Annotated in this window: 52 protein-coding genes (2 of these 52 cut by a window edge); 20 read left to right on the forward strand and 32 right to left on the reverse strand. The window is 71.2% G+C overall.

Annotated elements, in window-relative coordinates; all coding sequences use genetic code 11:
• Positions 1-143: the 3' portion of an acyl-CoA dehydrogenase family protein gene (locus AB0D59_RS21195; protein ID WP_362567347.1), read on the forward strand. Its footprint begins 820 nt before the window's first position; the window shows 143 of its 963 coding nt (coding positions 821-963); its start codon lies off the left edge, out of view; it ends in the stop codon at positions 141-143.
• A gap of 96 nt (positions 144-239) precedes the next feature.
• Here AB0D59_RS21195 and AB0D59_RS21200 read toward each other — a convergent pair whose 3' ends face one another.
• The 5 genes from AB0D59_RS21200 to AB0D59_RS21220 form a co-directional block, all read right to left on the reverse strand.
• Positions 240-1,901, reverse strand: a complete 1,662-nt coding sequence (locus AB0D59_RS21200) for a cytochrome bc complex cytochrome b subunit (protein WP_362567350.1) — start codon at positions 1,899-1,901, stop codon at positions 240-242.
• Positions 1,902-1,987: 86 nt separating this feature from the next.
• Positions 1,988-2,713, reverse strand: a complete 726-nt coding sequence (locus tag AB0D59_RS21205) for a VWA domain-containing protein (RefSeq protein WP_362567353.1) — start codon at positions 2,711-2,713, stop codon at positions 1,988-1,990.
• Positions 2,714-2,895: 182 nt separating this feature from the next.
• Positions 2,896-4,356 carry a glutamate synthase subunit beta gene (locus AB0D59_RS21210; protein ID WP_362567355.1) on the reverse strand — a complete coding sequence of 487 codons (1,461 nt, stop codon included), beginning with the start codon at positions 4,354-4,356 and terminating at the stop codon, positions 2,896-2,898.
• Entirely contained in the window at positions 4,349-8,944 is a 4,596-nt protein-coding gene (gene gltB, locus AB0D59_RS21215; RefSeq protein ID WP_362567358.1) for a glutamate synthase large subunit, read from the reverse strand. The genes AB0D59_RS21210 and gltB overlap by 8 nt, the downstream gene beginning before the upstream one ends.
• 375 nt (positions 8,945-9,319) lie before the next feature.
• Positions 9,320-10,051 carry a VIT1/CCC1 transporter family protein gene (locus AB0D59_RS21220; protein ID WP_362567872.1) on the reverse strand — a complete coding sequence of 244 codons (732 nt, stop codon included), beginning with the start codon at positions 10,049-10,051 and terminating at the stop codon, positions 9,320-9,322.
• A 296-nt stretch (positions 10,052-10,347) separates the two neighbouring features.
• On the opposite strand from AB0D59_RS21220, the gene AB0D59_RS21225 reads away from it, so the two are divergent.
• The 7 genes from AB0D59_RS21225 to AB0D59_RS21255 are packed head-to-tail and all read left to right on the forward strand — an operon-like array spanning position 10,348 to position 18,651.
• Positions 10,348-11,868 carry an ADP-ribosylglycohydrolase family protein gene (locus tag AB0D59_RS21225; protein ID WP_362567361.1) on the forward strand — a complete coding sequence of 507 codons (1,521 nt, stop codon included), beginning with the start codon at positions 10,348-10,350 and terminating at the stop codon, positions 11,866-11,868.
• Complete coding sequence (locus tag AB0D59_RS21230) at positions 11,865-12,983, forward strand: ADP-ribosylglycohydrolase family protein (protein ID WP_362567363.1); 1,119 nt, start codon at positions 11,865-11,867, stop codon at positions 12,981-12,983. The genes AB0D59_RS21225 and AB0D59_RS21230 overlap by 4 nt, the downstream gene beginning before the upstream one ends.
• 8 nt (positions 12,984-12,991) lie before the next feature.
• On the forward strand, positions 12,992-14,167 hold the full coding sequence (locus tag AB0D59_RS21235; RefSeq protein WP_362567366.1) for an ADP-ribosylglycohydrolase family protein: 1,176 nt from the start codon (positions 12,992-12,994) through the stop codon (positions 14,165-14,167).
• A complete protein-coding gene (locus AB0D59_RS21240) occupies positions 14,155-15,726 on the forward strand; it encodes an ADP-ribosylglycohydrolase family protein (protein WP_362567368.1) in 1,572 nt (523 codons plus the stop codon). Before AB0D59_RS21235 ends, AB0D59_RS21240 begins: the two co-directional genes overlap by 13 nt.
• On the forward strand, positions 15,723-16,616 hold the full coding sequence (gene rbsK, locus AB0D59_RS21245; RefSeq protein WP_362567371.1) for a ribokinase: 894 nt from the start codon (positions 15,723-15,725) through the stop codon (positions 16,614-16,616). Before AB0D59_RS21240 ends, rbsK begins: the two co-directional genes overlap by 4 nt.
• Positions 16,613-17,833 (forward strand): CoA transferase, encoded by a 1,221-nt coding sequence (locus AB0D59_RS21250; protein ID WP_362567373.1) that lies wholly within the window; start codon positions 16,613-16,615, stop codon positions 17,831-17,833. The genes rbsK and AB0D59_RS21250 overlap by 4 nt, the downstream gene beginning before the upstream one ends.
• Positions 17,830-18,651: a CoA ester lyase gene (locus AB0D59_RS21255; protein WP_362567376.1), complete on the forward strand. Its 822-nt coding sequence runs from the start codon at positions 17,830-17,832 to the stop codon at positions 18,649-18,651. The genes AB0D59_RS21250 and AB0D59_RS21255 overlap by 4 nt, the downstream gene beginning before the upstream one ends.
• Before the next feature lie 525 nt (positions 18,652-19,176).
• Here the strand turns inward: AB0D59_RS21255 and lgt are convergent.
• The 10 genes from lgt to hisI form a co-directional block, all read right to left on the reverse strand.
• On the reverse strand, positions 19,177-20,229 hold the full coding sequence (gene lgt, locus AB0D59_RS21260; RefSeq protein ID WP_362567378.1) for a prolipoprotein diacylglyceryl transferase: 1,053 nt from the start codon (positions 20,227-20,229) through the stop codon (positions 19,177-19,179).
• Positions 20,230-20,320: 91 nt separating this feature from the next.
• Entirely contained in the window at positions 20,321-21,097 is a 777-nt protein-coding gene (locus AB0D59_RS21265; RefSeq protein ID WP_362567381.1) for a thioredoxin domain-containing protein, read from the reverse strand.
• A gap of 87 nt (positions 21,098-21,184) precedes the next feature.
• Positions 21,185-22,003 (reverse strand): tryptophan synthase subunit alpha, encoded by an 819-nt coding sequence (gene trpA, locus AB0D59_RS21270; RefSeq protein WP_362567384.1) that lies wholly within the window; start codon positions 22,001-22,003, stop codon positions 21,185-21,187.
• A complete protein-coding gene (gene trpB / locus AB0D59_RS21275) occupies positions 22,000-23,283 on the reverse strand; it encodes a tryptophan synthase subunit beta (protein ID WP_362567386.1) in 1,284 nt (427 codons plus the stop codon). Before trpB ends, trpA begins: the two co-directional genes overlap by 4 nt.
• Before the next feature lie 325 nt (positions 23,284-23,608).
• A complete protein-coding gene (trpC, locus tag AB0D59_RS21280) occupies positions 23,609-24,418 on the reverse strand; it encodes an indole-3-glycerol phosphate synthase TrpC (protein ID WP_362567389.1) in 810 nt (269 codons plus the stop codon).
• Positions 24,419-24,573: 155 nt separating this feature from the next.
• Entirely contained in the window at positions 24,574-25,020 is a 447-nt protein-coding gene (locus AB0D59_RS21285; RefSeq protein WP_362567391.1) for a DUF2752 domain-containing protein, read from the reverse strand.
• 76 nt (positions 25,021-25,096) lie between these two features.
• Positions 25,097-25,357, reverse strand: a complete 261-nt coding sequence (locus AB0D59_RS21290; RefSeq protein ID WP_362567394.1) for an HGxxPAAW family protein — start codon at positions 25,355-25,357, stop codon at positions 25,097-25,099.
• Positions 25,358-25,630: 273 nt separating this feature from the next.
• A complete protein-coding gene (locus AB0D59_RS21295; protein WP_362567396.1) occupies positions 25,631-26,275 on the reverse strand; it encodes a TIGR02234 family membrane protein in 645 nt (214 codons plus the stop codon).
• Positions 26,276-26,326: 51 nt separating this feature from the next.
• Entirely contained in the window at positions 26,327-27,814 is a 1,488-nt protein-coding gene (locus AB0D59_RS21300) for an anthranilate synthase component I (protein ID WP_362567399.1), read from the reverse strand.
• Positions 27,815-27,825: 11 nt separating this feature from the next.
• On the reverse strand, positions 27,826-28,230 hold the full coding sequence (hisI, locus tag AB0D59_RS21305; RefSeq protein WP_362567402.1) for a phosphoribosyl-AMP cyclohydrolase: 405 nt from the start codon (positions 28,228-28,230) through the stop codon (positions 27,826-27,828).
• A gap of 82 nt (positions 28,231-28,312) precedes the next feature.
• Between hisI and AB0D59_RS21310 the strand changes: the two genes are divergently transcribed.
• Positions 28,313-28,948, forward strand: coding sequence for a TIGR03085 family metal-binding protein (locus tag AB0D59_RS21310; RefSeq protein ID WP_351695189.1), 636 nt, complete (start codon positions 28,313-28,315; stop codon positions 28,946-28,948).
• Between the two features lie 10 nt (positions 28,949-28,958).
• Positions 28,959-29,357, forward strand: coding sequence for a VOC family protein (locus AB0D59_RS21315; protein WP_362567405.1), 399 nt, complete (start codon positions 28,959-28,961; stop codon positions 29,355-29,357).
• Between the two features lie 31 nt (positions 29,358-29,388).
• Here AB0D59_RS21315 and hisF read toward each other — a convergent pair whose 3' ends face one another.
• Genes hisF through hisD form a run of 8 tightly spaced genes read right to left on the reverse strand, consistent with a single transcriptional unit; the run spans position 29,389 to position 35,107 of the window.
• Positions 29,389-30,144, reverse strand: a complete 756-nt coding sequence (gene hisF, locus AB0D59_RS21320) for an imidazole glycerol phosphate synthase subunit HisF (RefSeq protein ID WP_362567408.1) — start codon at positions 30,142-30,144, stop codon at positions 29,389-29,391.
• Positions 30,141-30,539: a RidA family protein gene (locus AB0D59_RS21325; RefSeq protein ID WP_362567411.1), complete on the reverse strand. Its 399-nt coding sequence runs from the start codon at positions 30,537-30,539 to the stop codon at positions 30,141-30,143. The genes hisF and AB0D59_RS21325 overlap by 4 nt, the downstream gene beginning before the upstream one ends.
• A complete protein-coding gene (gene priA, locus AB0D59_RS21330) occupies positions 30,536-31,261 on the reverse strand; it encodes a bifunctional 1-(5-phosphoribosyl)-5-((5-phosphoribosylamino)methylideneamino)imidazole-4-carboxamide isomerase/phosphoribosylanthranilate isomerase PriA (RefSeq protein ID WP_351732568.1) in 726 nt (241 codons plus the stop codon). Before priA ends, AB0D59_RS21325 begins: the two co-directional genes overlap by 4 nt.
• Positions 31,258-31,908, reverse strand: coding sequence for an imidazole glycerol phosphate synthase subunit HisH (hisH, locus tag AB0D59_RS21335; protein ID WP_362567414.1), 651 nt, complete (start codon positions 31,906-31,908; stop codon positions 31,258-31,260). The genes priA and hisH overlap by 4 nt, the downstream gene beginning before the upstream one ends.
• Positions 31,899-32,063: a hypothetical protein gene (locus tag AB0D59_RS21340; RefSeq protein WP_351732562.1), complete on the reverse strand. Its 165-nt coding sequence runs from the start codon at positions 32,061-32,063 to the stop codon at positions 31,899-31,901. The genes hisH and AB0D59_RS21340 overlap by 10 nt, the downstream gene beginning before the upstream one ends.
• A gap of 4 nt (positions 32,064-32,067) precedes the next feature.
• Entirely contained in the window at positions 32,068-32,661 is a 594-nt protein-coding gene (gene hisB, locus AB0D59_RS21345; protein WP_028422551.1) for an imidazoleglycerol-phosphate dehydratase HisB, read from the reverse strand.
• Entirely contained in the window at positions 32,658-33,767 is a 1,110-nt protein-coding gene (locus AB0D59_RS21350; protein ID WP_362567417.1) for a histidinol-phosphate transaminase, read from the reverse strand. Before AB0D59_RS21350 ends, hisB begins: the two co-directional genes overlap by 4 nt.
• Positions 33,764-35,107 carry a histidinol dehydrogenase gene (hisD, locus tag AB0D59_RS21355; RefSeq protein WP_362567420.1) on the reverse strand — a complete coding sequence of 448 codons (1,344 nt, stop codon included), beginning with the start codon at positions 35,105-35,107 and terminating at the stop codon, positions 33,764-33,766. The genes AB0D59_RS21350 and hisD overlap by 4 nt, the downstream gene beginning before the upstream one ends.
• 200 nt (positions 35,108-35,307) lie before the next feature.
• Here hisD and AB0D59_RS21360 point away from each other — a divergent pair, with 200 nt between their 5' ends.
• The 4 genes from AB0D59_RS21360 (at position 35,308) to ybaK (ending at position 39,384) form a co-directional block, all read left to right on the forward strand.
• On the forward strand, positions 35,308-36,879 hold the full coding sequence (locus tag AB0D59_RS21360) for an oxidoreductase (protein WP_362567423.1): 1,572 nt from the start codon (positions 35,308-35,310) through the stop codon (positions 36,877-36,879).
• Positions 36,880-37,060: 181 nt separating this feature from the next.
• On the forward strand, positions 37,061-38,113 hold the full coding sequence (locus AB0D59_RS21365) for a hypothetical protein (protein ID WP_362567426.1): 1,053 nt from the start codon (positions 37,061-37,063) through the stop codon (positions 38,111-38,113).
• Between the two features lie 11 nt (positions 38,114-38,124).
• On the forward strand, positions 38,125-38,865 hold the full coding sequence (locus AB0D59_RS21370; RefSeq protein ID WP_362567429.1) for an LON peptidase substrate-binding domain-containing protein: 741 nt from the start codon (positions 38,125-38,127) through the stop codon (positions 38,863-38,865).
• 15 nt (positions 38,866-38,880) lie between these two features.
• The gene (ybaK, locus tag AB0D59_RS21375; RefSeq protein WP_362567432.1) at positions 38,881-39,384 is read left to right on the forward strand and encodes a Cys-tRNA(Pro) deacylase; all 504 of its coding nucleotides are present in this window, start codon (positions 38,881-38,883) and stop codon (positions 39,382-39,384) included.
• Positions 39,385-39,633: 249 nt separating this feature from the next.
• Here the strand turns inward: ybaK and AB0D59_RS21380 are convergent, their stop codons facing one another.
• The 4 genes from AB0D59_RS21380 to AB0D59_RS21395 all read right to left on the reverse strand — a co-directional run bounded on the left by AB0D59_RS21380 (position 39,634) and on the right by AB0D59_RS21395 (position 43,568).
• Entirely contained in the window at positions 39,634-40,305 is a 672-nt protein-coding gene (locus AB0D59_RS21380) for an AAA family ATPase (RefSeq protein WP_362567435.1), read from the reverse strand.
• A 34-nt stretch (positions 40,306-40,339) separates the two neighbouring features.
• Entirely contained in the window at positions 40,340-41,164 is an 825-nt protein-coding gene (locus AB0D59_RS21385; protein ID WP_362567438.1) for an ABC transporter permease, read from the reverse strand.
• An 88-nt stretch (positions 41,165-41,252) separates the two neighbouring features.
• Positions 41,253-42,272: an ABC transporter ATP-binding protein gene (locus AB0D59_RS21390; protein ID WP_362567441.1), complete on the reverse strand. Its 1,020-nt coding sequence runs from the start codon at positions 42,270-42,272 to the stop codon at positions 41,253-41,255.
• A 72-nt stretch (positions 42,273-42,344) separates the two neighbouring features.
• The gene (locus AB0D59_RS21395) at positions 42,345-43,568 is read right to left on the reverse strand and encodes an NYN domain-containing protein (RefSeq protein WP_362567444.1); all 1,224 of its coding nucleotides are present in this window, start codon (positions 43,566-43,568) and stop codon (positions 42,345-42,347) included.
• Between the two features lie 220 nt (positions 43,569-43,788).
• Between AB0D59_RS21395 and AB0D59_RS21400 the strand changes: the two genes are divergently transcribed.
• Entirely contained in the window at positions 43,789-43,965 is a 177-nt protein-coding gene (locus AB0D59_RS21400) for a hypothetical protein (protein WP_362567447.1), read from the forward strand.
• Positions 43,966-44,065: 100 nt separating this feature from the next.
• Here AB0D59_RS21400 and dnaE read toward each other — a convergent pair whose 3' ends face one another.
• Positions 44,066-47,605 carry a DNA polymerase III subunit alpha gene (gene dnaE / locus AB0D59_RS21405; protein ID WP_362567450.1) on the reverse strand — a complete coding sequence of 1,180 codons (3,540 nt, stop codon included), beginning with the start codon at positions 47,603-47,605 and terminating at the stop codon, positions 44,066-44,068.
• Positions 47,606-47,827: 222 nt separating this feature from the next.
• Between dnaE and AB0D59_RS21410 the strand changes: the two genes are divergently transcribed.
• From AB0D59_RS21410 to AB0D59_RS21425, 4 genes are all read left to right on the forward strand, one after another.
• Positions 47,828-49,186, forward strand: coding sequence for a DUF2252 domain-containing protein (locus AB0D59_RS21410; RefSeq protein WP_362567452.1), 1,359 nt, complete (start codon positions 47,828-47,830; stop codon positions 49,184-49,186).
• Positions 49,187-49,253: 67 nt separating this feature from the next.
• Positions 49,254-49,946: a hypothetical protein gene (locus AB0D59_RS21415; protein WP_362567455.1), complete on the forward strand. Its 693-nt coding sequence runs from the start codon at positions 49,254-49,256 to the stop codon at positions 49,944-49,946.
• 100 nt (positions 49,947-50,046) lie between these two features.
• Positions 50,047-50,889, forward strand: a complete 843-nt coding sequence (locus AB0D59_RS21420; protein ID WP_362567458.1) for a thioredoxin domain-containing protein — start codon at positions 50,047-50,049, stop codon at positions 50,887-50,889.
• A 93-nt stretch (positions 50,890-50,982) separates the two neighbouring features.
• Entirely contained in the window at positions 50,983-52,662 is a 1,680-nt protein-coding gene (locus tag AB0D59_RS21425; protein WP_362567461.1) for an alkaline phosphatase D family protein, read from the forward strand.
• A 7-nt stretch (positions 52,663-52,669) separates the two neighbouring features.
• Here the strand turns inward: AB0D59_RS21425 and AB0D59_RS21430 are convergent, their stop codons facing one another.
• Positions 52,670-53,239, reverse strand: coding sequence for a dienelactone hydrolase family protein (locus AB0D59_RS21430; RefSeq protein ID WP_362567464.1), 570 nt, complete (start codon positions 53,237-53,239; stop codon positions 52,670-52,672).
• A gap of 102 nt (positions 53,240-53,341) precedes the next feature.
• Here AB0D59_RS21430 and AB0D59_RS21435 point away from each other — a divergent pair, with 102 nt between their 5' ends.
• Positions 53,342-54,457: a mechanosensitive ion channel domain-containing protein gene (locus AB0D59_RS21435; protein WP_362567873.1), complete on the forward strand. Its 1,116-nt coding sequence runs from the start codon at positions 53,342-53,344 to the stop codon at positions 54,455-54,457.
• Positions 54,458-54,471: 14 nt separating this feature from the next.
• On the opposite strand, the gene AB0D59_RS21440 is transcribed toward AB0D59_RS21435, so the two are convergent.
• The 3 genes from AB0D59_RS21440 to AB0D59_RS21450 form a co-directional block, all read right to left on the reverse strand.
• Positions 54,472-55,212, reverse strand: coding sequence for an SDR family oxidoreductase (locus AB0D59_RS21440; protein ID WP_362567467.1), 741 nt, complete (start codon positions 55,210-55,212; stop codon positions 54,472-54,474).
• Positions 55,213-55,359: 147 nt separating this feature from the next.
• Positions 55,360-56,946, reverse strand: a complete 1,587-nt coding sequence (locus tag AB0D59_RS21445; protein WP_362567470.1) for a Na+/H+ antiporter — start codon at positions 56,944-56,946, stop codon at positions 55,360-55,362.
• A 74-nt stretch (positions 56,947-57,020) separates the two neighbouring features.
• A protein-coding gene (locus AB0D59_RS21450) for a GNAT family N-acetyltransferase (RefSeq protein WP_362567473.1) crosses the window boundary here: on the reverse strand, positions 57,021-57,228 show its 3' end. It continues 263 nt past the right edge of the window; 208 of the gene's 471 nt are visible here — the last part of the coding sequence; its start codon lies beyond the right edge, outside the window; it ends in the stop codon at positions 57,021-57,023.

Genomic DNA, 57,228 nt, shown 5'->3' on the forward strand with positions numbered 1-57,228 from the left:
GGGCGGCACTGCAGTTGCACGGGGCGATCGGCTACACGGCGGAGTACGACCTGTCGTTGTGGCTGACCAAGGCGCGCGCGTTGCAGGCGGCTTGGGGGACGCCGGAGGAGTGCAGAGACACGGTTGTCAATGGCCGTACGTGAACCGCGGGCCGGTGGGGGCTGGTCGCGCCCACGCGGCGGTAGCCGCATATCCAATACAGCCCCGCGCCCCCAAAGGGGCGCTTCTCCTCGGGGCGCCTAATGGTGATCGCCGCTCGTGAGCTCCTTGTACTCCTCCCGCGTCGGCTTCGGGATGTGGGTTTCCGGGCCGAACATGCCCTTCGCCAGGCTCGCGCGTACCCGCTGGACGACCGTGGCCTTTCGGCGTACGCCGTTCGCGTCCTCCAGCGGGCCGATCTCGTACGGCGGGTTCTGTTCGTGCTGGGTCAGGACGAACAGGCCGTCCTGGCTGAGGGGTTCGTGGACCTCGATGTACTCGCCGTGCGGAAGCATCTTGATGAGGCCGGTCTCCCGGCCGTGCAGCACCTTGTCGCGGTCCCGGCGTTGCAGGCCGAGGCAGATCCGCTTGGTGGTGATGAAGGCGAGGACGGGGACGACGAAGACGGCGATCCGCACGAACCAGGTGATCGAGTTGATGGAGAGGTGGAGATGGGTGGCCACGACGTCGTTGCCGCCGCCGATCAGCAGCACGAAGTACACGCTGAGCCAGGCCACGCCGAGAGCGGTGCGGACGGGCACGTTGCGCGGCCGGTCGAGGATGTGGTGCTCACGCTTGTCGCCGGTGATCCACGCCTCGATGAACGGATAGACGCCGATGGCCAGGAGGAAGAGCGGAAAGAGCGAGAAGGGGATGAAGACACCCAGCTCCAGGGTGTGGCCCCAGCCGTTGATCTCCCAGCCGGGCATCACCCGGATCAGCCCCTCGGAGAAGCCGAGATACCAGTCGGGCTGCGCGCCGGTGGTCACCAGGTCCGGGCGGTAGGGGCCGAAGGCCCACACCGGGTTGATGGTGGCGATGGCGCCGATGATCGCGAGGATGCCGAAGGTGAGGAAGAAGAAGCCGCCGGCCTTGGCCATGTAGACCGGCAGGAAGGGCATGCCGACGACGCTCTTCTGGTCGCGTCCGGGCCCGGGGTACTGGGTGTGCTTGTGGTAGAAGACCAGGATCAGGTGGGCCACCACCAGCCCCAGCATGATCCCGGGGAGCAGCAGGACGTGGATCGGGAAGAACCGGGAGATGATGTCGTGGCCCGGGAACTCCCCGCCGAACAGGAACATCGAGAGGTACGAGCCGACGATCGGGATCGACAGGATCGCGCCGTCGGCGAACCGGACGCCGGTGCCGGAGAGCAGGTCGTCGGGGAGCGAGTAGCCGGTCAGGCCGGTGAGGATGGCGAGGAACAACAGGGTCCAGCCGAACAGCCAGTTGACCTCCCGCGGCTTGCGGAAGGCGCCGGTGAAGAACACCCGCATCATGTGGACGAACATCCCGGCGACGAAGACCAGCGCCGCCCAGTGGTGGATCTGCCGGATCAGCAGTCCGCCGCGTACGTCGAAGCTGATGTGCAGCGTCGACTCGTACGCCTTGGTCATGATGATGCCGTTCATCGGCTCGTAGGAGCCGTGGTAGACGACCTCGGCGCCGCTGGGCTCGAAGAAGAGGGTGAGGTAGATGCCCGTGAGGATCAGGATGAGGAAGCTGTAGAGGCAGACCTCGCCCAGCATGAAGGACCAGTGGTCCGGGAACACCTTGCGCATGTTGGCCTTGGCCAGGCCATATATCCCCAGCCGCCCGTCGGCCCAGTCCGCGAGCTTCTCACCCTTGCCCGGCGGGTTCTCCCTGCTCGCCGAAGTCCCCACCCGTACCGAGCCGTTCACCGTTCGTGCCGCGTCGTCCATACGTCGCGTCGCCTCCCCGCCGGATCACCCCTCAGGGTGGCATGACAGGCCCCGACAGCCAACGGTGCGACGTAAAGTCGACCGGCTCAGTCGGCTCGCACGATGCCCGCCGCCCGGGCCGCCGCCAGCCACTGCGGGAACTCCCCGACGAGACGGTCGTACAGCCGGCCGTCCGGCACCTTCATCGGGTCCGAACCGGCGTGGAAGAAGCCCGCGTTGTCCACCGCGCGCTTGCCCGGCACCGCCAGTTCGTCGAGCTTGCGCAGGAAGTCGAACTGTTTGCTGTCCGGGTCGCCGAAGCCGACGAACTGCCAGAACAGCGGCAGCCTGGCCGCCTTGCACAGGTAGCGTTCGGCGGCGAGCTTGTTGATCGGGCCGCCGTCGGTCTGGAAGACGACCAGGGCGGGCACGGTGGCGCCGCTGTCGAGGTAGTGGTCGATGACGGCGTCCATGGCCAGGTGGTAGCTGGTCTTGCCCATGTGCCCGAGCCCGGCCGCGATCTTCTCGATACGGCCCTCGTGCTCGGCGAGTTCGATGTCGGTGACCGCGTCGATGTCGGTGGAGAAGAAGACGACGGGGACCCGGCCGTCGTCGTCCAGGTGCGCGGAGAGGCCCAGCACCCGGTCGGCGAGGGCCTGCACACTTCCGTCGGCGTAGTACGGCTTCATGGAACCGGAGTAGTCGACGACCAGGTAGACGGCGGCCCGGAGTCCGTGGAGTCCGTGCTTGGTGAGGGAGATCCCCGCCGACCGGTACGACCCGACCAACGCGGGCGCGCTCTCCGCCACCTTGCTGAGACTGATCGCGGCCATCCCCACTCCCCCCGGTTCACGGTCAGGAGGCCGAGATTACTTGATCGGGAAAATGCTGCGGCACCTGCCCAGTCGTCCGGTCGGGGACTGGCGGGCAGGCACCGCATGGTGGGGGGTCTGGGGGGTCTCCCCCCCAGATAACCCGCCCGTACGCCTTTGTACGGGACGTTCTTCGGGGTCGGTCAGACCATCAGCGAGCGGTCCGTCGGGCGGATCGGGGCCGGGAGGTCGCTCACGCCCGTGAGGAAGCGGTCGACGCCCTTGGCGGCCGAGCGGCCCTCCGCGATCGCCCAGACGATCAGGGACTGGCCGCGGCCCGCGTCACCGGCGACGAAGACGCCGGGGACGTTGGTCTGGAAGTCGGCGTCGCGGGCGACGTTGCCGCGCTCGTCGAGGTCGAGACCGAACTGCTCGACCAGGCCGTTGACCCGGTCGATGCCGGTGAAGCCCATGGCGAGGGTGACCAGCTGGGCCGGGATCCGGCGCTCGGTGCCCGGCTTCGGGGTCAGCTTGCCGTCGATGAACTCCACCTCGGTGAGGTGCAGCCACTGGACGTTGCCGTCCTCGTCGCCCTCGAAGTGGGTGGTGGAGACGGAGTAGACCCGCTCACCGCCCTCCTCGTGGGCGCTGGTGACCTTGTAGAGCATCGGGAAGGTCGGCCACGGCTGGTGCGGTGCCCGGTCCTCGCCCGGCCTGGGCATGATCTCCAGCTGGGTGACGGAGGCCGCGCCCTGGCGGTGGGCGGTGCCCACGCAGTCGGCGCCGGTGTCGCCGCCGCCGATGACGACGACGTGCTTGCCCTCGGCCGAGATCGGGGAGGTGACGTAGTCGCCCTCCTGGACCTTGTTCGACAGCGGCAGGTACTCCATCGCCTGGTGGACACCCTTGAGCTCGCGGCCGGGAACCGGGAGGTCACGGGCGGTCGTGGCGCCGGCGGCGATGACGACCGCGTCGTACCGCTTCTTCAGGTCGGTCGCCTTGAGGTCGCGGCCGATCTCGATGCCGGTACGGAAGCGGGTGCCCTCCGCGCGCATCTGCTCGATACGGCGGTTGATGTGCCGCTTCTCCATCTTGAACTCGGGGATGCCGTAGCGGAGCAGGCCGCCGACGCGGTCGGCGCGCTCGTAGACGGCGACCGTGTGGCCGGCCCGGGTGAGCTGCTGGGCGGCGGCCAGGCCCGCCGGGCCCGAGCCGATCACGGCGACGGTCTTGCCGGACAGGCGCTCCGGGGCCTGCGGGGCGACGGTGCCCGCGTCCCACGCCTTGTCGATGATCGAGACCTCGACGTTCTTGATGGTGACGGCCGGCTGGTTGATGCCGAGCACGCACGCCGACTCACAGGGAGCCGGGCACAGCCGCCCCGTGAACTCCGGGAAGTTGTTGGTCGCGTGCAGGCGCTCCGAGGCGGCCGTCCAGTCCTCGCGGTAGGCGAAGTCGTTCCACTCGGGGATCAGGTTCCCCAGTGGACAGCCGTTGTGGCAGAACGGGATGCCGCAGTCCATGCACCGGCTGGCCTGCTTGCTGATGATCGGCAGCAGCGAGCCGGGGACGTAGACCTCGTTCCAGTCCCTGACACGGTCGGCGACGGGGCGGGTCTTGGCGACCTCACGGCCGTGGTTCAGGAAGCCCTTCGGGTCAGCCATTGATCGCCGCCTCCATCATCTTCTCGGTGATCTCGGTCTCGGAGAGACCCGCTCGCTCGGCGGCGTCCTTGGCGGCGAGCACTGCCTTGTACGTGCCAGGAATGATCTTGCTGAACCGCTGCACGGCCGCGTCCCAGTCGGCGAGCAGCTTCTCGGCGACCGTGGAGCCGGTCTCCTCGGCGTGGCGGCGCACCACGTCGTGCAGCCACTTCTTGTCCGCGTCGTCCAGGGCCTCGACGGCGTCCACATTGCCGACGTTGACGTTGTCGCGGTTCAGGTCGATGACGTACGCGATGCCGCCGGACATACCGGCCGCGAAGTTACGGCCCGTCTCGCCCAGGACCACCGCATGACCGCCGGTCATGTACTCGCAGCCGTGGTCGCCCACGCCCTCCGAGACCACCAGCGCACCGGAGTTGCGGACACAGAACCGCTCGCCCGTACGACCGCGCAGGAACAGCTCGCCGCCGGTCGCGCCGTACGCGATGGTGTTGCCCGCGATCGTGGAGAACTCGGCGAGGTGGTCGGCGTTCCGGTCGGGGCGCACGATGACCCGGCCGCCGGACAGGCCCTTGCCGACGTAGTCGTTGGCGTCGCCCTCCAGGCGGAGCGTGACACCGCGCGGCAGGAAGGCGCCGAAGGACTGGCCGGCCGAGCCGGTGAAGGTGATGTCGATGGTGTCGTCGGGCAGGCCCGCGCCGCCGAACTTCTTCGTCACTTCGTGGCCGAGCATGGTGCCGACCGTGCGGTTGATGTTGCGCACCTTGATCTGGGCGCGCACCGGCTGGGCGTCGGTGGCGCTGGAGGCGGCCAGGGCGTCCGAGGCGAGCTTGATCAGCTCGTTGTCCAGGGCCTTCTCCAGGCCGTGGTCCTGCGCGATGGTCTGGTGCAGCGCCGCGCCCGCGGGCAGCTCGGGCACGTGGAAGAGCGGGGCCAGGTCCAGGCCCTGTGCCTTCCAGTGGTTCACGGCGCGGGTGACGTCGAGCGTCTCCGCGTGGCCGACGGCCTCCTCGATGGAGCGGAAGCCCAGCTCGGCGAGGATCTCGCGGACCTCCTCGGCGATGAACCGGAAGAAGTTGACGATGTACTCGGCCTTGCCGGAGAAGCGGTCGCGCAGCACCGGGTTCTGGGTGGCGACGCCCACCGGGCAGGTGTCCAGGTGGCAGACGCGCATCATGATGCAGCCGGAGACGACGAGGGGCGCGGTCGCGAAACCGAACTCCTCGGCGCCGAGCAGCGCGGCGATGACCACGTCCCGGCCGGTCTTCAGCTGGCCGTCGGTCTGGACGACGATCCGGTCCCGCAGGCCGTTGAGCAGCAGGGTCTGCTGAGTCTCGGCGAGGCCCAGCTCCCAGGGGCCGCCCGCGTGCTTCAGCGAGGTCAGCGGGGAGGCACCCGTACCGCCGTCGTGGCCGGAGATGAGCACCACGTCCGCGTGTGCCTTCGACACACCGGCCGCGACCGTGCCGACGCCGACCTCCGAGACCAGCTTGACGTGAATCCGCGCCTGCGGGTTCGCGTTCTTGAGGTCGTGGATCAGCTGGGCCAGGTCCTCGATGGAGTAGATGTCGTGGTGCGGCGGCGGGGAGATCAGGCCGACGCCCGGGGTGGAGTGCCGGGTCTTGGCGACCCACGGGTAGACCTTGTGGCCGGGCAGCTGGCCGCCCTCACCGGGCTTGGCGCCCTGGGCCATCTTGATCTGGATGTCGTCGGCGTTGACCAGGTACTCGGAGGTCACGCCGAAGCGGCCGGACGCGACCTGCTTGATGGCGCTGCGCCGCGCCGGGTCGTACAGCCGGTCCGGGTCCTCGCCGCCCTCACCGGTGTTGGACTTGCCGCCGAGCTGGTTCATGGCGATGGCGAGGGTCTCGTGGGCCTCGCGCGAGATGGAGCCGTAGGACATGGCGCCGGTGGAGAAGCGCTTGACGATCTCGGAGACCGGCTCGACCTCGTCGACGGGGATGGCCTCCCGGTCGCTCTTGAAGCCGAAGAGCCCGCGGAGCGTCATGAGCCGCTCGGACTGCTCGTTCACCCGGTCCGTGTACTTCTTGAAGATGTCGTAGCGGTTGGCACGCGTCGAGTGCTGGAGGCGGAAGACCGTCTCCGGGTCGAACAGGTGCGGCTCGCCCTCGCGGCGCCACTGGTACTCGCCCCCTATGTCCAGGGCGCGGTGGGCCGGCGCGATGCCGGAGGCCGGGTACGCCTTGGCGTGGCGGGCGGCGACCTCCTTGGCGATGACGTCGAGGCCGACGCCGCCGATCTTGGTGGCGGTGCCGTTGAAGTACTTCTCGACGAACGCGGTGTCGAGACCGACGGCCTCGAAGACCTGGGCGCCCCGGTAGGAGGCGACCGTGGAGATGCCCATCTTGGACATGACCTTCAGGACGCCCTTGCCGAGGGCGTAGATCAGGTTGCGGATGGCCTGCTCGGACTCCATGCCCGGCAGGAAGGTGCCCGCGCGGGTCAGGTCCTCGACGGACTCCATCGCCAGGTACGGGTTGACGGCGGCGGCGCCGAAGCCGATCAGCAGGGCGACATGGTGGACCTCGCGGACGTCTCCGGCCTCGACCAGCAGGCCCACCTGGGTGCGCTGCTTGGTGCGGATGAGGTGGTGGTGGACGGCAGCGGTGAGCAGCAGCGACGGGATCGGCGCGTGCTCGGCGTCCGAGTGCCGGTCCGACAGGACGATGAGCCGGGCGCCGTTCTCGATGGCCGCGTCGGCCTCGGCGCAGATCTCGTCGATCCGCGCGGCCAGCGAGTCGCCGCCGCCGGAGACCCGGTACAGACCGGACAGGGTCGCGGCCTTGAAGCCGGGCATGTCGCCGTCGGCGTTGATGTGGATGAGCTTGGCCAGCTCGTCGTTGTCGATCACCGGGAAGGGCAGCACGACCGAGCGACAGGAGGCGGCGTTCGGGTCGAGCAGGTTGCCCGCGGGGCCGAGGGACGAGCGCAGGCTCGTCACGAGCTCTTCCCGGATCGCGTCCAGCGGCGGGTTGGTGACCTGCGCGAAGAGCTGGGTGAAGTAGTCGAAGAGCAGCCGCGGGCGCTCGCTCAGCGCCGCGATCGGCGAGTCGGTGCCCATGGAGCCGATCGGCTCGGCTCCGGCCTTGGCCATCGGCGCGATGATGACGCGCAGCTCTTCCTCGGTGTAGCCGAAGGTCTGCTGGCGGCGGGTGACCGAGGCGTGGGTGTGCACGATGTGCTCACGCTCGGGCAGGTCGCTCAGCTCGATCTCCCCGGCCTCCAGCCACTCGGCGTAGGGCTGTGCGGCGGCGAGGCTCGCCTTGATCTCGTCGTCCTCGATGATGCGGTGCTCGACGGTGTCGACGAGGAACATCTTGCCGGGCTGGAGGCGGCCCTTGCGGACGACCTTGGCGGGGTCGATGTCGAGGACGCCGACCTCGGAGCCGAGGACGACCAGACCCTCGTCGGTGACCCAGTAACGACCGGGGCGCAGGCCGTTGCGGTCGAGAACGGCGCCGACCTGGGAGCCGTCGGTGAAGGTGACACAGGCCGGGCCGTCCCAGGGCTCCATCATCGTGGCGTGGAAGCCGTAGAAGGCGCGCCGGGCCGGGTCCATGGAGTCGTGGTTCTCCCATGCCTCCGGGATCATCATCAGCACCGAGTGCGGCAGCGAGCGCCCGCCCAGGTGCAGGAGTTCCAGCACCTCGTCGAAGGACGCCGAGTCGGAGGCGTCGGGGGTGCAGATCGGGAAGACGCGGTCCAGCTTCTCCTGCGGGCCGAACAGGTCGGAGACCAGCTGGGACTCGCGGGCCACCATCCAGTTGCGGTTGCCCTTGACGGTGTTGATCTCACCGTTGTGCGCGACGAACCGGTAGGGGTGCGCGAGCGGCCACGACGGGAAGGTGTTCGTGGAGAACCGGGAGTGCACGAGCGCGATCGCGGACGCGAAGCGGCGGTCGGACAGGTCCGGGAAGAAGGGCTCCAGCTGGCCGGTGGTCAGCATGCCCTTGTAGACGATGGTCCGGGCGGACAGCGAGGGGAAGTAGACGCCCACCTCGCGCTCGGCGCGCTTGCGCAGCACGAACGCCCGACGGTCCAGCGCGATGCCCTCGCTGGCGTGGTCGGTGACGAAGACCTGCCGGAAGACCGGCATGGTGGAGCGGGCGGTGGCGCCGAGCAGTTCCGGGGCGACCGGAACCTCGCGCCAGCCGAGGACGGTGAGGCCCTCCTCGTCGGCGATCGTCTCGATCCGCGAGACGGCGTCCTGGATGCCGTCCTCCGGAAGGAAGGCGATACCGACGGCGTACGAACCGGCCGCCGGCAGTTCGAATCCGGCCACCTCACGGAAGAAGGCGTCGGGCACCTGGGAGAGCAGGCCGGCGCCGTCACCGGAGTCGGGCTCGGAGCCGGTCGCGCCGCGGTGCTCCAGGTTGCGCAGAACCGTGAGCGCCTGCTCGACCAGCGCGTGGCTCGCCTCGCCGGTGAGGGTGGCCACAAAGCCGACGCCACAGGCGTCGTGCTCGTTGCGGGGGTCGTACATACCCTGCGCAGCAGGGCGAGCATCCATGAAAGACCAGTTCAGGCCATTCGTGGAGTGCTGGGACGGCTGGCGCGGCGTACGCATCGGCTCTCCCGTCGTCGTCAGTGGCATATAGCAGGTGCCGAGGGACGACGCTGGCCCTCTGCGTTTTTGTTGCGAAATTTCACGCAGGTTACATGATGGAGCGGTTCTCGGGAACTGGATACACCGTTCCAACATGCGGACGCCGCAGGGGTTTACGGCGCGGTGCCGCTCATGCGGCGAAGGTGGTGGGGGACCGATCCGGACAGATCCGTGTCCATCGGTCCGCGGGGGGCGAGGGTGAGCGTCGTCGTCACCCCACAGGTGCACGTCAGGCGTCCTTGCCTGCGGTGCTTACGGCTCATGCCCAGTGGTTAAGCGTTCGAAACCAGCGGGTAACGGCTACTTATGCGGCCCAACGCATAAGTAGCGGTCGAGCTATCCTACGGCGGTTCCGAACAGGCTGCCCAGGGCGTACGTCACACCGGCCGCGGCGCCACCCAGGGCGAGCTGCCGCAGACCGCTGAACCACCAGGTCCGCGCGGTCACCCTGGCCACCACGGCACCACAGCCGAACAGCCCGACGAGCGCGAGCAGCAGGGCGGGCCAGAGCACGGTGGCGCCGAGCAGAAACGGCAGCACGGGCAGCAGTGCGCCCAGCGCGAACGAGCCGAAGGACGACACGGCGGCGACCAGCGGCGAGGGCAGGTCCCCGGGGTCGATGCCCAGCTCCTCGCGGGCATGTATCTCCAGCGCCTGCTCGGGATCGGCGGACAGCTGCCGGGCGACCTCCCGTGCGAGCGACGCCTCGACCCCTCTCGCCTCGTACAGCGCGGCCAGCTCGGCCTCCTCGTCCTGCGGATGCCTGCGCAGCTCCCCGCGCTCCACGTCCAGCTCGGCCTCGACGAGCTCACGCTGCGAGGCGACGGAGGTGTACTCGCCGGCGGCCATGGAGAAGGCGCCGGCGGCGAGTCCCGCGAGCCCGGTGATGACGATGGTCTGGTGACTGACGGCCCCGCCGGCGACACCGGTGATCAGGGCCAGGTTGGAGACGAGGCCGTCCATGGCACCGAAGACCGCGGGCCGCAGCCACCCGCCGTTCACGTCCCGGTGGGTGTGGTTGTCGCGGTGCGCCTCGTGCAGTGTCGCCTGGGTCTCGATGACGGCCATGCGGATCCCCCAACAGGTCTCGAACATGCCCCAAGTAAGCTGAGGCAAAGCTAATTCTGGACTGATTCCATCTTTCGACAACATCGACACTATGCCCCGGCATTCCTCTCCGCCAGCAAGGAAAGGCTCGGCTAACCTGCAGCTTTACCGTTCTACGCTCACTTGTGCGAGGGAGCGCACACATGTCGACCGGGTGATGTGAAGGCCCTTCAGGCTGCGGTCAACCGCCGTTGGTGGGACACATCCGCAAACGGTTCCGCGCCCCGGCGCGCGACCCCTCCCGGAGAGGCCCGCCCATGTCATCGATCGTCTGCACCCCGTCGGCCCCCGCCCCGGACGAGCGCGCCTCCCCCCTGCACGACCGGGCGCGGGGCGCGCTGCTGGGCCTGGCCGTGGGCGACGCGCTCGGGGCGCCGGCGGAGAACATGAAGCCCTCCGAGATCCGCGCCCGCTGGGGCCGCATCACGGGGTACGTCACCGACACCCCGGCCGGCACGGACGACACCGAGTACGCGATCTTCTCCGGCCTGCTGCTCGCCCGCCATGGCTCGGCTCTCACCCCCGCCCATGTCGAGGCGGCCTGGCACGAGTGGATCGCCGACCGCGCCGAGGGCCCCTTCAAGGGCGCCGGCTTCAGCGAACGCGGCACCCTGGAGAACCTCCGCCGGGGCCTCGCCGCCCCCATCTCCGCCCAGCACCGGCACGCCTGGAGCGACGGGCTGGCCATGCGGGCGGCCCCCTTCGGCGTCTTCGCGGCGGGCCGGCCGGCCGAGGCGGCCCGGCTGGTCGCCATCGACGGTTCGGTGAGCCACGAGGGCGAGGGCATCTACGGCGGCCAGGCGGTGGCCGCAGGCGTGGCGGCGGCGATGGCGGGAGCCCCGCCGACGGCGGTGGTCGCGGCCGCGCTGGCGGTGATCCCGGACGACTCCTGGACGGCCCGCTCGCTGCGCCGAGCCGTGTCGGTGGCCCACCGGGGCGAACGGGCGGTCCGCTCCGCGGTCGTCATCGGCGGCTACCCATGGACCGACCTGGCCCCGGAGGCGGTGGCCCTGGCCTTCGGCGCGTACGCGGCGGCGGACGGCGACTTCCGGGAGGCGGTGCTGACAGCCGTCAACATGGGCCGCGACGCGGACACGACGGCGGCGGTGGCCGGCGCGCTGGCGGGGGCGACACAGGGGGAGACGGCGATCCCGACGGCCTGGGCGACGGCCATCGGCCCGGCCCGCGGCAGCTGCCTCCCTTCGATGGCGGGGCAACATGTACTGGAGGTGGCAGAACTCCTGACGGGCGCGGCACGGCTACACCCCACCGCACCGACACCGACACCGCAGCCAACCGAGCCACGCCCCTCCACGCCGGCCCCTCCGCCCGCCGAGCCGCACCCCTCCACATCAACCTCCCCACCAACCGAGCCACGTCACTCGCCGACAGGCTCCGTACAGACCCAGCCACGCCCCTCGACGACAGGCTCCGCACGGCCCGGACCACGGCCTTCGACGCCGCCCTCCCCGCCGACCGAGCCACGCCCCTCCGCGCCGGCCCATCCGCCCGCCGAGCCGCACCCCTCCACATCGACCTCCCCACCAACCGAGCCACGACCCTCCGCGCCCGTCTCCCTGTCGGCAGAGCCACGACCCTCCACGCCCGCCTCTCTGTCGGCAGAGCCACGACCCTCCACGCCCACCCTTCAATCCGCCGAGCCACGTCTCTCCACGCCCGCCTCTCTGCCAACCGATTCGGGTGGTGGGTGGGCGAGGGATTGGGGAGGCCGGGGACGGAGCCCCCTGGGGGGCCGCTGCAGCGAGGGGCTGCGGTGAACCGGCGTCGTATCGAGGGGCTCCTGCTCGGCCTCGCCGCAGGCGACGCCGCCGGCTGGCCCGCCGCCCGCCACCGCGCAGCCCGCATGCCGGAGTGGACCCGCCGCCTCACCCGCGAACTCGACACCTTCGCCGAGCAGAACGCGACCACCACCCTCCCCGTCCCCATCGCCCTCAACCAGCCCCCCGAGCCCCTCCGCCTCGGCCCCTCCGACGACGCCGAGTGGGCCGCGTTCGCCGCGGAAGCCGTCCTGCGTGCCGGCGACGACACCGCCCTCGCCGACCTCAGCCGTGAGCTGCGTACCCGCGCCGCCATCGACCTCACCTGGACCGCCGTCGCCTCCGAGGTCGCCGCCGCCGCGGAGCGCGCACCCGAGATCGAGTCGGCCGTCCTTCCCCTGCGCGCCCGTATCTCCGTCCGCGCCGGCCTCGGCAACCTCGCCACCGGCCTGCGCCCGCCCGCCACCGGCCACGACAACCCGCACTACTTCGACGACGCCGCCTGCGTCCGCGCCTGCGCACTCGCCGTCGCCCACCCCGGCGACCCCCAACGCGCCGCCGACCTCGCCGAGTTCGACGCCCGCTACACCCAGGACGGCGACGGAGTGCACGGCGCCCGTGCCATGGCGGCGGCCCTCGCGCTCGCCCTCGTCGGCGCCGAGGTGGAGACCTGCGTGGCCGCCGCGCTCGCCGAACTCCCCGAGGCCACCGAGATCGGCCGCAACGCCCGCCACGCCCTGGTCCTCACCGCCACCGCCGACACCGCGTTCGCCCTCGTCCCCCTCCTCGAACACCAAATCGTCGACCACGTCTACAGCTACGGCATCGCCGCCGCCGAAACCGTCCCGGTCGCCCTCGCCCTCGCCACCGCAGCACGCGGCCGGATCGCCGAGGCCGTCCCCGCCGCCGCCTGCCTCTCCCGGGTCGCCGACTCGGCCCCCGCCCTGGCCGGCGCCCTCACCGGCGCCCTCGGCGGCGCCGACTCGATCCCACCGCCCTGGCGGGACGCCTGCCGCACCCTCTCCGGCTGCGCCCTCCCCCGCCTCACCGGCACCGACCTCGTGGAACTCGCCGAACTCCTGGAAGCCACGCAACCGGCCCGTCCAGGTGGATGATTCGGTGCATGACGCCCAAAGGAGAAGAAAGCGCCGGAGCTTCGCTCGACGAGCGGATCACCGGAGCGCTCGTCGGAGCCGCCGTGGGTGACGCGCTCGGCGGCCCGGTCGAGGGCTACTCCCCCGACCAGATCGTCGAGCGCCACGGCGGCCGCGTGCACGGCATCGTCGGCCCCTGGAACGGCGACGCCTGGCGCACCGCCCGCCCCATCGCCCCGTACCACAAGGGCGACGGGCACGTCACCGACGACACCTTGATGACCCATGCGCTGGTACGGGTGTACGACCGCGTCCGCGACCACCTCGACGCGTACGCGATCGCCGACCACCTGGTCCCGGACCTGATGACCAACCCCCGCTGGATCCCGGAGCTGGAGACCGAGACCATCCCCCTGCACCGGGTCTTCCTCGCCGAGAAGTGGCTGGCGACCCGCCTGCACTACGGCCATGTCGACCCCCGCGAGGCCGGCACCGGCAACATCGTCAACTGCGGCGCGGCGATGTACATGGCCCCGGTCGGCCTGGTCAACGCGGCCAACCCGGGCGCCGCGTACGCCGAGGCCCTGGACGTCGCCGGCGCCCACCAGTCGTCGTACGGCAGGGAGGCGGCGGGCGTCTTCGCGGCGGCGGTGGCGGCGGCGGTCGCGCCGGGCGCCGCACCGGACTCGGTCGTCACCGCGTGCCTGTCCCTGGCGAAGGACGGCACGCGCGCGGCGATCGAAGCCGTCTGTGAAGTGGCCGCGCACCACACCGACTTCGAGTCGGCTCTCACCCCTATCCGGGAGGCGATCACCCCCTACGACACGGTCGGCCCCGACTACCGCGCTCCCTCTCTCGGCGCCCGCCGCCCCTCCCGCCTCCACGCGATCGAGGAACTCCCCGTCGCACTCGGCATGTTGCTGGTGGCCGACGGCGACTACCGCCACGCCGTCCTCGGTTCCGTCAACTACGGCCGGGACTGCGACTCGATCGCGACGATGGCGGGCGCGATCGCCGGTGCGATGGGCTCCGCCGTGCCGGAGGAGTGGTCGAAGCAGGTCGCCGAGGCCAGCCGCCTCGACCTCTGGGAGCCGCCCCGCACGCTGGCCGCCGTGACCAGGGAGATCTTCACCCGCGACACGGGCCTCCGGCGTGCCCACGAGGAATCCTTCGCTCGCCTCGGGGGCGCGGGATGCTCCGTCTGACCTGGGTCCAGCCGGAGGATCTGCTGGGCCATGAGATCCGCCAGGCCCGGCAGGACGGCCGGGAGCCCGGCGCCGTCGAGGCGCGCTGGAAGGCGGCGGGGGGCGCGGACGCGCCGGACCGGGCGGGTGCGTCGCCGGACCGGGTGTCCCGCTATCTGCGCCAGCTGGCGGAGGACCTGCTGGACGAACTCGCGGACCTGCCGAGCCGGTTGAACGAGCCGACGGATCTGGCAGCGATCAAGTCGCTGTGTCCGCAGTGGCCGACCGCGCAACGGGGAGGGCGGTGCGGACCGTCGTGCGACTGCGGGTGCGATGCGGCCGCTCGCGCAGTTCCCCGCGCCCCCGACGGGGCGCTGCCCAGCCGTGTCTCCCATCCAGCCGCGGGCAGTCGTGCCGCTGGGGCGATGGGGGTCCCCCCGCTCGAGCGAAGCCGAGAGTGGGCGAGGGAGGGCGCGGGGGGCACCCGGCAAGCGCTGGTGAGCGTCCCCATCCCCCGGCCCCCACACCCCCGCGCCTACCACGCCGCCTGGCTCGGCAGAGCCGTCGGCTGTCTCCTCGGCAAACCCGTCGAGAAACTCCCCCTCCACGCCATCCGCGAACTCGCCCAAGCAGCCGGCAACTGGCCCCTGAACCACTACTTCACCGCCCGCGGCGTCCCCGCCGACCTCCTCGCCACCCACCCCTGGAACCGCCGCTCCGCCGCCACCTCCCTCGTCGAGAACATCGACGGCATGCCCGAGGACGACGACCTCAACTACCCCCTCCTCAACCTCCTCCTGCTCCAACGCCACACCAGAGGCTTCACCACCACCGACGTAGCCGCCCTCTGGCTCGACGAACTCCCCGCCGGCCGTACCTTCACCGCCGAGCGCGTCGCCTACCGCAACCTCCTCACCGGCGTCGAACCCCCTTACACCGCCCGCCACCGCAACCCCTTCCGTGAGTGGATCGGCGCCCTGATCCGCGCCGACGTGCACGGCTGGACCAACCCCGGCGACCCGGCCGCCGCGGCCGAACAGGCCCATCGCGACGCCGCCCTCACCCACACCGCCAACGGCGTCTACGCGGCGATGTTCACGGCGGCCACCATCGCCACCGCCGCCACCGGAACCCACGACGTCCACGCCTGCCTGCGTTCCGGCCGCAGGGTGATCCCGCCCCGCTCCCGCCTGGCACAGGCGATCGACCAGGCGATCCGGCTGGCCGAGACCCACGAGGACTTCGAGACGGTCGTGGCGGAACTCCACCGCACCCACTCCCCCACCCACCACTGGGTGCACGCCATCCCCAACACCGCTCTGATCGCCGCCGCCCTCACCCACGCGGACGGCGACTTCACCGGCTCCGTCTGCCGAGCGGTGAGCGGCGGTTGGGACACCGATTCCAACGGCGCGACGGCCGGCTCCGTCGCCGGGCTGCTCGCCGGCGACCCCGACGCGCTCCCCGACCGCTGGACGACCCCGCTCAAGAACCGACTCGCTACCTCCGTCGCCGGCTTCGACGGCACCGGCTTCGACACCCTCGCCCACCTCACCCGACTGGAGGCGATCCGCCCATGACCCATATCGCCGTACTCGGCAGCACCAACATGGACCTCGTCGCGTACGTCGAGAAGGCCCCGCAGCTCGGCGAGACCGTGACCGGACGGGAGTTCCGTACGATCCCCGGCGGCAAGGGCGCCAACCAGGCGATCGCCGCCGCCCGCGCCGGCGCCACCGTCTCGATGATCGGCGCGGTCGGCCATGACGCCTACGGCACCCGGATGCGGGAGACCCTCGAACACTCCGGCGTGGACACCGACTCGCTGCGCACGATCGAGGGCCCCTCCGGCACCGCGCACATCGTCGTGGACGACGAGGGCGGCAACGCGATCGTCGTGATCCCCGGCGCGAACGGCACCGTCGACCATCTCGCCCCCGGCGACGAGGGTGTCATCGCCTCCGCCGACACCCTCCTGCTCCAGCTGGAGATCCCGCTGCCCGCGGTCGTCGCCGGTGCACAGGCCGCCCGCCGGCACGGCATCCGGACCATCCTCACCCCGTCCCCCACCCGCCCCCTGCCCTCCGAACTCCTCCACAACATCGACCTGTTGGTGCCCAACGAGCGCGAGGCCGCCGTCCTCACCGACCGCGCCGACCCGCGCGACGCGGCGGCCGCCCTGCTCGGCCTGGTGCCGCAGGTCGTGGTCACCCTGGGGGCGGCCGGCTGCCTCTACCTCACCCGTGACGCCGCGCCCCTCGTCATCCCGGCGCCCCGGGTGACCGCCGTCGACTCGACGGGCGCGGGCGACACCTTCGTCGGCGCCCTCGCGGTCGCCCTCGCCGAGGAGAAGCCGATCCGGGAGGCCCTGTCCTGGGCGGCGGCCGCGGCCGCGCTCGCCGTGCAGCGGGAGGGGGCGTCGACGTCCATGCCGTACCGTCCGGAGATCGAGGCCCAGTACACCGCATGAGTACGACGACACAGCCCCAGCCCCAGCCTCAACCCCAGCCCCTCGCCGGACTGCGCGTCCTCGACCTGGCCACCCTCTTCGCCGGCCCTCTCGCCGCCACCCTGCTCGGTGACTTCGGCGCCGAGGTCGTCAAGGTCGAGCACCCCGCCAAGCCCGACCCCTCACGGGGGCACGGCCCGGCCAAGCAGGGCGTCGGCCTGTGGTGGAAGCTGCTCGGCCGCAACAAGCGCACCATCACCCTCGACCTGTCCAAGCCAGGCGGCCGCGCCACGCTGCTCCGGCTCGCCGCCACCGCCGACGTGATCGTGGAGAACTTCCGGCCCGGCACCCTGGAGAAGTGGGACCTCGGCTGGGAGGAACTCTCCGCCGCCAACCCCAGGCTGATCCTGACCCGGGTCACCGCCTTCGGCCAGTTCGGCCCCTACGCCCACCGGCCGGGCTTCGGCACCCTCGCCGAGGCGATGAGCGGCTTCGCGGCGATCACCGGCGAACCGGACGCGCCACCGACGCTGCCGCCGTTCGGGCTCGCCGACTCCATCGCGGCGCTGGCGACCGCGTACGCCGTGATGACCGCCCTCGCCGCCCGGGACCGCACCGGCGAAGGCCAGGTCGTCGACATGGCGATCATCGAGCCGATCCTCACCGTCCTCGGTCCCCAGCCCACCTGGTACGACCAGCTCGACTACGTCCAGGCGCGCACCGGCAACCGCTCCGCCAACAACGCCCCGCGCAACACCTACCGCACGGCGGACGGGACCTGGGTCGCCGTCTCCACCTCGGCCCAGTCGATCGCGGAACGCGTACTACGGCTGGTCGGGCGCCCGGAGCTGATCGACGAGCCCTGGTTCGCGACCGGCGCCGACCGGGCCGCGCACTCCGACGTCCTCGACGCGGCCGTCGGCGACTGGATCGCCACCCGCTCCCGCGCCGAGGTGCTGGCCGAGTTCGAGAAGGCGGAGGCGGCGGTGGCCCCCATCCAGGACGTACGGGACGTGATGGACGACCCGCAGTACCTGGCGCTGGACACGATCACCACCGTCCCCGACCCCGAACTGGGCCCGCTGCGCATGCAGAACGTCCTCTTCCGGCTCTCCTCCACACCCGGCGCGATCCGCTGGACCGGCCGTCCGCACGGCGCCGACACGGACGAGGTCCTCACCGAGCTGGGCCTGACCCCGGCCCAGCTGCTGGCCCTGCGCGAGGAGGGCGCCGTATGACCACCGCCCCCTTCCCGCTGACCTGGCTGTACGTCCCCGGTGACCGGCCGCATGTCGTCGCCAAGGCGCTGGCCTCCGGCGCGGACGTGGTGGTGATCGACCTGGAGGACGCCGTCGCCCCCGACCGCAAGGACTGCGCCCGCGCCGCCACCGCCGACCTCCTGGCCCACCCGCAGCCGGTGCCGGTGCACGTCCGGATCAACAGCCTGGACACCCCCTGGGCCGCGGCGGACCTCCAGGCCCTGCTCGGCCTCCCCGGCCTGGCCGGCCTGCGGCTCCCCAAGGTGACCGGCCCCGACGACATCCACCACATCGCGGCCCGGACCGCCGCCCTCCCCCTCTACGCCCTCCTCGAATCGGCCCTCGGCATCGAGCACGCGTACGCCATCGCCGCCGCCCACCCCGCCCTGCGGGGCATCTCGCTCGGAGAGGCGGACCTACAGGCCGACCTGGGCGTGTACGACGACATCGGCCTCGACTGGTCCCGTTCCCGGATCGTGGTCGCCGCCCGGGCCGCGGGCCTCGCCCCACCGCCCCAGTCGGTCCACCCGGACACCCGCGACCTCAAGGGCCTCGCCGCCTCCTGCGCCCACGGCCGCGCCCTGGGCTTCCTGGGCCGCGCCGCCATCCACCCCCGCCAGCTCCCCATCATCGAACGGGCCTACCTCCCCACCCAGGCCGAACTGGAACAGGCGGAGAAGATCCTCAAGGCGGCCACCACGGAACAGGGCGCCCAGGCCCTCCCGGACGGGAGCTTCATCGACGCGGCGGTGGTGGCAACAGCCCGCAGAACCCTGTCCCTCCTCAACCGCCGCTGACACCAACAGCCCCTCCCCACCGAACCACCCCCGACACCAACACCCCACAGCCCCCTCCCCCACCGAACCGCCCCCGACACCAAACACCCCACAGCCCCCTCCCCCACCGAACCGCCGCTGACACCAACAGCCCGCAGCCCCCTCCCCACCGAACCGCCGCTGATCTCAGTCGGCCCGCAGCCCCCTCCCCCACCGAACCGCCGCTGATCTCAGTCGGCCCGAAGCCCCCTCCCCCACCGACACCAACAGCCCACAGACCCCTCCCCACCGAACCGCCGCTGACATCCCTCGGCTCCCAGTCGCTGATCTCAGTCGGCCCCAACCCCGGTGAGTTTCGTCCGCCGACGATCCGTCCTCCGGCCCTTCGCCGGTGGTTTTCCCCCGCCGGTGAGTTTCTTCCGCCGCAACGGCGAGCACCCCCGCGGCGGTGTCCGGCGGTGCCGGGCTCGCCGGGACCCGTCGGTCCGTACGCGAAGAGGGCGCCCGGTTCCGTCCCGGGCGCCCTCTTCGTCGTATCGCGGCAGGTCAGCTCTTCTTGGTCGCCGACCCGGCCTCGTCCTTGACCTTGGCCTCGTGCTCGGCTTCGACCTCGTCCTTGGCCTCGTGCTCGACTTCGACCTCGTCCTTGGCTTCGGCCTCGTCCTTGGCTTCGGCCTCGTCCTTGGCTTCGGCCTCGTCTTCGGGAGCCTCCGCCTCGGAAGCCTCCTTGGCTTCAGCAGCCTCTACGGCGTCACCCGTACCGTCGGCCTCCCCGTCGGAGACGCCCGGCTCGACCACCGCCTCCCGGCCCGGCCGCTTCTTCGCGGACAGCACGATGTACAGCACCGCGAGCAGGAACACGATCAGCGCGGTCCAGTCGTTGAGCCGAAGGCCGAGAATGTGGTGGGCGTCGTCGACGCGCATGTACTCGATCCAGCCGCGGCCCACGCAGTACGCGGCGACGTACAGCGCGAAGGCCCGCCCGTGTCCCAGCTTGAAGCGGCGGTCGGCCCAGATGACGAGGAAACCGACGCCGATGCACCACAGCGACTCGTAGAGGAAGGTCGGGTGGTAGTAGCCGGGGACCCGGCCGCCCTCGGACGAGGTGATGTGCAGCGCCCACGGCACATGCGTCTCGCGGCCGTACAGCTCCTGGTTGAACCAGTTGCCCCAGCGGCCGATCGCCTGGGCGAAGGCGATGCCGGGGGCGATGGCGTCGGCGTAGGCCGGGAGCGGGATGCCCCGGCGCCGGCAGCCGATCCACGCACCCACCGCGCCGAGCGCGATCGCGCCCCAGATACCGAGGCCGCCCTGCCACACCTTGAACGCGTCGACCCAGTCACGGCCCTCGCTGAAGTACAGCTCGTAGTCCGTGATCACGTGGTACAGACGCCCGCCGACCAGGCCGAACGGCACGGCCCAGACGGCGATGTCGGCCACGGTGCCGGCCCGCCCGCCCCGGGCGATCCAGCGCCTGTTTCCGAGCCAGACGGCTACGAAGACACCGATGATGATGCAGAAGGCGTAGCCACGCAGCGGAATGGGACCGAGGTGGATCACACCGCGCGAAGGGCTGGGAATGTAGGCAAGATATTCCATGGCAGGGTCGACGCTACCGTGCCGGACCGGGCCGACGGCAACCAGCCCGGCTACGGCTCCATAACAGGGGCGTGAGAAATGCTTACCCCGCTCACCCCTTGTTGGCGTCCTCCACGAGCTGCGTCAGCTTGGCCGGGGTCATGGTCTGGTCCTGGTAGATGTTCTTGCCGTTGAGCAGAACGGTCGGGGTGCCGCCGAACTTACCCGCTTCGAAGGCCTCGTTGGACTTCACGACCCAGGCGTTGTGCTTGCCGTCCTTGACGCATTTCTGGAACGTCGGCGTGTTCAGGCGCTGGACCTTGCCGGCCAGCTCGATCAGCTTGTCGTTGTTCGAGAAGGCGTCGTCGGTTTCCTTCGGCTGGTTCTCGTAGAGCACGTCGTGGTAGTCGCGGAACTTGCCCGCGTCCTGGGCGCAGGCCGCCGCGTTGGCCGCGTTCCGGGAGCCGCTGCCGCCGAGGTTGCCGTCGATCAGCGTGACCAGGTGGTACTCGATTCTGAGCTTGCCGGAGTCGGCCAGCTCATGGAGCGTCGGGCGGTACGCCGTCTCGAAGGCCTGGCAGGCCGGGCAGCGGAAGTCCTCCCAGATGGTGAGCGTCGCCTTGGCGTCGTCCTTGCCGACCGGGATCGCGAGGCTGTCCTTGCCCTGCGCGCCCGAAGGCGCCACGACCGGGCCCGAGCTCTTGCTGTTCTTGTCCTTGCCCGCGTTCGCGGCGACGACGCCGATCACCGCCGCCAGGCCGAGGACGCAGACGACGCTCGCGCCCACGATCAGCGTGCGCCGTCGCTTCTCCGCGGACTTCTGCTTCTCGCGGTCGGCTGCGATCCGCTCGCGGGCCGTCCGCTTTCCGTCACGATTCTTCTCGCTCACACCACCAGAACGAACCGGGGAGGCGCACCGCGCCTCCCCGGTCCCAGGTCCACCCGTTCGAGTGATCGAGTGTTGTGCGGTGTCCCGTTACGCCTGTCCGCGCACGCCCTTGGCCAGGTCACCGGCGAGTTCCCGGACGGCCGCCACGCCGGCCGCGTCGTCCGGCGCGTCCAGCATCCGCTTCACGAAGGCCGAGCCGACGATCACACCGTCGGCGAAGCCGGCGACCTCGGCGGCCTGGGCCGCGTTGGAGACGCCGAGGCCGACGCAGACGGGCAGCCCGGTGCCGGTGGCCCGGGTGCGTTCCACCAGGTTCTGGGCCTGTGCGCCGACCGATGCCCGGGTACCCGTGACGCCCATCAGCGAGGCCGCGTAGACGAAGCCACTGCCGGCCGCCGTGATCTGCGCGAGCCGCTCGTCCTTGCTGCTCGGCGCCACGACGAAGACGGTCGCGAGGCCGTGCTTCTCGGCGTGCTCCCTCCACAGGGCCGACTCCTGGACGGGCAGGTCGGGCAGGATGCAGCCCGCGCCGCCCGCCTCGGCCAGCTCGGCGGTGAAGCGCTCGACGCCGTAGCGGTCGATGGGGTTCCAGTACGTCATGACGAGGATCGGCTTGCCGGTGGCCTCGTAGGCCTCCTTGACCGTGCGCATGACGTGCGCGATCTTGACGCCGCCGCGCAGGGCGATGTCGTCGGCGGTCTGGATGACCGGACCGTCGAGCACCGGGTCGCTGTGCGGCAGCCCGACCTCGACGACGTCCGCGCCGCCGTCCAGGACGGCCTTGATCGCCTCGATGCCGCCGGCCACGGTCGGGAACCCGGCCGGGAGGTAGGCGATGAGGGCCGACCGTCCCTCGGCCTTGGCACCGGCGAGGGTGTCCGACAGCAGCTGCATGTTTCCGCTCACTTGGCGTCCCCCTCGATCTCGGCGGTGGCGGTGGCGTCGGCGGCGACCTCGGCGTCGGTGTCGTACAGCCCGAAGTAGCGCGCGGCGGTGTCCATGTCCTTGTCACCGCGTCCGGACAGGTTGACGACGATCAGCCCGTCCGTGCCGAGTTCCCTGCCGACCTCCAGGGCGCCGGCGAGGGCGTGGGCGCTCTCGATGGCCGGGATGATGCCCTCGGTGCGGGACAGCAGGCGCAGGGCCTGCATGGCCGCGTCGTCGGTGACCGCGCGGTACTCGCCGCGGCCGGAGTCCTTGAGGTAGGAGTGCTCGGGGCCGATGCCGGGGTAGTCCAGACCGGCCGAGATCGAGTACGGCTCGGTGATCTGGCCCTCCTCGTCCTGGAGGACGTAGGACCGGGAGCCGTGCAGGATGCCGGGTTCGCCGGCGGTGAGGGTGGCCGCGTGTTCGCCGGTCTCGATGCCGTGCCCCGCGGGCTCGCAGCCGATGAGGCGGACGCCCTCGTCGGGGATGAAGGCGTGGAAGAGGCCGATGGCGTTGGAGCCGCCGCCGACGCAGGCGATCGCCGCGTCGGGGAGCCGGCCGGCCCGCTCCAGGAGCTGGCGGCGGGCCTCGACGCCGATGACCCGGTGGAAGTCGCGGACCATGGCCGGGAAGGGGTGCGGTCCTGCGACCGTGCCGAAGAGGTAGTGGGTGTGGTCGACGTTCGCCACCCAGTCGCGGAACGCCTCGTTGATGGCGTCCTTCAGGGTGCGGCTGCCGGACTTCACGGAGATGACCTCGGCGCCGAGCATGCGCATCCGGGCCACGTTGAGGGCCTGCCGCCGGGTGTCGATCTCGCCCATGTAGATGGTGCAGTCGAGGCCGAACAGCGCGCAGGCGGTGGCCGTCGCCACGCCGTGCTGGCCGGCGCCGGTCTCCGCGATCACCCGGGTCTTGCCCATGCGCCTGGTGAGCAGGGCCTGGCCGAGGACGTTGTTGATCTTGTGGGAGCCGGTGTGGTTGAGGTCCTCGCGCTTGAGGAAGATCCGGGCGCCGCCTGCTTCCGCGGCGAACCGGGGGACCTCGGTGAGGGAGCTGGGACGGCCCGTGTAGTTGACGAGCAGGTCGTCGAGCTCGCGGGCGAACTCGGGGTCGTGCTTGGCCTTGTCGTACTCGACGGCGACCTCGTCCACGGCGGCGACCAGGGCCTCCGGGATGAACTTGCCGCCGAAGGCGCCGAAGTAGCCCTCGGCGGTGGGGACTTGACCGGTTGGGTCAGGAAAGAAGTAGTCGCTGGGCATGCGGAAACCTCACGGTGAGTGCGTGTGAAAAGACACTATTCGCCGTGGGCGCGTGGATTTGTCTATTGACTGCGGGCCGTCAGTTGCTCGCGCCCGCGCGGCGGTAGCCGCGGATCAATTACAGCCCCGCGCCCCTGAAGGTCGGCCGCTGCCATCGCATGCCGTTCACCTGACCCGGCTCAGCACCGATGACATAACGCACGCGGCGGCCGTGGACGCGCCGCGCCGGGGCTCGGCAGCCCCTGGGGCGGCAGCCGCGCGCGAGGCGGGCGTACCGGTCCACGGTCGTCACGGTCACAGTCATCGGTGTCAGCCTATCGGGTGATCAGGGCCGGCCGTGCCGGAGTGCCGGATGTTCGCCCGCCGCCACCAGGTCGGCCACCGCCGACTTGGGGTCGCGGCCGGTCACCAGGGACTCGCCGACCAGGACCGCGTCGGCGCCCGCGTTGGCGTAGGCGATCAGGTCGTGCGGGCCGCGGACGCCGGACTCGGCGACCTTGACGACGGTGTCGGGGATCTCCGGGGCGACCCGCTCGAAGGTGGCGCGGTCGACCTCCAGGGTCTTCAGGTTGCGCGCGTTGACACCGATCACCTTGGCGCCCGCGTCCACCGCGCGCTCGACCTCGTCCTCGTCGTGCACCTCGACGAGCGGGGTGAGGCCGATGGAGACGGCACGCTCGATCAGTGACTCCAGGGCCGGCTGGTCGAGGGCGGCGACGATCAGCAGCGCGAGGTCGGCGCCGTACGCCCTGGCCTCCCACAGCTGGTACGACGTGACGATGAAGTCCTTGCGCAGGACCGGGATGTCCACGCGGGCCCGGACCGCCTCCAGGTCGGCCAGCGAGCCGCCGAAGCGGCGCTGCTCGGTCAGGACCGAGATGACGGCCGCGCCGCCCGCCTCGTAGTCCGCGGCGAGCCCGGCCGGGTCGGCGATCGCGGCCAGCGCGCCCTTGGACGGGCTGGAGCGCTTGACCTCGCAGATCACCTTGACGCCTTCGCCGCGCAGCGCGGCCACGCCGTCCTTGGCGGCGGGCGCCTTCGCCGCGCGCTCCTTGAGCTCGTCGAGGCTGACGCGCGCCTGCCGCTCCGCGAGGTCGGCACGGACTCCGTCGATGATCTCGTCGAGCACACTCACGCGAGCGGTCCCCTTCCGGTTCCGGACGATTCTTCCGAGCGAGTCAAAACCCACGCGGGTCAAAACCCATGGTCACATCGATGGTATCCGCAGGACGGCGCCGACCTCGCATCCGGCCGACGGCCGTCCCCTCTACCTGGACATTCGCCAGTTGATCAAGGATGCAACCAGCCGACGAAGGGCAGGTTCCGGACAACGGTGAAGACCAGCAGCACCGCGCCCAGGGTCCACATGGGCACCGGCCTGAGCTCGATCCGGACGGGCCGGCCGCGTACCGCGCGCGCCGCCCACACGGTCCACACCACGGCGAAGGCCAGATAGGCGGCCACGCCCGCCGCGTTGTCCCGCAGCGCGGCCAGGAAGTCGCCGTGCACGAAGGCGTGCGCGCTGCGCAGGCCGCCGCAGCCGGGGCAGTACAGGCCGGTGAGCCGGTAGAGGGGGCAGACCGGGTAGTGGCCGGGCTGGTTGGGGTCGACCGTGCCGACGTAGGCGAAGGCTCCGACGACGGCGGCCAGCACCCCCGCGGGCACGGCCAGCCGTCCTCGCAGGGAGGGCGGCGCCGGGGCGGCCGTGCTTGAGGTGTCGGCGTTCACGCCTCGCATTGTGCCCCGTACGGTCGCCACGCGCGCGTGAGGGGCGGCCCGATGTCTCGGGACGCCCCTCGGGAAGCGCTGTCGATCAGCTCTCGGCGGTGACCGGCTCGCGGGAGGCGACGGCCGGGGCGGTGTGCGTCACCAGGGCGGTCTGCTTCGGCATGCCGAGGCCCATGGCCCGCATGATCATGCCGACGACGCCACCGAGGACCACGATCACCATGCCGGCCCAGAAGCCCACCGGCTGGGCCATGACCATGAAGGCGCCCGCGACGCAGAAACCGATGAAGGCGATGGTGACGCCGGTCCAGGCGGCCGGGGTGTGACCGTGGCTGCTGCCCGCCATGACTTGCTCCTCGTAGCTGGTGCGTGTCGTACGTGCCGTCCGTGGCCGCGCTCGTACGGGTCCGTTCCGGACGCTCGGCCTCCATTGTCCCGTACGCGCACGCGTGCCGTGAGCGGGGGTGGCGTCTGATGCGCCACATCGGGTACAGCGCCCCGTGAGGGGCGCGGGGCTGTGTTCGATGTGCGGGCTCCGCCGCGTGGGCGCGACCGGCCGCCACGGCGCCGCAGGCGACCGACGGCCGATCGACTCGTCGCGGCGCCCCCGGCGAAGCGCTCAGGCTCCCGTAGGGTCCTCGCCCCGGTCCAGGGCCTTCCAGATGTCCTCGGGGCGGTCCGGGTCGACCGGCTTGGGTGCGCGGCGGGGCCGCTCCGCGCCCGTACCGCGCTCGTAGCGGCCGGACATGGCGGGCCACAGGCGCCCGTAGCGCAGCGCGAGCAGCCCGGCGATCAGGATGAGCGCACCGCCGGCCGCGGCCACGTACGGCCATCCTGTGTGGCTGAGCGCGGCCACCGTGGCGGAGGTGTCACCGCTGGCCTCGGCGGCCTTCTCGTCGAGCGCGGAGCCGTCGGAGGCGCCCGCCAGGGCGGCGGCGACGATGCCGGCGCCGGAGAGCGCGAGGAGCCCGGAGACCAGGAAGCGGCCGGCCCGGCGGACGGCGAAGACGGCGACGAGCGCGGCGAGGCCCACTATGGCGAGGGCCGCGGGGACGCCCGAGACGTCGCTGCCCTTGGCGGTCAGCGGGAAGGCCCCGCCGGCCACCGTCGCGGTGCCCTCCGCCCAGCGCTGTCGGCTGGACAGCAGGGCCACGGCCGCGCCGAGCGCACCGAACAACAGCGCGACGGCGAGGCTGCGGCGGCCGGACCCGGCGTGCGCGGCGGCTTCGGAACGGGGGTGAGGAACAGCAGTCACGTACTCCACTATGGCTTGAACCCCGGGCGAACGGTCACCCGGGGTTGAGTGAGAAGCGCCCTACTTGCCCAGTCTGTTGGCCGTGTGCACCGCGCGCAGCACCGCCGCCGCCTTGTTGCGGCACTCCTGGTCCTCCGCGACCGGGTTCGAGTCGGCGACGATGCCCGCGCCCGCCTGGACGTACGCCGTGCCGTCCCGCAGCAGGGCGGTACGGATGGCGATGGCGGTGTCGGAGTCGCCGGCGAAGTCGAGGTAGCCGACGCAGCCGCCGTACAACCCCCTTCTGGACGGCTCCAGTTCGTCGATGATCTGCATCGCCCGGGGCTTGGGGGCGCCGGAGAGGGTGCCGGCCGGGAAGCAGGCGGTGAGGACGTCGAAGGCGGTGCGACCCTCGGAGACCTTTCCGGTGACCGTCGAGACGATGTGCATGACGTGCGAGTACCGCTCGACGGACATGAAGTCGACGACCTCGACGGAGCCCGGTTCACAGACCCGGCCCAGGTCGTTGCGCCCGAGGTCGACGAGCATCAGGTGCTCGGCGCGCTCCTTGGGGTCGGCCATCAGCTCGTCGGCGAGGTCCTGGTCCTCCCGCGGGGTGGCCCCGCGCGGCCGGGTGCCGGCGATGGGGTGGACCATGGCCCGCCCGTCCTCGACCTTGACCAGGGCCTCCGGGGACGACCCGACGACGTCGAAGCCCTCGAAGCGGAAGAGGTACATGTACGGCGAGGGGTTGGTGGCCCTCAGCACCCGGTAGACGTCCAGCGCACTGGCCGTGCACGGGGTCTCGAAGCGCTGTGAGGGGACGACCTGGAAGGCCTCGCCCGCGCGGATGCGCTCCTTGATGTCCTCGACCGCGACCTGGAAGTCGGGACCGCCCCACAGGGCCGTGTACTCGGGGAGCTCGGAGGGGGGCAGGGCGGCCGGGGGCTGGGCGACCGGGAGGGAGAGGTCGGCCTCCATGGCGTCGAGGCGGGCGATCGCGTCGGTGTAGGCCTCGTCGACACCGGTGTCGAGGTCGTTGTGGTTGATGGCGTTGGCGATCAGCAGGACCGAGCCCTCCCAGTGGTCCATCACCGCGAGGTCGCTGGTGAGGAGCATGGTCAGCTCGGGCAGCTTGAGGTCGTCCCGCTCCCCCGGGCCGATCTTCTCCAGGCGGCGCACGATGTCGTAGCCCAGATAGCCGACCATGCCGCCGGTGAACGGGGGCAGGTCCTCCGCGTGCGGGGTGTGCAGGGCCTCGATGGTGGCGCGCAGGGCGGCCAGCGGGTCGCCGTCGACGGGCACGCCGACCGGCGGGGCGCCGAGCCAGTGGGCCTGGCCGTCACGGCTGGTGAGAGTGGCCGAGGAGCGGACGCCCACGAACGAGTAGCGAGACCATTGGAAGGCAGTGCGGCCGTTCTCGGCGGACTCCAGCAGGAAGGTGCCGGGGCGCTCGGCGGCGAGCTTGCGATAGAGCGCGACCGGGGTGTCGCCGTCGGCGAGGAGCTTGCGGGTGACCGGGATGACACGCCGGTCGGTCGCCAGCTTGCGGAAGGTCTCCAGTTCCATGGCGGCAGACCTTACTGATCGGAGGCCGGGACGCCGGAATCGGCGCCGACCTTCAGGAGCACGTCGGCGTCGAAGCAGGTGCGGTCGCCGGTGTGGCAGGCGGCGCCCACCTGGTCGACCTTGACCAGCACGGTGTCGGCGTCGCAGTCGAGGGCGACGGACCTGACCCACTGGAAGTGGCCGGAGGTGTCGCCCTTGACCCAGTACTCCTGGCGGCTGCGCGACCAGTAGGTGCAGCGGCCGGTGGTGAGGGTGCGGTGCAGGGCCTCGTCGTCCATCCAGCCGAGCATCAGTACCTCGCCCGTGTCGTACTGCTGGGCGATGGCGGGCAGGAGGCCGTCGGCGCTGCGCTTGAGGCGGGCGGCGATCTCCGGGGCGAGGCCGCTGGGCGGGGGCGTACCGGTCGTACTGGTCATGGGTGCCATTGTGCCGCGCGGCACCGACAGTCACGGACCGTGTCCACTGTCCGGACCGTGCATGGGGTCGTAGGCTGGCTCCATGTCGACCTTCGCCAAGCGTGAACGGCTTCTGCTCGCCGACCTCTTGGAGACCGCCGGTCCCGAGGCGCCGACCCTCTGCGAGGGCTGGGTGACCCGTGATCTGGCCGCGCACGTGGTGGTGCGCGAGCGCCGGCCGGACGCGGCCGGCGGCGCGCTGATCAAGCAGCTCGCGCCGCGCCTGGAGAAGGTGACGGCCGAGTTCGCCGCGAAGCCGTACGAGGAGCTGATCCAGCTGATCCGTACCGGCCCGCCGCGGTTCTCGCCGTTCCAGCTGAAGCAGGTCGACGAGGCGGCCAACACGGTGGAGTTCTACGTCCACACCGAGGACGTCCGCCGCGCCCAGCCGGACTGGGCGTCGCGTGAGCTGGACCCCGTCTTCCAGGACGCCCTGTGGTCCCGTCTGGAGCGCACCGCCCGGCTGCTGGGCAGGGGGGTGCCGACGGGCCTGGTACTGCGCCGTCCGGACGGCCAGACGGCCGTCGCCCATCGCGGCGCCCCGGTGGTGACGGTGACCGGCGAGCCCTCCGAGCTGCTGATGTTCGCCTTCGGCCGGCAGAACGCGGCGAAGGTCGAGGTGGACGGCGACGAGAACGCGATCGCCAAGCTGCACGAGTCCAAGCAGCTGGGCATCTGAGGGGCCCGCGATGATCAAGGTCGCGATGACCAACGTCTACGTCGACGACGTGGTCAAGGCGCACGCCTTCTACACCGACGTCCTCGGCTTCGAGACCCGCACCCGGCTGGACCTCGGCGGCGGCACCCTGTTCATCACGGTCGGCGCACCCGGCGGCGCCCAGCCGGACCTCCAGCTGCTCCTGGAGCCCGGCCAGGGCAGCATCGCGGAGCCGTACCGCAAGGCGGTGTACGAGGCGGGCCTGCCGGCCATCGTCTTCTCGGTCGACGACATCCGCACGGAGTACGACCGCCTGCGCGCCCTGGACGTCCGCTTCACCCACGAGCCGCAGGAACAGGGCCCGGTGATCGCGGCCGTCCTGGACGACACGGTCGGCAACCTGATCCAGCTGACCCAGCCGAAGGGCTGAGAAGCCCTCGGCGGGGCGGCTCGGCGTGGTGTCAGCGGACGGGGTGGCCGGCTCCCCGCAGGGCTTGCTTCACCTCGCCGATGCGCAGGTCGCCGAAGTGGAAGACGGAGGCGGCGAGGACGGCGTTCGCGCCCGCTGCGACGGCCGGGGCGAAGTCGGCCAGCCGGCCCGCGCCGCCGGAGGCGATGACCGGGATGGTGACGTGCTTGCGGACGGCCGTGATCATCTCCAGGTCGTAGCCGTCCTTGGTGCCGTCCGCGTCCATCGAGTTGAGCAGGATCTCCCCCGCGCCCAGCTCGGCGGCCCGGTGCGCCCACTCGACCGCGTCGATGCCGGTGCCGCGGCGGCCGCCGTGGGTGGTGACCTCGAAGGTGCCTTCGGGGGTGCGGCGGGCGTCCACCGACAGGACCAGGACCTGGCGGCCGAAGCGTTCCGCGATCTCCCGGATCAGGTCAGGGCGGGCGATCGCGGCCGTGTTGACGCCCACCTTGTCGGCGCCCGCCCGCAGCAGCTTGTCGACGTCCTCGGCGGTGCGCACCCCGCCGCCGACGGTCAGCGGGATGAAGACCTGCTCGGCGGTGCGGCGCACCACGTCGTAGGTGGTCTCGCGGTCGCCGGAGGACGCGGTGATGTCCAGGAAGGTCAGCTCGTCGGCGCCCTCCGTGTCGTACACCTTGGCCATCTCGACCGGGTCGCCCGCGTCCCGCAGGTTCTGGAAGTTGACGCCCTTGACGACCCGGCCGTTGTCCACGTCCAGGCAGGGGATGACTCGGACCGCCAGGGTCATGCCGTGGCCTCCCCTCGGTACGCCTCCACCTCGACCTCGACGACCAGGCTGGGGTCCACGAAGCCGGAGACGATGATCATGGACGCGGCGGGCCGGACGGACTCGAACAGCTCCTTGTGGGCGCGTCCGACATCGTCCACGTCCCGCGCGTGGGTGACGTACATACGTGTCCGCACCACATCATCACGGCCCAGACCCAGCTGCCCCAGCGCCGCGAACGCGACGTTGAAGGAGTTGACCGTCTGCTCGTAGGGGCCGCCCCCGGCGATCTCGCCGTCCACTATGGAGGTGCAGCCGGAGACCAGCACCAGGCCGTTGGGCAGTTCCACCGCGCGGGAGTACCCGAAGGCGTCCTCCCAGGGCGCGCCCGTCGTGACACGTCGCAGCTCACTCACGGGGACACCGCCTCCAGTGCTTCTTCCAAGGTGAACGCCTTGGCGTAGAGGGCCTTACCGACGATGGCGCCCTCGACACCGAGGGGTACCAGCTCGGCCAGCGCGCGGAGGTCGTCCAGCGACGACACGCCGCCGGAGGCCACGACCGGCCGGTCCGTCGCCGCGCAGACGTTCTTCAGGAGCTCCAGGTTCGGGCCCTGGAGGGTGCCGTCCTTGGCGATGTCGGTGACGACGTAGCGGGCGCAGCCCTCCTGGTCGAGGCGGGCCAGCGTCTCGTAGAGGTCGCCGCCGTCGCGGGTCCAGCCGCGGCCGCGCAGGGTCGTGCCCTTGACGTCCAGGCCCACCGCGATCTGGTCGCCGTGCTCGGCGATGACCTTGGCGACCCACTCCGGGCTCTCCAGGGCGGCCGTGCCGAGGTTCACCCGGCGGCAGCCGGTGGCGAGGGCGGCCGCCAGCGAGGCGTCGTCCCGGATCCCGCCGGACAGCTCCACCTTGATGTCCATGGCCCCCGCGACCTCGGCGATCAACTCGCGGTTGTCGCCGGTGCCGAACGCGGCGTCCAGGTCGACCAGGTGCAGCCACTCGGCGCCCGACCGCTGCCAGGCGAGGGCGGCCTCCAGGGGGGAGCCGTAGGAGGTCTCGGTTCCCGACTCGCCGTGCACGAGGCGGACGGCCTGGCCGTCGCGGACGTCGACGGCGGGGAGGAGTTCGAGCTTGCTCACAGTGTTCCGATCCAGTTGGTGAGGAGCTGGGCGCCGGCGTCGCCGGACTTCTCGGGGTGGAACTGGGTGGCCCACAGGGCGCCGTTCTCCACGGCGGCCACGAACGGCTTGCCGTGCGTCGACCAGGCCACGAGGGGGGCCCGCAGCGCCGCGTTGTGCGTCTCCAGCGACCAGTCCTGGACGGCGTAGGAGTGCACGAAGTAGAAGCGGGCGTCGGCGTCCAGGCCCGAGAACAGCTCGGAGCCGGCCGGTACGTCCACGGTGTTCCAGCCCATGTGGGGCACGATCTCGGCCTGCAGCGGCTCGACCGACCCGGGCCACTCGTCGAGCCCCTCGGTTTCCACGCCGTGCTCGATGCCGCGCGCGAACAGGATCTGCATCCCGACGCAGATGCCCATCACCGGCCGTCCGCCGGACAGCCGCCGGTCGATGATCCAGTCCCCGCGGGCCCCGCGCAGGCCCTGCATGCAGGCGGCGAAGGCGCCGACGCCGGGCACCAGCAGCCCGTCCGCGTTCATCGCCTTGTCGAAGTCACGGGTTATCTCGACGTCGGCCCCGGCGCGGGCGAGCGCCCGCTCGGCGGAACGGACGTTCCCGAAGCCGTAGTCGAAGACGACGACCTTCTTCGCGGATCCGCTCAATTCCACACCTCCAGCCTCACGACACCCGCCACCAGGCACATCGCGGCGCCGATCGAGAGCAGCACGATCAGGCTGGTGGGCATCTTCTGCTTGACGAAGGAGATGATTCCGCCGACCAGGAAGAGGCCGACGACGATCAGTATGGTGGACAGCCCGGTCATGGCTTTACAGCGCGCCCTTCGTCGACGGGAGGATGCCGGCCGCGCGCGGGTCGCGCTCGGAGGCATAGCGCAGCGCCCTGGCGAGCGCCTTGAACTGGCATTCCACGATGTGGTGTGCGTTGCGCCCATAGGGCACGTGCACATGGAGGGCGACCTGGGCCTGTGCCACGAAGGACTCCAGGATGTGCCGGGTCATGGTGGTGTCGTACTCGCCGATCATCGGAGCCATGTTCTCCGGCTCCGTGTGCACGAGGTACGGGCGGCCGGACAGGTCCACCGTGACCTGGGCGAGGGACTCGTCCAGCGGGACCGTGCAGTTGCCGAACCGGTAGATGCCGACCTTGTCGCCGAGCGCCTGCTTGAAGGCGGCGCCGAGGGCGAGAGCGGTGTCCTCGATGGTGTGGTGCGAGTCGATGTGGAGATCGCCGTCGGTCTTCACGGTGAGGTCGAACAGGCCGTGCCGGCCGAGCTGGTCGAGCATGTGGTCGTAGAAGCCGACGCCGGTGGCGATGTCGGTCTTCCCGGTGCCGTCGAGGTCGATCTCGACGAGGACCGAGGTCTCCTTGGTGGTGCGCTCCACGCGCCCTACGCGGGTCATGCGTCCAGCTCCTTCTTGACTTCACGTACCGCGTCGAGGAACGCGTCGTTCTCTTCGGGGGTTCCGGCGGACACCCGCAGGAAGCCGGGCACGCCGTTGTCGCGGACCAGGACCCCGCGGTCGAGGATCCCCTGCCAGGCCCGGTGGGGGTCCTCGAACCGTCCGAACTGCACGAAGTTGGCGTCGGACTCGGTGACTTCCAGGCCGAGCGCCCGCATCTCGGCGACCAGCCGGTCGCGCTCGGTCTTCAGCTGCTCGACGTACTTCAGCAGGGTGTCGGTGTGCTCCAGGGCGGCCAGCGCGGTCGCCTGGGTGATCGCCGACAGGTGGTACGGCAGCCGCACGAGCTGTACGGCGTCCACCACCGCGGGGTGCGCGGCGAGGTAGCCGAGGCGCAGGCCGGCCGCGCCGAAGGCCTTGGACATGGTCCGGGAGACGACGAGATTCGGCCGACCTTCGAGCAGCGGCAGCAGCGAGGCGCCGTGGCTGAACTCGATGTACGCCTCGTCGACGATCACCATCGACGGCCGGGCCGCCTGGGCCGCGTCGTACAGCGCGAGGACCGTCTCGGCCGGCACCGCGTTGCCCGTGGGGTTGTTGGGGGTCGTGATGAACAGGACGTCGGGCCGGTACTCGGCGATCGCACGGGTGGCGGCCTCGACGTCGACGGTGAAGTCGTCCTCGCGCGGACCGGCGATCCAGCCCGTGCCGGTGCCGCGCGCGATCAGCGAGTGCATCGAGTACGACGGCTCGAAGCCGAGTGCGGTACGGCCCGGACCGCCGAAGGTCTGCAGCAGCTGCTGGATGACCTCGTTGGAGCCGTTGGCCGCCCACACGTTCTCGACGGCCAGGGGGTGGTTGCCGGTCCTGGTCAGGTATCTGGCCAGCTCGGTGCGGAGCTGGACCGCGTCCCGGTCGGGGTAGCGGTTCAGGTCCCGGGCGGCCTCGCGCACCCGCTCGGTGATCCGCTCGACCAGCGGCTCGGGCAGCGGGTAGGGGTTCTCGTTGGTGTTCAGCCGTACGGCGACGTCCAACTGGGGCGCGCCGTAGGGGGACTTGCCGCGTAGCTCGTCCCGTACGGGGAGATCGTCGATTCCGAAGTTCACTTGCTCGCCGGTACCTTCCACCCGAACCTCGCCTTGATCGCCGCGCCGTGTGCCGGCAGGTCCTCCGCCTCCGCCAGCGTGACCACGTGGTGCGCGACGTCGGCCAGCGCCTCCTGCGTGTAGTCGACGATGTGGACACCGCGCAGGAAGGACTGCACGGAGAGCCCGGAGGAGTGGCAGGCGCAGCCGCCGGTGGGCAGCACGTGGTTGGACCCGGCCGCGTAGTCGCCGAGGGAGACCGGCGCCCAGGGGCCGACGAAGATCGCGCCGGCGTTGCGGACCCGGTCGGCCACCGCCGCGGCGTCCGCGGTCTGGATCTCCAGGTGTTCGGCGCCGTACGCGTCGACGACCCTCAGGCCCTCCTCGACGCCGTCGACCAGGACGATCGCGGACTGCCTGCCCTTGAGCGCCGGGACGATCCGGTCGTCGACGTGCTTGGTGGCCGCGACCTGCGGTTCCAGCTCCTTCGCCACCGCGTCCGCGAGTTCCACGGAGTCGGTGACCAGGACGGCGGCGGCCAGCGGGTCGTGCTCGGCCTGGCTGATCAGGTCGGCGGCGACGTGCACCGGGTCGGCGGTGGCGTCCGCGAGGACCGCGATCTCGGTGGGGCCGGCCTCGGCGTCGATGCCGATCCGGCCGGTGAAGTAGCGCTTGGCGGCGGCGACCCAGATGTTGCCGGGGCCGGTGACCATGGTGACGGGCGGGCAGGACTCGGTGCCGTACGCGAACATCGCGACGGCGGAGGCACCGCCGGCCGCGTACACCTCGTCGACGCCGAGCAGAGCGCAGGCGGCGAGGATCGTCGGGTGCGGCAGGCCTCCGGCCGGATCATTCTCGAAAGCGGGGGCCTGCGCCGGGGAGGCGAGCGCGATGGACTCGACGCCGGCCTCCTGCGCGGGCACGACGTTCATGACCACGGACGAGGGGTAGACCGACCGTCCGCCGGGCGCGTAGAGCCCGACCCGCTCGACCGGCACCCACTTCTCGGTGACCGAGCCGCCGGGCACGACCTGGGTGGTGTGGCTGGTACGACGCTGCTCGCGGTGGACGAGACGGGCCCGCCGGATGGACTCCTCCAGGGCCGCGCGCACGGCCGGGTCGAGCTCGTCCAGCGCCTTGGCCAGAGCTTCGGCCGGGACCCGCACCTGCTTCAGGGTGACCCCGTCGAACTTCTCGGCGAAGTCGATCAGCGCCGCGTCGCCCCGATGATGCACGGCCTCGCAGATCGGACGCACCTTCTCGAGGGCGGCCGAGACGTCGAAGTCGGCTCGGGGCAGCAGGTCGCGCAGGGCGAGTCCCTCGGGGAGGGCGTCGCCGCGCAGATCGATTCGGGAGATCACAGGCTCAATTCTCTCAGACGGCACTCGCGGCCCGTTCGCGCGTATCAATGGCTGATACAGAACGTGAGCCAACGGCCGGTACATAGCCTGGCCTGAACCCGGAAGATCACCTTCACTTCTTGTGTTCGAGGGGTGACGGAGCGGGCATCACCGCTGGGCGAACACCTGACTGGCGAGTAGCTGAGGAAGAAGGAAGAGCCGTGACCGAGGGGGTCCGGGACAGGGAACTGCCGGACGAGCTGACAGCGGCCGAGGCCGGCATGTGGCAGGCCTTCCGCAACGGCAGTACGTACGACCTGAGCAGCGGTGACGCGCAGGTGGACGATCCGCACGGCGGCCATCCCTGGGGGCCCGAGCGGACCGTACGGGCGCGGATCGTCTGCTGGCTGCTGCTCGACGGGCCGCCGCCGCTCGCGGGCCGGGTGTCCGCGCTGAAACTGGCCGGCCTGCGGATCACCGGGACGCTGGACCTGGCGGGCGGCACCGTCACCCCGTACGTGGAGCTGCGCGGCTGCCGGTTCGACGACGAGGTCCTGCTGCCGGAGGCGCACTTCACCACCGTGCGACTGGTCGACTGTGCGGTGCCGCGCCTCGAGGCGGCCCGGGTGCGCACGGAGGGCGATCTGCATCTGCCGCGCTGCCGTTTCCTGGGCGGGGTCCGGCTGACCGACGCGCACATCGGCACCGATCTGCTGCTGAACCAGGCGGTGGTGTACCGGGACCGCAGCGAGCGGTCGATCGCGGCGGACGGCATGACCGTCGGGCAGGATCTGCAGGCGGAGCTCCTGGAGTCGCACGGGGAGCTGAGCCTGCGCAGCGCCAAGGTGGGCGTCTCGCTGAGCCTGCGCGGGGCCCGGCTGCGCAATCCCCACGGGCGGTTCGCGCTGAACGCGCCCCAGCTGACCGTCGGCCGCACCCTGTACCTGACCCCGGCCGGGGTGGGCGGCCCCTGGCAGAGCGGCACGACCCCGGCGCGCGGGACCCGGATCCAGCGGTTCGAGTGCCAGGGCGGGATCCGGCTGGACGACGGCCGGTTCGGGGACGCCGTCGACCTGGAGCGGGCGCGGTTCACCTTCACGGACGACCAGGAGCTGTCGCTGCGCCGGGTGCAGGCGCCGGAGCTGCGGTTCCTCGGGGAGGAGCCGCAGCGCGGCCGGGTGGTGCTGTCGGGCGCCCGGACCGTGAACCTGGTGGACCGGGCGACCAGCTGGCCGGGCCCCGGGCGACTGCACATGGGCGGCTTCGCCTACGAGAACCTGGTTCCGCAGGGTCCGTTCCCGTTGATCCGGCGGCTCGGCTGGGTGGCGGCGGCGACCGCCGAGTACAACCCGGAACCGTACGAGCGGCTCGCGACCGTGCTGCGGGCCGCCGGTGAGGACGAGGACGCGCGCGAGGTGCAGCTCGCCAAGCAGCGCCGGCGCCGCGAGACGCTGCCGGTCGCCGCCAAGTTCTGGGGGTACGTGCAGGACCTGACGGTGGCCTACGGCTACCGGCCGGGCCGGGCGGCGGTGTGGATGGCGGTGCTGTGGGCGGCGGGCACGCTCGCCTTCGCACACGCCCCGCACCCGCCGATGTCCTCCGGGGGGCATCCGGTCTGGGACCCCGCGCTGTTCGTCCTCGATCTGCTGCTGCCGGTGATCGACCTGGGCCAGGCGGGCCAGTGGCGCCTCAGCGGCGGCTGGCAGTGGGCGGCCGCCGCGATGATCCTGCTGGGCTGGATCCTGGCGACGACGGTGGCGGCGGGGGCCACGCGACTGCTGAGGCGCGGGTAGGCCCGGCTGGGCGCGGCCGGCCGGATCCGGCAGGCGTTGACACGTACCGGCACTGACAGGTACTCAACAGGTGAGCACCCCTCACCTTTTACCTTCCCTTGACCTGGGATCGTACAACTTTCACGGAGTTGGCCTGGTGGTCTGGCGCACGCTCGATCTGCGGACTTTCAATGGCGACACCATGGCTTCGCTGCGTGCGCTGTTCCGTTCCGCACGGACCGCAAGAACCGCCCCGCGCCCCGCCCTCGGCCCACTGCCGGCCGACGACGAGGTCTTCCTCGACGCGCCCGACAACCGGCTCGCGCCGGTGCTGGTCGCAGCCGGCCGGGGCGAGTACCAGCCCGCCGCGCGGCTGCTGGCCGGCACCAGGGCCGCGGCCGAGTGGGAGGCACGGGACCGGTACGTGCACCGGCTCGCCCTCTTCGCCCGTTCCCGGGCCGAGTGGCTGGACGACTGGTCCACGGCCGCCCCGCACGACCCGGACATGCTCCTGCTGCGAGCCCAGCTGGCGGTGGACCGGGCCTGGCCCTCCCCGGCCCGGACCGAGTTGCTACGCGCGGTGAGTCCGCTGATCACGGCCGCCGCCCGCGGCGACGACCGCGATCCGGTGCCGTGGCGGGTGGCGCTGGACCACGCACGCGGCTCCAACGCCGGTCACAAGTACTTCGAGGAGCTCTGGGAGGCGGCGGTCCGCCGCGCCCCGCACCACTACGGCTGCCATGTGGCGGCCGTGCGCTATCTGGGCACGTACTGGCACGGCTCGCACAGCGAGTGCTTCGACTTCGCCGACCTGGCCGCCCAGGACGCCCCGGCCGACTCCCTCGTCCAGGCCCTCCCGGCCCGGGCCGCCTTCGCCTATCTCACCGACGGCTGCGGTCCCGTGGTGCCGCGCGCCCGCCTGCACGCGGCGGCCGACCGGGCGATCGCGCTCTCCGCCCGGCTCCCGGCGGCCGACCCCTGGCCGGCCGAGGTCCGCAACAAGCTGATGTACCTCCTGGTCCGGCTGGAGCGCTGGGAGGCCGCCCGCGCCCAGCTGCACCTGATCGGCCCGTACGTCACGTCGTTCCCCTGGGACCGCCTGTCCGACGACCCGCTGGGCCATTTCGTACGGCTGCGCGCGCACCTGCTGGCCGACACGGAACCCCTCCCCGAGACCCTACCGATCCCCTCACAGCGGAGCGCGGGGCGCCCACGGGCCGAGCACGGCGAACACGTCCCCGCCGATGACCACTAGGCTGTGGCGCCGTGACCACCGTCCGTCTTCCCCTCTTCCCGCTGAACTCGGTGCTGTTCCCGGGGCTCGTGCTGCCGCTGAACATCTTCGAGGAGCGTTATCGCGCCATGATGCGCGATCTGCTGAAGACCCCCGAGGAGGAACCACGCCGGTTCGCCGTCGTGGCGATCCGCGACGGCCACGAGGTGGCACCGAGCGCGCCGGGCATGCCGGATCCGACGGCCCGGCCCGAGCGGGGTCCGGCGGCCGGCTTCGGGCCCGACCCCCTCAAGTCCTTCCACCGGGTGGGCTGTGTGGCGGACGCGGCGACGATCCGGGAGCGGGCCAACGGCACCTTCGAGGTGCTGGCGACCGGGACCAGCCGGGTACGGCTGCTCTCCGTCGACGCGTCGGGGCCGTTCCTGACGGCCGAGCTGGAGGAGCTGCCGGAGGAACCGGGCGACGAGGCGGGCGCGCTGGCGGAGGGGGTGCTGCGGGCCTTCCGCAAGTACCAGAAGCGGCTGGCGGGGGCGCGGGAGCGGTCGCTGTCGACGGGCGTCGAGCTCCCCGACGAACCGTCCGTGGTCTCCTACCTGGTCGCGGCGGCGATGATGCACGACATCCCCACGAAGCAGCGGCTGCTGCAGGCTCCCGACACCGCGTCCCGGCTCCGCGACGAGCTGAAACTGCTTCGCTCCGAGACGGCGATCATCCGTAACCTGCCGTCACTGCCCGCGGCGGAGCTGACGCGGGCGCCGACGAGTCTGAACTGAGCCGGGGTCCCTGTCATGCCGAAGAAGCCGAACAAGAAGCAGCAGTCCGGAGGCACGCCGGCGACGGTGGCCCTGGCCGCGGCGGGCGTGGACTTCACCGTCCACTCCTACGACCACGACCCCTCCCACCCGTCCTACGGCGAGGAGGCGGCGGAGGCGATGGGCGTCTCCCCCGACCGGGTCTTCAAGACACTGGTCGCGGACGTGGACGGCGCGCTCACGGTCGCGGTGGTGCCGGTGGCGGGCAGCCTGGACCTGAAGGCCCTGGCGACGGCGGTCGGCGGCAAACGAGCGGCGATGGCGGACCCGGCCCTGGCCGAGCGCACGACGGGCTACGTCCGCGGCGGCATCTCCCCGCTGGGCCAGCGCAAGAAGCTCCCCACGGTCCTTGACGCGTCGGCGTCGTCCCACCCCACGATCTGCGTCTCGGCGGGCCGCCGCGGCCTGGAGGTCGAACTGTCCCCGACGTCCCTGGCCGACCTGACGAACGCGACCCTGGCCCCCATTGGGCGTGCGTGACCTCTCGACGAAGCTCCCGTTCTCGGTTAATCACGGGAGACATGTCGAAGAAGACACGGAAACGGAAGTGGCGCACGAAGAAAGGTCACGCGAACCACGGTCGCCGTCCGGCATAGGGAGTACGGACGGGGGTGCGGTGATCTGCCGACCGCGGGCCGTGCGTGACCGGTCGCGCAGTTCCCCGCGCCCCTGCCCCTGTCGCGCGTGCCTGCCACGCCGCCCGGCCAGCAGGCGCGACGACGCGAAACGCTACGCCGGCGGAGCCGCGTACGGCCCGTCCTGGTAGGGCGGCTGCGGATAGGGCGGCTCCGGGTCCCGCGGGCCGAACAGCGCCGTCAGCCCCAGATGCACCAGCAAGGCCGACAGCGACCAGGCCAGCAACGCCCCCTTCGCCCCCAGCTTCAGCGGCGCCGAGAACGTGACCCCCTTGCCCACGGCCTTCGCGTGCGCGATCACGTCCTGCTCCGGCCCCAGCCACACCCCCAACCGCCACGCCAGCAGCGACCCGAGCAGTCCCCCGACCCCCAGCGCCACCACCAGCGGCACGCCCCCGGCCCGCCGCCACACAAACGCCGCGACCGCGCTCACCGCACCGAACGCCAGCGCCAGCAGCGTGAACGTCCCGTCCACCCCCACCGCCTGCTCCCCCTCGGTGTCCTCGATGTAGACCACCCAGCCCTTGCTCGAGTGGTCCCCCACCAGGGGGACGTGCGGCGCCAGCCACAGCCACAGCAGCCCGAGCAGCACCCCGCTCACCGCCACCGCGAGAACGATCACCGCGGCCTGACGCAGTTCGGTCTTCATCCCGGGACCGTCCTGTCCGTACTCTGCTTCGGCCGTCCCGGCAGGCGGCGGCGTCTGCCAGGCCTGGTGCGAGGACTGGTCGTGCGGCGGCGGAGGCGGCGTCAACGGTGCGGTCACCCTGACATCGTGCCAGGCCGGTCTGTGCGGCGCGTCACCGGACGGCGGCCCGGCGGTACGCCCAGGTGGCGACGGCCAGCGAGACGACCCCCACGCCGGCACACACGCCCAGGTCAGCGAGGACAACGGCCCAGTCGGGCTGCGCCCCGAAGGTCCGGGCGTAGGCCTCCACGCCGTACGTCGAAGGCAGCAGGTCGCGCGCGAGCTGAATGATCCCCGGCATCCGGTCCGGCGGCAGCACCCCGAGCAGCAGCGCCGCCGACATGCCCAACTGCCCGAGCAGCGTGGCGAGTTCGGGCCGTGACGCGAGCAGCCCACAGGCGGCGCCGAGCCCGGACAGGGCCGCCCCCGCCAGCGGGATCACGGCGAGGAGAATCCACAGGTTGCTCAGCGGCAGCCCGAACAGCACACAGCCGAAGACGGCCGTCACCAGCGTCCCCGGCACGGTGAAGGAGGCGTACGCCGCGGCCGCCCCGAGCACCACGGAGGCCGGCGGCACCGGCAGCGTGGCGTAGTGGTCGAGGCCGCCGCTCGCCCGCAGCTGTCCGAAGTACTGCGCCAGCAGGTTCAGGGCCACATAGGCGACGACCACCACCGACGACCCCGCCACCACGGACTGGGCCTCGCCCCGGCTGTCCACCACCCCCCGCATCATGATCATGATGCCGACGGACTGGAAGGTCGCGACGAACAGCAGCGGGATCCGCGCCACCCGGGCACGGGAAAGCTGCGCCCGGTAGACGGCCACCAGCGACGGCCACAGACGCGCACGCGGGCCCAGCTCGGCCGCCGGGCGCGGCACCGTCTCCTCCAGGGCCAGGGCACCGCCCGGCAGAACCTCCGCGGGTACGACACTCACGTCGCGCAGCTCCTCTTCCAGGCGGCATCCACGGCACGTACGGCCGCCGCGCCTTCCCGTACGGTCCCGGTCGCCCCGGCGTTCACGCTCATGCCTTCACCAGCCCCTGCCGTGCGGCGCCGCCCAGCGCCAGATAGACGTCCTCCAGGCTGGGCGTGGCGAGGGTGAAGTCGTCCAGGGCGGCGAAGGCGGCCCCGCCGGTCACCGTCGCGACGACGGCACGCGCCTCCTCGGGCGCGAGCCGCAGCGTCCAGCGCCGGCCGGACTCGACGGCACGCTCCCGCAGGACGGCCACCTCGGGCACGTCCAGCGGGGCCCGCTCCCGCCACACCAGTTCGACCCGGACCTCACCGGCGACCCGTTCCTTGAGCCCGGCCGGGGTGTCACAGGCGATGACCCGCCCCTGGTCGAGCACGGCGACCCGGTCGAGGACCGTCTCGGCCTCGATCACGTTGTGGGTGACCAGGACGACGGTCGCGCCGTGCTCGGCCCGCCGGCGGTCGACGGCGGCCCACACGGCCCGCCGAGCCACCGGATCCATCCCGGTCGTCGGCTCGTCGAGCACCAGCAACGGCCGCTCCCCGACCAGCGCCGCGGCGAAACAGGCCAGCCGCCGCTGCCCTCCGGAGAGCTTCTTGATCGCCCGCCCGGCGAGGGGGCCGAGTCCCAGCTCCTCGATCACGGCGTCCCGCTCGGCTCTGGCCTGCCGTACGTCCAGGCCGCGCAGCCGCCCGGTGGTCTCGGCGGCGAGGGACACGGTCAGCTCGTCCAGGGCGCTGGACTCCTGCCCGAGATAGGCGAGGATCCGCGCGGCCCGCTCCGGATGCCGCACGATGTCGTGCCCGAGGATCTCGACGGTGCCGGTGTCGGGCCGCAGCAGTCCGGTGAGCTGTCGTACGAGGGTCGACTTGCCGGCGCCGTTCGGCCCGAGCAGCCCGAAGATCTCCCCGCACCGGACATCGAGGTCCACCCTGTCGGTGGCCCGGACCTCCGGCACCGCGGGGGTCCCACGCCGCCCTTTGACCGCGGCGTAGGTCTTGGTCAGCCCACGCACGGCACACACCACGTCACTCTGCTGCCGAAGTGCCCGACCCGCGCCCGTACTCACAAGGGACGAGACTACGGGGTCGCCCCCGTTTACTCGTCTTTGGGGCCGTCGGCTTCGCGCCCCGGTGCCCACTCATTCGGCCGGTGCATGCTCCGCCGCCCCCGCCGGTACATCGATCTCCCTCCAGAACCCCGCCCGAATGGCGTACCGGTCGTGCTCGTCGATCTGGTCGTCCTTGTGGGCCAGCAATCCGAACCGGGCCGCGTACCGCAGCAGCTCCCCGTCGATCCGATGCGGAATCCGCGGATACATCCCGGACAGCTTCTGCACATGGTTCTGGTCGCCCAGCCGCGAGATCCACCGCCGCGCGAACACCTGCCCGACCTCGAAGGGATCCCCGCCGACGGTCGTGATGTCCTCCTCCCGGTCGGCCCACCGCTGCTCCGCGGTCGTCAGCTGCGCCAGCGTCGGCATGGAGGCGGCCTCCGCGGGCTCCGCGACGGCCCCCGGCCGGTCCACCCACCCCTTGTCGGAGGACCACCGCAGGGTCGCGGTGGTCGCCGCATTCTGGACCGGCTGCGCGCCCGGCGCCCGCAGCGCGGCGAGGTCCTTCGGCGTGGGCACCCCCTTGGGCACCGGCACCCGCTCGACCGCCCCGTTCTCCGCCGCGTTCGCCACCGGCGCCCGCTCGGCCTCCTCGGCCCCCGGGTCGGCCGCGGCCGACAGCCCCGAGTCCGGCAGCGGCGCGGAGAGGATCGCGGCGATCTCCGGCCGCGGCGCCGGCGGCGGCGCACAGACCCCGGTCAGCTCCTTCGCCCGTACCGCCTGGGTGATCCACGCGCGGTCCAGGACCCGCCGCTCGTCGGCCTCGGCGACCAGGTCCTCGGACTGGTTGTAGTCCCCGTCGGCGGCCTGCACGGCCCACAGGTGCACGGCGACCCCGTGCTCCTTGGCGGCCATCATGCCCGGCAGCAGATCGCCGTCTCCGGTCACCAGCACCACGTCGGAGCAGGCGCGGTTGCGGGCCAGTTCGGTCAGCTCGGCGTGCATGGCCGCGTCCACGCCCTTCTGCGCCCAGCGGCCGTCGCTTCGGGTCAGCGCACCGAGCCGGACGGTCACCCGGGGCATCACGCGCAGCCGGCGGTGCTCCGGCTGCGGGACGCGATCGGGGGCGCCGTCGAACCAGTAGATGCGCAGCAGTGGACGCTCGGTGTCGGATTCCGCGCGGTCGCGCAGCGCCTGGATGAGCGCGGCGTGGTCGACGGTGATCCGGGATCGGGAGGGCTCACCGGCGAGGAGACTGGCGGCGGCACCCAGCAGATACCCGGCGTCCACCAGGACGATGCAGCGGTCCACGCGACTCACCCTCTTTCCGGGAGGTTTGCTTTCGGGGCTTCCTTCGAGTCTGCCCGACGGCGCGGGGGTTAACGGCCCGAACTCGATCTTCGGCGTGGCGTTTCGGCACCTTGCTCTCCGACAAACCCTGTCACAGACGGTAATTATCCGAAATGCGTCTGTTGCCAGCCTATGTGAATCTGAATTCGGCCCCTAGATCCCCCACAGGAGGCAGATCACCATGGCCAAGAACAAGAACCGCAAGGGTGGCTCTCAGAACCGCACCCCGCAGACCGAGCAGACCCACGAGCACCCGCAGCGTACGACGACGGAGTCCCAGGACTCGCCGGTGTCGCACATCCAGGGCAGCCCGGCGGATGTTGCTCGCAAGAAGCAGAAGAGCTTCGGCCACAACTGAGCGGACCGACCAGGTCCCACCGGGCTGTTGAGGCCCAGGCACGCGGAAGGGGCGCACCCGGTGCGGGTGCGCCCCTTCCGCGCGCGTACGACCGGAAACCCTATCCGGCCAGGCAGGACGGGCCGAGCAGCACCTTCAGGTCGCCGAACAGGGCCGGATCCGGCTTCACCCGGTGCCGGTCGAGGCGCAGCACGGTCGTCTTGGTCGGGCCCTGGAGCTTGATCCGGACCTCGCTGTCGCCCTTGTGGTGGCTGAGGATCTCGCCGAGGCGGCTGACCATCGGCGGGGTGATCCGGGTGGCGGGGATGGTGAGGATCACCGGTGCGTTGGCGCCCGCGGCCGACAGGTCGGGAATCGCCAGCTCCATCGCCACCAGGCGGGGCACGTCCTCGCGCTTGTCAAGGCGGCCCTTGACGAACACGACGGCGTCCTCGACGAGTTGGGTCGAGATGAGCTGGTAGGTCGCCGGGAAGAACATGCACTCGATGGAGCCCGCCAGGTCCTCGACGGTGGCGATCGCCCAGGCGTTGCCCTGCTTGGTCATCTTGCGCTGGAGGCCGGAGATGATGCCGCCGATGGTGACGACCGCGCCGTCGGCGTGCTCGCCGCCGGTCAGCTGCGCGATGCCCGCGTCGGCCTTGTCGGAGAGCACGTGCTCCAGACCGAAGAGCGGGTGGTCGGAGACGTACAGACCGAGCATCTCCCGCTCCTGGGCGAGCAGATAGGTCTTGTCCCACTCGTCGGTGGTGAACTCCACGTCGAGGCCGAACCCGGGCTCGCTGCTCTCCTCGTCGCCCATCCCGCCGAAGAGGTCGAACTGGCCCTCGGCCTCCTTGCGCTTGACCTGCACCACGTTGTCGATCATCGGCTCGTACTGGGCGGTGAGGCCCTTGCGGGTGTGCCCGAGCGCGTCGAAGGCGCCTGCCTTGATCAGGGATTCCGTGGTCCGCTTGTTGCAGGCGGTGGCGTCGACCTTGTCCAGGTAGTCGGGGAAGGAGGCGAACTTCCCCTTCGCCTTGCGGGCCTTGATGATCGACTCGACCACGCCCGTGCCGACGTTGCGCACGGCCTCCAGGCCGAAGAGGATCACGTCGTCGCCCTGGGCGGCGAAGTTGTGCACCGACTCGTTGACGTTCGGCGGGAGCACCTTGATGCCCATGCGGCGGCACTCGTTGAGGTAGACGGCCGACTTGTCCTTGTCGTCCTTGACCGAGGTGAGCAGCCCGGCCATGTACTCGGCGGGGTGGTTCGCCTTCAGATAGGCGGTCCAGTAGGAGACCAGGCCGTACGCGGCCGAGTGCGCCTTGTTGAACGCGTATCCGGCGAACGGGACCAGCACGTCCCACAGCGCCTGGATGGCCTCGTCGCTGAAGCCCTTGTCCCGGGCGCCCTTCTGGAACAGGACGAAGTTCTTCGCCAGTTCGTCGGGCTTCTTCTTGCCCATCACGCGGCGCAGGATGTCGGCCTCGCCGAGCGAGTAGCCCGCGATGATCTGGGCGGCCTTCTGCACCTGCTCCTGGTAGACGATCAGGCCGTAGGTGACCGCGAGCACCTCTTCGAGGGGCTCCTCCAGCTCCTTGTGGATCGGGGTGATCTCCTGGAGCTTGTTCTTGCGCAGCGCGTAGTTGGTGTGCGAGTCCATGCCCATCGGGCCGGGACGGTAGAGCGCCGACACGGCGGAGATGTCTTCGAAGTTGTCGGGCTTCATCAGGCGCAGCAGCGAGCGCATGGGGCCGCCGTCGAACTGGAAGACCCCGAGGGTGTCGCCGCGCTGGAGGAGTTCGAAGGTCTTCGGATCGTCGAGCGGCAGGGCCAGCAGGTCGAGGTCGATGCCCTTGTTGGACTTCACCATCTTGACGGCGTCGTCCATGATCGTCAGGTTGCGCAGGCCGAGGAAGTCCATCTTCAGCAGGCCGAGCGACTCGCACTGCGGGTAGTCCCACTGTGTGATGGTCACGCCGTCGGTGTGCCGCACCCAGATCGGGGCGTGGTCGACGATGGGCTCGCTGGACATGATCACGCCGGCCGCGTGCACGCCCATCTGCCGGACCAGGCCCTCGACGCCCTTGGCGGTGTCGATGACCTTCTTGACGTCCGGTTCGTTCTCGTACATCCCGCGGATCTCGCCCGCCTCGTTGTACCGCGGGTGCGAGGGGTTGGTGATGCCGTCCAGGTCGATGCCCTTGCCGAGGACGTCGGCGGGCATCGCCTTGGTGAGACGGTCGCCCATCGCGTACGGGTAGCCCAGCACGCGCGCGGAGTCCTTGATGGCGTTCTTGGCCTTGATCTTGCCGTAGGTGCCGATCATGGCGACCTTGTCCGCGCCGTACTTCTCCGTCACGTACCTGATCACCTCGACGCGCCGGCGCTCGTCGAAGTCGATGTCGACATCGGGCATGGAGACGCGCTCGGGGTTGAGGAACCGCTCGAAGATCAGGCCGTGCGGGATCGGGTCGAGGTCGGTGATGCCCATGGCGTAGGCGACGATCGAGCCGGCCGCGGAGCCTCGGCCGGGGCCGACCGCGATGCCGTTGTTCTTGGCCCACATGATGAAGTCGGCGACCACGAGGAAGTAGCCCGGGAACCCCATCTGGATGATGACGTCCAGCTCGTACTCGACCTGCTTCTGGCGGTCGTCCGGGACGCCGCCGGGGAAGCGGCGCTCCATGCCCCGGCGGACCTCCTCCTTGAACCAGGTGACCTCGGTGTAGCCGTCCGGGATGTCGAACTTCGGCATGAGGTTCTTCGCCTCGAACATGCCGGTGGTGTCGACCATCTCGGCGACCAGGAGGGTGTTGGCGCAGCCCTGCTGCCAGGCGTCCGAGGAGTCGACGGCGTACATCTCGTCCGTGGACTTCAGGTAGTAGCCGGTGCCGTCGAACTTGAAGCGGTCCGGATCGGAGAGGTTCTTGCCGGTCTGGATGCACAGCAGGGCGTCATGGGCGGTCGCCTCGTGCGCGTACGTGTAGTGCGAGTCGTTCGTCACCAGCGGCGGGATGCCGAGCTTCTTGCCGATCTCCAGGAGGCCGTCGCGGACCCGGTGCTCGATCTCGATGCCGTGGTCCATCAGCTCCAGGAAGTAGCGGTCCTTGCCGAAGATGTCCTGGTAGTCGGCGGCCGCCTTCAGCGCCTCGTCGTACTGGCCGAGGCGGAGCCGGGTCTGGAGCTCGCCGGAGGGGCAGCCGGTGGAGGCGACGATCCCCTCGGACCACTGGGAGATCGTCTCCTTGTCCATCCGGGGCCACTTCTGCAGCCAGCCCTCGGCGTAGGCGTCGGAGGAGAGCCGGAAGAGGTTGTGCAGGCCGGTGCTGTTCACCGCCCACATCGTCTTGTGGGTGTAACCACCGGAACCGGAGACGTCGTCCCGCTTCTGGTGCGGCTGGCCCCACTGGATCTTGCGCTTGTTGCGCCGCGACTCGGGCGCGACGTACGCCTCGATCCCGATGATCGGGGTGACTCCGGCCTTCTGCGCGGTGTGGAAGAAGTCGTACGCCCCGTGCAGGTTGCCGTGGTCGGACATGGCGATGTGCGTCATGCCCATCTCGTTGCAGGCGTTGAACATGTCCTTCAGCCGCGCGGCACCGTCCAGCAGCGAGTACTGGGTGTGGACGTGCAGGTGCGTGAACGGCGGCTTTGACACGGTTTCGGCCTCCAGAGGAAACAAGCGTCGACGATCTTCCGACCGACTGCGGACAGTCTGGTGGGACGGCGAAATCCTATGCCTCGGCACTGACAATCCGCCCGCCACCCCGCGTACCTTCAGGCGAAGAAAGCGGGCACTCCCCCGGACCTTCGCACGTTGGCCCGAAGGAGAGATCCGCACCACATGTCACGCACCACCCGTACCAGGAGGCACCCAGCGATGTCGGTCCCCCAGCTCAACGGCGAGCAGCGCGGCGAGGAGATCCTCGCCGTCTTCGACACCGCCTTCGGCGAGCTCCTGGCCGCCGACCCGGCCGCGTTCCGCGTGAAGTTCCGGAAGATGGCGGCCTCGGCCTTCGCCTTCTACCGGGGCACGGCGGCGCTCTTCTACCGCGACGTGGACGCCGAGAGCGCCGGGCGGGGCGGCGGGAGGCCGTACAGCGGCCCGTTCCTGGACGAGCGCACCTCGCGCGTGTGGATCCACGGCGACCTGCACGCGGAGAACTTCGGCACGTACATGGACTCCGACGGCCGCCTGGTCTTCAACGTGAACGACTTCGACGAGGCCTACGTCGGCCCCTTCACCTGGGACCTGAAGCGCTTCTCCGCCTCCATCGCGCTGATCGGGTACGCGAAGGCGCTCAGCGACGAGCAGATCACCGAGCTGGTCGAGGTGTACGCGGGCGCGTACCGGGAGCGGATCCACGCGCTGGCGACCGGCGCCAAGAGCGACGAGGTGCCGCCGTTCACCCTGGACAGCGCCGAGGGCCCGCTGCTCGGCGCGCTGCGCGCGGCCCGCTCGCTGACCCGCTTCGAGCTGCTGGACTCGATGACGGAGATCCGTGACTGGGAGCGCCGCTTCGCCTCCGGCGGCGGCTCCATCGAGCTGGACGCCGCCACCCGCTACAAGGTGCTCGCGGCCTTCGACGGCTATCTGGAGACGCTTCCGGAGTCGTCCCTGTCCCGCCCGGACTCCTACCGCGTGAAGGACGTCGTCGGCCGGCGCGGCATCGGCATCGGCTCGGCCGGTCTGCCGTCGTACAACATCCTCCTGGAGGGCTCCACGGACGCCCTGGAGAACGACGTCGTGATCTACATCAAGCAGGCCCAGACCCCGGCCGTCTCCCGGCACATCACGGACCCGGCGATCCGCGACTACTTCCAGCACGAGGGCCACCGCACGGTGATCTCCCAGCGCGCCCTGCAGGCGCACGCCGACCCGTGGCTGGGCTGGACCGAGCTGGACGGCTCCGGGCAGCTGGTGGCCGAGGTGTCGCCGTACGCGGTCGACCTGGACTGGAGCGACATCGACGACCCGGAGGAGATCGCGGCGGTCGTCGCGGACCTCGGCCGGGCCACGGCCTCGATGCACTCGGCGGCCGACGACACCTCCGGCGAGTCCCTGGTGCCGTTCTCCACCGAGCGGGCCATCGACGCGGCGATCGCGGCGGACCCCGACGACGGCGCGGGCTTCGATCAGCTCCTTGTGGACTTCGCGCACAGCTACGGCGCACGCGCGCGTGCCGACCACCAGATCTTCGTCGACCTGTTCCGCAACGGCCGCATTCCGGGGCTGTAACCTTCGCGGATTCACAGGGCTCTTTTAGGGGTCCCTTACATGAGTACGTGACAGACTCTCCACCGCTATGGACATATCCGGGACTCAGCTCAGAGCCGTGCGCGCGGCGCTGTTCACGGCCTTCGTCGTGACGCTCAGCACCGCGTCGCACGTGCTGCTGTCCCGGGCCCCGCTGCCGTTCACCACGGTGGCCGCGGTCGCCGCCGGGGTGTTCGTCACGGCGTACGCGCTGGCGGGCCGCGAACGCGGCTTCGGCCGGATCGCGGCCCTGCTGGTCCCGCTGGAACTGGCCGCCGACACGGTCTTCACCACCGGCCAGCACGCCTGCTACGGCCGGGCGGGCGGCCCCATCGCCGGCCCGCTGCGCGCGGTCGGCTTCGACGTGCTGTGCCACGGCGGCGCCGTCGGCACCCCGCTCGCCCAGATGACCGGCGGCTCCCGGGCCGCCGCGGCGCTCGCCCACGCCGACCCGACCGCGGCCTGGCTGCTGCTCGCCGCCCACGTCGGCGTCGGCCTGCTGGCCGCCGCCTGGCTGCGCCGCGGCGAGCGCGCCCTGACCCAGCTGCTGCGCGCGGTCGCCGCCACCACCTTCCGCCCGCTGCTCCTCGCGGTCGCCGCGGGCACGGTCCGGCTGGTTCCGGCACGACGACTGCCGCGTCCCGCGCCGCGTACGGCCGCCGCCCGCGACCTGGTCCTCGTGCACTCCCTGGGACGGCGTGGACCGCCGTGCTCCCGGGCGCTCGCCCTGCCTTTCGCCTGAGCGCCCCTCCCTCGCCAGCACACCCGTCGTTCGAGCACGACGAGTCCCCCACACGTATCCCGCGTACGACATGTGCGCGTCCCATATGGAGATCACCAACATGAGCAAGCGGAACAGCCAGTCCGCCAAGAACGCGGCCCGGGAGCGACTGCGCGTCGAGCGCGAGAAGCAGGCCAAACGCGCCAAGGTCAAGCGCCAGGTCATCGTGGCCTGCTCGGTCGTGGCCGTGCTGGCCGCGGCGGGCGGCATAGGTTACGCCGTCGTCCAGGCCAACAAGCCGGGCTACTGGGAGGACGAGAAGGACGCCAAGGTCGTCGCCCCGGCCAACACCACGGGCACCGACGGCACCACGGTCGTGATCGGCAAGTCCACCGCCAAGAAGACCCTCAAGGTCTACGAGGACCCGCGCTGCCCGATCTGCGCCCAGTTCGAGCAGACCGTCGGCTCGACGGTGAAGAAGGACATCGACGACGGCAAGTTCAAGATCCAGTACATCGGTGGCACGTTCATCGACGGCGACTCGCTGGGCAAGGGCAAGATCGGCACCAACGGCGAGGGCTCCAAGAACACGATGAGCGCCATGGGCGCCGCGCTGAACGTCAGCCCCGAGGCGTTCCTGGAGTACAAGACCGCCCTCTACTCGACGAAGTGGCACCCCGAGGAGACGGACGACAAGTTCAAGAACGACAGCTACCTCATCCAGGTCGCCAACACCGTCCCGGCGCTGAAGAACAACAAGACCTTCCAGGACGCCGTGAAGTCGGGCAAGTACGACGCCTGGGCGCTGGCCATGTCGAAGACCTTCGACACCAACAAGGACGGCGTGACGGGCACTCCGAGCTTCGTCATGAACGGCAAGATGCTCACGGCCGACTCCAGCGGCAACCCGCCGATGACGGTCGAGGCCTTCAACTCCGTGGTGGACGCGGCCCTCAAGGCCTGACGTCGAGCGGAATTTCCAGCTCCGCGTGAAGAGCAGGCGAACTTTTACTGGTTCGCCTGCTCTTGTTCATACTGGTCAGTAACCTCATCGGACGTGACCAGTCGAAACAGATCATCACAGGCCTCCGAGGGTGCCAATTCCCTCTCCCCGCGCCGCCGTACGGTCGTCAAGGCCGCGGCGGCGACGGCTGGCATTGCCGTCGTCGCCGCCCCGCTCGCCGCCGCGCTGCCGGCCCGGGCCGCCTCGGACGCCCCCGCCTTCCTGCACGGCATCGCCTCCGGCGACCCGCTGCCCGACGGCGTCCTGCTGTGGACCCGGGTGACGCCGAGCGCCGACGCGACCCCGGGCTCCGGTGTCGGCGCCGACACCGAGGTCAGCTGGACCGTCGCCACCGACAAGGCGCTGACCAACGTCGTCTCCCGCGGCTCCACCACCGCGACCGCCGCCTCCGACCACACCGTCAAGGCCGACATCCGCGGCCTGGCCCCGGCCACCGACTACTGGTTCCGCTTCTCGGCCGGCGGCACGGACTCCACGGTGGCGCGCACCCGCACCGCCCCGGCGGCCGACGCCGCCGTCTCCGGCCTGCGCTTCGGCGTGGTCTCCTGCGCCAACTGGGAGGCCGGTTACTTCGCCTCCTACCGTCACCTGGCCGCCCGGGGCGATCTGGACGCGTGGCTGCACCTCGGCGACTACATCTACGAGTACGGCACCGGCGAGTACGGCACCCGGGACACCGTGGTCCGCCAGCACGCGCCCACCCACGAGATCATCACCCTCGCCGACTACCGCACCCGGCACGGCAAGTACAAGACCGACACCGACCTGCAGGCCCTGCACGCCAAGGCGCCGGTCATCGCGATCTGGGACGACCACGAGTTCGCCAACGACTCCTGGTCCGGCGGTGCCGAGAACCACACCGAGGGTGCCGAAGGCACCTGGACGGCCCGTCAGGCCGCCGCCAAGCAGGCCTACTTCGAGTGGATGCCGGTCCGCCCGGCCCTCGCCGGCACCACCTACCGCCGGCTGCGCTTCGGCAAGCTCGCCGACCTCTCCCTGCTCGACCTGCGATCCTTCCGCTCGCAGCAGGTCTCCACGGGCAGCGGCTCGGTCGACGACCCGGACCGCACCATCACCGGCCGCGCCCAGCTCGACTGGCTGAAGGCCGGGCTGAAGGCCTCGGACACCACCTGGCGGCTGGTCGGCAACTCGGTGATGATCTCGCCGTTCGCCATCGGCTCGCTCTCCGCCGACCTGCTGGGGCCGCTCGCCAAGCTGCTCGGCCTGCCGCAGGACGGCCTCGCCCTCAACACCGACCAGTGGGACGGCTACACCGACGACCGCCGCGAGCTGCTGGCCCACCTGCGCTCCAACGCGATCGGCAACACGGTCTTCCTGACCGGCGACATCCACATGGCGTGGGCCAACGACGTGCCGGTGGACGCCGGCACCTACCCGCTCTCCGCCTCCGCGGCCACCGAGTTCGTGGTCACCTCGGTGACCTCCGACAACCTGGACGACCTCCTCAAGGTCTCCCCGGGTGTCGTCTCCACCGTCGCCGCGCCGGTCATCCAGCTGGCCAACCGCCATGTGCACTGGGTCGACACCGACCGGCACGGCTACGGCATCCTGGACATCACCGCCGCCCGGGCGCAGATGGACTACTACGTCCTCTCCGACAAGACGAAGGCCGACGCGACCTCGTCCTGGGAGCGTTCGTACCGCACCCGCAGTGGCACCCAGAAGGTCGAGCGCACCTACGACCCGGTGTAGCCGTCACCTACAGCGTGCCGAGGAAGCCGAGCGCCACCCGCCAGGTGGCCTCGGCGGCCTCCTCGTCGTAGTCCGGCAGCCCGGGGTCGGTGTAGAGGTGCCCGGCGCCCGCGTACCGGTAGATCTCCACGTCGGCACCGGCCCGGCCCATCTGCAGATACCAGGCGCTCAGCCAGTCGTCCGTCTCGAAGGCGTCCGGCTCGGCCACGTGCAGTTGGACCGGCAGCTCGTCCACCGCGGCGTTCGGCGCGATGTCCGAGGTGCCGTGCAGAAGCAGCAGCCCGCGCGCCCGCTCGTCGCCCAGCGCCAGCGTCTGCGCGATCGAGGCGCCCAGCGAGAACCCCGCGTACACCAGCCCGCGCGCCGAGTACGGCGCCGCCGCCAGCACCGCCCGCCTCAGCAGCTCGTCCTTGCCGATCGACTCGTTGAACTCCATGCCCTCCTCGACCGTGTCGAACGTGCGCCCCTCGAAGAGGTCCGGCGTCCATACCTCGTGCCCCGCGGCACGCAGCCGGTCCGCGGCCTCGCGCACCGCGGGCCTGAGGCCATAGGTCGAGTGAAAGAGAATGATGTTCATGCGCCCATGGTGCCAGCCGGCACCGACAGCACTTGTGACGCCCTCGACACCGGTCGGCATGTTCAGGACCCCGCCGATCTGGTTACGTTCCGACCCATGGACATGGAGAACGTACTCCGCCCGCTGATCGTGGTCGGCGGCGCCGTCGTCCTCACCCTGCTGATCGGATGGGCGACCGACCTGCTGCTGCGCAAGGCCGACGCGCGGCACAGCGAGACACCCCTGTGGGGCCTGCTGCGCCGGGCCCGCATCCCCTACCAGCTGGTGCTGTGCGCGGCCCTGCTCAGAGGCTCCTACGGCAAGGCCGAGCTGCTCCTGGGGCACCGGGTCGCCGTCGGCCAGATGCTGACCCTGGTACTGATCGGGTCGGCCGCCTGGCTGGTGGTGCGGATCGCGGCGGCCGTCGTCGACACCTCGTACACCCGCTACGCCCGCGGCCACACCGACGCGGCCCGGGTCCGCCGGGTGCGCACCCAGGTCTCGCTGATCATGCGCGTGGTGACGGCGATCGTCGGCGTGGTGGCCGTGGCGGCGATGCTGCTGACCTTCCCGGCGATGCGCGCGGCCGGCGCCTCACTGCTGGCCTCCGCCGGAATCCTCGGCATCGTCGCCGGTGTGGCCGCCCAGTCCACGCTGGCGAACATGTTCGCGGGTCTGCAGATCGCCTTCGGCGACATGGTGCGCCTCGGCGACACGGTCGTGGTCGACGGCGAGTGGGGCACGGTCGAAGAGATCACCCTGACCTTTCTGACGGTACGGACCTGGGACGAGCGCCGGATCACCATGCCGGTGTCGTACTTCACCTCCAAACCCTTCGAGAACTGGTCCCGGGGCACCTCGCAGATGACCGGGGTCGTCTACTGGCATCTCGACCACTCGGCGCCGATCGAGCCGATGCGTGAGAGGCTCCGGGACATCCTGCGCGAGTGCCCCGCCTGGGACGGGCGGGACTACAGCCTGGTCGTCACCGACGCCACGCCGAACACCATCCAGGTGCGGGCGCTGATGACCGCCAAGGACTCGGACGACGTCTGGACGGTCCGGGTGAACGTCCGCGAGCAGATGATCACCTGGCTGGCCGCCGAGCACCCCTACGCCCTGCCCCGGGTCAACACGGCCGACGCGGTCCGGCCGCCGGGCGGGATCATCCCCTCCCAGGACGGGGTGGCGACGGCCCGGCGTCTGCACGAGCCGCCCCGCACCGGCCGCGGCGGCTGACCGCTCCGCTCCCGTCAGTGGCCGCGCTCGGCGCCGCCGTTGACCTGGACGATCTGCGAGGTCACGTGCCCGGCGGCCGGGGACGCCAGCCAGTGCAGGGTCGCGGCGACGTCCCCCGGTATGCCGGCCCGCCCGGTCGAGGTCTCGGCGACGAGCCGCTCCCGCCGCGCCTCCTCGACCGGGCCGCCGAAGAACTCGGTGTCCTCCACGTACCCGGGCGCGACCACGTTCACGGTGACCCCGCGCGGCCCCAGCTGCCGGGCCAGATCATGGGCGTACGGATGCAGGGCCGCCTTGGCGGCGGCGTAGGAACCGGTCCCCGAGCCCCGGTACGCGGCGATGGAGCTGAGGAACAGCACCCGCCCGCCGGGGTCGGCGAGCCGGTCCTTCAGCGCCTCCGTGAGCAGGACGGCGGTCAGCGTGTTCTGCGCGAAGTTGCCCGTCCAGGTGCGGGCGACGGCGTCGAGCGGATCGCCGGCCTCCGCGTCGGGCGCGAACGCCGCGTTCCCTCCGGCGCTGTGGACGAGCACGTCCACGGTGCCGATCTCGTCGGCGACGTACCGCGCCACGCCCCGTACGTCGGCCGGCTCGGTCAGATCGGCGGCGTACCAGACCGCCCCCGGCACCTCGGCCTTCTCCAGCACCTCTCTGCGCCGCCCGAGCAGCAGCACCCGATCCCCGTCGGAGGCGAACACCCGCGCCGCGGCGAGCCCGATCCCTGTTCCTCCACCACTGATCACAATGTTCCGAGCCATGATCCGAGACTACGAGCGCACCGCCGACCGCGCCTTCGGATATCCACAACGGCCATACGTTTGTATGACCGCGTGTATGACCGCAAAGATGTGTGACCGCAAGGGACCACGCACGCCCGACCCGGGGGGGCTCGGGCGGGCAGGTGGTCAGCGCAGGCTGCGGACGTCCAGATGCCGCAGCACCCGGTCCACGATCTCCGGATCGGCCCCCGGCTCGCTCCGCGCCGCCAGCACCTCGTGCCGCGCCGCGCTCAGCATCTCCTGCTGGATCCGCCGCAACCGCTTCAACCGCCTCGCCCGCTTGTCGTGCCCTTCGCGCCGCTCGTCCTCCGCCACCTCGGGACTGATCCGGAACCCGATCTCGAAGGCCCGCCGCAGCATCTGCTCCGTCACGTCCTCCGGCAGGTCCTCGACCTGTTCGATCTCCTTCAGCCGCCGCCGTGCCGCCTTCGCCGCCCGTACCGCCAGCTCCTTCTCGAACTCCTTCTCCTGCTCGGTGTCGGCCCGCACCCCCAGCCGCTTCACCAGCCACGGCAGGGTCAGTCCCTGGAGCACCAGCGTCGCCATGATCACGCCGAACGCGATGAAGACGATCTCGTCCCGGTCCGGGAAGGCGGATCCGTCGTCGGTCTTCAGCGGAATGGCCAGGGCCAGCGCCACCGACGCCACCCCGCGCATCCCGGACCACCACATCACGACGGTCTCCCGCCAGCTGGTCGGGATCTCCTCGTCGTAGTCCCGCCGGGCGTGCAGCCGTTTGGTCAGCCAGGTCGCCGGCAGCAGCCACACCAGCCGGACCACGACGACCACGCCCACGATCGCGGCCGCCCAGCCGAGCAGCTCGCCCCAGCGGCCGGACGCCGTACGGATCGCGTTGTGCAGTTCCAGGCCGATCAGCCCGAACGCGACGCCGGTGACCAGCGTGTCGACGATGTCCCAGAAGGTGTATCCGGCGAGCCGGGTCATCACGTCGTCGGCGTCGGTGGCGTACTCGGCGATGAACAGGGCGGTGGTGAGCACGGCGAGCACCCCGGAGCCGTGCAGTTCCTCGGCGAGGACGTAGGAGACGTACGGGACGAGCAGGGTCAGGCCGATCTGGAGGGTCGCGTCGCCGAGCACGTCCATCAGCTTGTTCGCGCCCCAGCCGAGCACCAGCCCCACCGCGACCGCGACCACGGCGGAGAGCAGGAAGTCCAGCCCGGCCCGCCAGGGCGAGAACGTGCCGCTGATCACCGCGGCGATCGCCACGTGGTACAGCACGATGGCCGTGACGTCGTTGAAGAGGCCCTCGCCCTCCAGGATCGACACCAGCCGGCGCGGCAGCCCGAGCTGCCCGGCGACGGCGGTCGCGGCGACCGGGTCGGGCGGGGCGACCAGCGCGCCCAGCGCCACGGCGGCGGCGATCGGCAGCCCGGGCACGATCGCGCTGGCGACGACGGCCACGCACACCGTGGTGACGAACACCAGGGCCACCGCGAGCAGGAAGATCGGCCGCTTGTTGGCCGTGAACTGGCGCCAGGAGGTCCGCCGTACGGCGGCGTAGAGCAGCGGCGGCAGGAGGCCGGGCAGGATCAGCTCGGGCGGGATGTTCACGTTCGGCACGAAGTCGGCCACCGCGAGGACGATCCCGAACAGGGTCATCAGCACGGGCGCCGGCAGCCCCAGCCGGTCCCCCACCGGGACGCTCACCAGAGCCCCGAGCAGCAGCACGAACAACAGGGCCAACTGATCCACGGCCAGCGCTCCGGGAGTCGACGATCACACGGCGGGCCTCAAGCCTGCCATGCGGTCTTCCGGGGTGCGCCCCGCTACAGCGCGCGCCGCATCCCCCGGTGCGGGATGCCCGCCTCCTCGTACTGCGGGCCGTAGGGCTCGTAGCCCAGCCGCTCGTAGAAGCCCAGCGCGTGCGCCTGTGCGTGCAGGTCCACCGCGGTCAGGCCACGCGCGCGTGCGGCGTCCTCGATGGCTCGGACCAGGGCGATGCCGATACCGAGGCCACGGGCCTCCTCGGAGACC

It is taken from the genome of Streptomyces sp. NPDC048417 (assembly GCF_040651615.1).
Lineage (GTDB): Bacteria > Actinomycetota > Actinomycetes > Streptomycetales > Streptomycetaceae > Streptomyces.

Excerpts from the sequence above, each read along its gene's own strand:
- AB0D59_RS21200 (WP_362567350.1), bottom strand. The coding sequence starts at position 1,901 with ATGGACGACGCGGCACGAACGGTGAACGGCTCGGTACGGGTGGGGACT.
- AB0D59_RS21205 (WP_362567353.1), bottom strand. The coding sequence starts at position 2,713 with ATGGCCGCGATCAGTCTCAGCAAGGTGGCGGAGAGCGCGCCCGCGTTG.
- AB0D59_RS21210 (WP_362567355.1), bottom strand. The coding sequence starts at position 4,356 with ATGGCTGACCCGAAGGGCTTCCTGAACCACGGCCGTGAGGTCGCCAAG.
- gltB (WP_362567358.1), bottom strand. The coding sequence starts at position 8,944 with ATGCGTACGCCGCGCCAGCCGTCCCAGCACTCCACGAATGGCCTGAAC.
- AB0D59_RS21220 (WP_362567872.1), bottom strand. The coding sequence starts at position 10,051 with ATGGCCGTCATCGAGACCCAGGCGACACTGCACGAGGCGCACCGCGAC.
- AB0D59_RS21225 (WP_362567361.1), top strand. The coding sequence starts at position 10,348 with ATGTCATCGATCGTCTGCACCCCGTCGGCCCCCGCCCCGGACGAGCGC.
- AB0D59_RS21235 (WP_362567366.1), top strand. The coding sequence starts at position 12,992 with ATGACGCCCAAAGGAGAAGAAAGCGCCGGAGCTTCGCTCGACGAGCGG.
- AB0D59_RS21240 (WP_362567368.1), top strand. The coding sequence starts at position 14,155 with ATGCTCCGTCTGACCTGGGTCCAGCCGGAGGATCTGCTGGGCCATGAG.
- rbsK (WP_362567371.1), top strand. The coding sequence starts at position 15,723 with ATGACCCATATCGCCGTACTCGGCAGCACCAACATGGACCTCGTCGCG.
- AB0D59_RS21250 (WP_362567373.1), top strand. The coding sequence starts at position 16,613 with ATGAGTACGACGACACAGCCCCAGCCCCAGCCTCAACCCCAGCCCCTC.
- AB0D59_RS21255 (WP_362567376.1), top strand. The coding sequence starts at position 17,830 with ATGACCACCGCCCCCTTCCCGCTGACCTGGCTGTACGTCCCCGGTGAC.
- lgt (WP_362567378.1), bottom strand. The coding sequence starts at position 20,229 with ATGGAATATCTTGCCTACATTCCCAGCCCTTCGCGCGGTGTGATCCAC.
- trpB (WP_362567386.1), bottom strand. The coding sequence starts at position 23,283 with ATGCCCAGCGACTACTTCTTTCCTGACCCAACCGGTCAAGTCCCCACC.
- AB0D59_RS21285 (WP_362567391.1), bottom strand. The coding sequence starts at position 25,020 with ATGCGAGGCGTGAACGCCGACACCTCAAGCACGGCCGCCCCGGCGCCG.
- AB0D59_RS21290 (WP_362567394.1), bottom strand. The coding sequence starts at position 25,357 with ATGGCGGGCAGCAGCCACGGTCACACCCCGGCCGCCTGGACCGGCGTC.
- AB0D59_RS21300 (WP_362567399.1), bottom strand. The coding sequence starts at position 27,814 with ATGGAACTGGAGACCTTCCGCAAGCTGGCGACCGACCGGCGTGTCATC.
- hisI (WP_362567402.1), bottom strand. The coding sequence starts at position 28,230 with ATGACCAGTACGACCGGTACGCCCCCGCCCAGCGGCCTCGCCCCGGAG.
- AB0D59_RS21310 (WP_351695189.1), top strand. The coding sequence starts at position 28,313 with ATGTCGACCTTCGCCAAGCGTGAACGGCTTCTGCTCGCCGACCTCTTG.
- AB0D59_RS21315 (WP_362567405.1), top strand. The coding sequence starts at position 28,959 with ATGATCAAGGTCGCGATGACCAACGTCTACGTCGACGACGTGGTCAAG.
- hisF (WP_362567408.1), bottom strand. The coding sequence starts at position 30,144 with ATGACCCTGGCGGTCCGAGTCATCCCCTGCCTGGACGTGGACAACGGC.
- AB0D59_RS21340 (WP_351732562.1), bottom strand. The coding sequence starts at position 32,063 with ATGACCGGGCTGTCCACCATACTGATCGTCGTCGGCCTCTTCCTGGTC.
- hisB (WP_028422551.1), bottom strand. The coding sequence starts at position 32,661 with ATGACCCGCGTAGGGCGCGTGGAGCGCACCACCAAGGAGACCTCGGTC.
- AB0D59_RS21365 (WP_362567426.1), top strand. The coding sequence starts at position 37,061 with ATGGCTTCGCTGCGTGCGCTGTTCCGTTCCGCACGGACCGCAAGAACC.
- ybaK (WP_362567432.1), top strand. The coding sequence starts at position 38,881 with ATGCCGAAGAAGCCGAACAAGAAGCAGCAGTCCGGAGGCACGCCGGCG.
- AB0D59_RS21400 (WP_362567447.1), top strand. The coding sequence starts at position 43,789 with ATGGCCAAGAACAAGAACCGCAAGGGTGGCTCTCAGAACCGCACCCCG.
- AB0D59_RS21410 (WP_362567452.1), top strand. The coding sequence starts at position 47,828 with ATGTCGGTCCCCCAGCTCAACGGCGAGCAGCGCGGCGAGGAGATCCTC.
- AB0D59_RS21415 (WP_362567455.1), top strand. The coding sequence starts at position 49,254 with ATGGACATATCCGGGACTCAGCTCAGAGCCGTGCGCGCGGCGCTGTTC.
- AB0D59_RS21420 (WP_362567458.1), top strand. The coding sequence starts at position 50,047 with ATGAGCAAGCGGAACAGCCAGTCCGCCAAGAACGCGGCCCGGGAGCGA.
- AB0D59_RS21430 (WP_362567464.1), bottom strand. The coding sequence starts at position 53,239 with ATGAACATCATTCTCTTTCACTCGACCTATGGCCTCAGGCCCGCGGTG.
- AB0D59_RS21435 (WP_362567873.1), top strand. The coding sequence starts at position 53,342 with ATGGAGAACGTACTCCGCCCGCTGATCGTGGTCGGCGGCGCCGTCGTC.
- AB0D59_RS21440 (WP_362567467.1), bottom strand. The coding sequence starts at position 55,212 with ATGGCTCGGAACATTGTGATCAGTGGTGGAGGAACAGGGATCGGGCTC.